We start from the raw sequence: 57,671 nt of genomic DNA on the forward strand, positions 1-57,671 counted from the left end.
GGCACATTCTTTTTTATTCCAACAGGATTTGGTTTGCCCGCTTCAGATCGTTTTCGTCCGGGATACGGATGCCGGACAGGGAATAGGGAATGCCAAGCGTTTCCCATTTATAGATGCCGAGCGTGTGGTAGGGGAGAATTTCTATCTTTTCCACATTTGAAAGTGTGTCCAGAAATGCACGGATTCCATGCAGGTTGGCCGGAGCATCGGTAATGCCGGGGACTAAAACATGCCGGACCCACATGGGCTTATGAATCTGGTCTAAAAACCGGGCAAAGGAAAGAATGGATTCGTTGGAATGCCCAGTCAGAAGACGATGTTTTTCCGGATCGATGTGTTTCAGATCCAGAATAACAAGATCGGTGTGCTCTAAAAGCGTGGTCAGGCGGGAAAAGAAAGGTTCGGCGGTGGTAAATGGCTGTCCCGCGGTGTCCAGTGTGGTGTGAATGTGCTGTTCTTTGGCAAGCTGAAAAAATTCACATAAAAAGTCAGCTTGAAGGAGCGGTTCTCCGCCGCTGACGGTGATGCCGCCGCCCTCGCGCCAGTAACTCCGGTAGCGGAGTGCCTGGCGAAGAAGTGCTTCCGGGATGATTTCCTGCGAACCGGTGTGTTTAGATGGACAAGAAACACCTTCGGAAAGAGCGGATGCGCCGGAAGTGCGGGTGGAGGCGTCCGGGAGGGAAAGTCCCTTTGGCAGTACCCATGTATCCGGATTGTGGCAGTAGCGGCAGCGCATGAGACAGCCCTGCATGAATACCACGAAGCGGACACCGGGACCGTCTACGGAGCCGAAGGTATCGATGGAATGAATATAACCGGTATGCATCGTTACAGCACCTCATGGCAGGTACGGGCGATCACGTCGAGCTGCTGTTCTCTGGTCAGATTGATAAATTTAACGGCATATCCGGAAACACGGATGGTGAAGTTGGCATATTCCGGTTTTTCCGGGTGTTCCATCGCGTCTTTCAGTTTTTCGATTCCAAAGACATTTACATTTAAATGATGCGCGCCCTGATCAAAATATCCGTCCAGGACGTGAACCAGGTTGTTTTTCCGTTCTGTCTCGGAGTGACCGAGCGCCCCCGGTGCAATCGTTTCTGTGTTGGAGATGCCGTCGAGCGCATATTCATATGGAAGCTTTGCGACCGAGTTTAAAGAAGCGAGCAGACCGTTCTGCTCTGCGCTGTAGGAAGGAGTTGCGCCTGGGGCAAACGGGGTGAATGCCGGCCGGCCGTCCGGAAGTGCGCCGGTTGCCTTGCCATATACAACATTGGAGGTAATCGTGAGGATGGAGGTGGTTGCCTCGGAATTCCGGTAGGTGTGGTATTTTTTTACTTTATGTAAAAAGGTTTTTAACAGCCATACGGCAATCTCATCGGCGCGGTCGTCATCATTTCCGTAGCGTGGGAAATCGCCCTCTGTCTCAAACTTGCGGGCGATGCCGTATTCATCACGGATGACCTTCACTTTTGCATACCGGATCGCGGAGAGAGAATCGACCACGTGGGAGAAACCGGCGATTCCGGTGGCAAAGGTACGCCGGACATCCGTGTCGATCAACGCCATCTCAGCGGATTCATAGTAATATTTATCGTGCATATAGTGAATCAAATTGAGGATATTCACATAAATGCCCGCCAGCCAGTCCAGCATCTGATCGTATTTATGCATGACTTCCTGATAATCGAGGTATTCGGATGTGATCGGCGCATACGCCGGACCAACCTGCATCGGGCGTCCGTCTTTGGTAGTGTATTTCTCGTCTCTGCCTCCGTTGATGGCATAGAGAAGGCATTTGGCAAGATTGGCACGGGCACCGAACAACTGCATTTCCTTGCCTGTCTGGGTGGCGGAGACGCAGCAGCAGATACTGTAGTCGTCCCCCCAGATGGGACGCATGACATCGTCGTTTTCATACTGGATCGAGGATGTGTTGATGGAGATTTTGGCAGCATATTTCTTAAATGCCTCTGGCAGGCGGGAAGAGTAAAGTACGGTCAGGTTTGGTTCCGGGGACGGTCCCATATTTTCCAGCGTATGTAAAAAGCGGAAATCGTTTTTCGTTACCATCGGACGCCCGTCTTGTCCCAGACCGGCAACCTCCAGCGTTGCCCAGACCGGATCGCCGGAGAAAAGTTGGTTGTAGGATGGAATCCGGGCAAATTTTACCATGCGGAATTTCATTGTCATATGGTCGATTAATTCCTGTGCCTCGGCTTCGGTCAGTGTTTTTTCTGTTAAATCCCGGTTGATGTAGATATCAAGGAAGGTGGAAACGCGTCCGACACTCATGGCGGCACCGTTCTGGGTCTTAACGGCAGCGAGGTAACCGAAGTAGAGCCACTGGACGGCTTCTTTGGCATTGGAAGCCGGACGGGAGATATCAAAACCATAGATGGCAGCCATCTCCTGAATGCCCTTTAGAGCGCGGATCTGCTCGGCGAGCTCTTCCCGCTGGCGGATGATGTCATCAAACATGGCACCATTTCCGCAGCGTTCCAGATCCTTTTTCTTTTCCTGAATTAGGAAATCGATTCCGTACAGGGCGATCCGGCGGTAGTCGCCTACGATTCGGCCGCGTCCGTAGGTATCCGGAAGCCCGGTGACAATATGGCAGTGGCGGGCGGCTTTCATTTCCGGGGTATATGCATCGAAGACGGCCTGGTTGTGGGTTTTGTGGTATTCGGTAAAGATTTTATGAAATTTTGGATTGACATGGTAGCCGTAGGTTTTGGCGGCTTCCTCCGCCATCTTGATTCCGCCGAATGGCATAAATGCCCGCTTGAGTGGTTTGTCGGTCTGAAGTCCGATGATGCGTTCCAGATCTTTAAGCTCCGGATCGATATATCCCGGACCATAGGCAGTCAGGCTGGATACGATTTCAGTTTCGCATTCGAGCACACCGCCCTTTTCGTGCTCTTCCTTCTGAAGCTTTTGAAGGCGTTCCCAGAGCAGATGAGTGGCACTGGTTGGGGCAGCGAGAAAGCTTTCATCGCCATCATATTGCGTATAGTTGTTCTGGATGAAATCGCGGACGTTCACTTCGTCGGTCCATTTGGAGCCCAGAAAACCTCTCCAGGCCGTTTGAAAGATAGGTGTGTTTTGGAATGTTTGATACATAGCAGACATGTGTTTCCCTCCTGGTTGAAAAATTTCGATCCCAGCAGAGACAGTGAGAGTGAAAAAAAGTAAAAAAAATACCCACGGTCTGTGCTGTGACGCCCAGACGGTCGGCAATTTCCAGTCATACTTCATGTGGTTGATCCACTTATCCGTCAGTTGTATGACTGCTATGTTTAAGATATATCAGAACCGAAGAGGAATGTCAAGCTATATTTTGGGGAAGAGGTAGCAGTGAAGAGGTAACAGTTCAAGTCCGTAGCTGTTCACAGTAACAAAAAGAGTGCCGGAAAGAGTGGACATTTAGCAAATGACTTGATAAAATGAGTGAAGTTTTAGGACAGATGGGAATGAAAAAGGGATAAAAAGTTGCTGGGCACGATGCTTGAACAGTAATGATGAAACCTGAATTTGACAGAAATGACAGAAGAGAGGAAGAAAATGCTGGAAAAATTTTGTATCGGGCTGGTGCGGATCCTGTTAGGAGGAATCCTTCTTTTCCTGACGATGCTCAGCGCGTTTGTGACCTGCCGGGTCTATGGCGGTTCTGAGATTGTACAGTATGGAAGGGACAGTCTGTTTCTGCACCTGTTTTTTGGTGCGGGTGTGATTGGACTGACGGTGTTTTACAGGCGGAGAAAGGAACGAAAGCGCCTTGTGGGAAAAGAAAAAGTGCAAAATGGCGGCGAAGAACGGAAACGTATCTGCCGGAAAAACCAATGGCTTCTTTTAGCGGCTGCTGCCTATCTTTTTTGGATTCTCCTTGTCCCGTCCTGGGGCGGTTCTGACTCTCATCAGTGTATGGCGTCCGCGCAGGGACTTCTGCAGGGCGATTTCAGCGCCTGGGAGCCGGTGGCGTATTCATATGGGACAGCGGAAGGACCGCTTGGGTATGCGTACACTTATCCGTCTCAGAACGGGCTGATTCTCTATATGGCAGTGCTGGCATTTTTCTTTGGAGATGCGGCGTATGTAGTTTTCCAGATTTTAAATATCGGATTTTTTATTCTGGGAATCGTGAGCCTGCAGCGGATGACGGTCCGGGGAAACGAAAGGTGCAGCTTGCTTTTGTGGATGGCGTGCTGTCTGCCATTTTCTTTCTATATCCTCTTCGTGTACGGCACGATGCCAGGGTTTGGACTTTCGTGTCTGGCGATGGAACGTCTGGTGCGGTATGTAGAAGAGGGGCGGGGAAGAGACTTCTGGATTGGCGTGGCAGCAGTAGCGGCGGCGGTGATCCTCAAGTCGAATTATGAGATTGTGCTGGTGGCGCTGTTTTTGTATCTGGCATCCTCGGGAGTCTTTCGAAGGAAAGCACGCCTGCTGGTGGCAGCGGTGCTTCTGATTACAGTGTATGTGATTGGAAACCGGGGGATTCAGACAGGAATTTCTTCCGTGACCGGATGCACGGTATCGGACGGTGCGCCGATGATTGCCTGGGTGCAGATGGGACTGGAGGAGAGCAAACGTGGACCGGGCTGGTACAATGGCTATCAGGTAAAACTCTTTCAGAAGGCAGATGGGGATGCGGATCTGGCGGCCGCATGGGCGCAGGCAGATTTGCGGAAAACGATTTCAGATATGGCAGAGGAACCGGCGAAAGCCGCTGATTTCTTTGTTCGGAAGATCGAGTCAATCTGGGCGGAACCGACCTTTCAGAGTCTCTGGATCCAGGAGGTGGGAAATACCTCCTGGGCGGAGGGAAGCCCGCCATGGGAGCTTTTCAAGGAAGAAGGGGGTCTGAACCGGCTCTATGTTTTTGCGGCGAATCTGTTGCAGACGTTTGTGTATGCGATGGCATGTGTATGGGTGATTGCCGGGATGAGTACCAAAGGAAGCCAAAGTAAGCATGTTCTGACGAAACGAACATGGGAAAAGAGGATAGAAGCAGAAAAGGCAGAAAAAACTGTGAAAGCTGTGAAAAAACAGGGAATGGAAACGGTCTGGGAGAGGCAGGAACGTGGAAAACCGGACAGATGGGGGATGCTGCTTCCGGGAATCGTGTTTATTGGGGGATTCCTGTTCCACCTGGTCTGGGAGGCGAAGGGGCAGTATTCGGTGGTGTATTTTATGCTGCTGCTGCCGTATGCGTATCTGGGGATGGAAAGAGTGGCGGATGTGTTTTTAGATGTGACAGGTGCCGGGAAAGAATGATGTTTTGAGATAAAAAAGATACTGGGAACAGCCTGAAATAAGCCGTTTTCAGTATCTTTTTTATGGTTTAAAAGAGCTATGATTTCTAAAAATCTATTAAAAATTGCAATGATAAATCCGCTCCGCCGCCTGATAGAACACAGTTTCCCAGTATTTTTCCGGAATCAGCCGTTTCGTAATTTCGATGTAATCTTCATAGTTGGCGAGCGGCCAGTCGGTGCCGAACATGAGCTTATCATAGTCGCGGATGTAGGCAAGCCAGGTTTTCAGGGTACTGATATACCCGCTCTGCTCTTCCAGAAACTCCGGAATGTCAAATTTGCCCTCTAAAAGCCCAGAGAGGTCGGCGGCGACATTTTCATTTTTCTCGACAACGGCGGCGGCATCCATCAGCCACGGGTTGCCGAAGTGGCACATGACGAACTGGACATCCGGATGGCGGACGGCGGCTTCATCGAGGGTCAGCGGATGGCTGTATTTGATGAATGCTTTGGAACCGGCGGTCTGTCCGGTGTGGATGGCAACCGGCTTTTTATACGCCTTGGCGAGGTCGTAGATCGGTTCGAAGCGCTCGTCGGTAACGTAGATGGAATCATATCCCGGATAGAGTTTGATGCCGACGCAGGTATTCCGTTTTAAGTTTTCTTCGACAAGATCGCATGTCTTCTGAATCTTTTCCGGCGTCAGTTTTCGTGCTTCGACGCCGACGCAATAGCGCAGAAAATCCGGGTATGTGTGATTATCCGGGTGAACGCCGCGGTTTCCCATGACGATGCCGCCGACGATATTATATTTCTGAAAGCATTCCCGCAGATGATCTTCATTATTGATATGACCGGCTTCGATGGCAATCTCATCGAAATGCGGGTAACCGGGACAAAAGTGCAAATGTGAATCAATGATTTTCATGATGATAACAGGCGCCTGTATCAAAAACCTTTTGGAAAAAGAACGGCGCTGTCCTCCTTTCTGCTGTGATGTATGTCTGGAAGTTTTGAGAAAATCCGGTACAACAAAACTTCGGGTGTATATAAATAAGAAATGCAGTGACAGTCCGGCAGGTTCATAGAGCATGCAGCAACTGTATGAAATCAACTGTTAGTGTAGTCCCAAATGGGGTGGATGTCAAATTTTTCTCCATCTGTTTGACATCCACACTATGATCTGGTATAGTGATAGTTATGCGTATTGCAAAGGGGCAAACTGCCTCTTTCTTTTTTTGTAAATATTCCGGAAGAATGCAAAAAAAGATAACTAATATGATATATGAAATGTATCTCCGGAATGTGCAGACCGTTAATCAGACAATGAAAGGAATAGAATGGAAACAATCAGATTTGAAGATTTAGAGTTAGATGCAAAGATCATGCGTGCGATCACCGATATGGGGTTCGAGGCGGCTTCTCCGATTCAGGGACAGGCGATTCCGCTGGAACTGCAGGGACTGGATATCATCGGACAGGCACAGACCGGTACCGGTAAGACGGCTGCGTTTGGTATTCCGCTGTTACAGAAGATCGATCCGAAGAATAAGAAGCCGCAGGCGATCATTCTCTGCCCGACCCGTGAACTTGCCATCCAGGTATCTGAGGAGATCCGCCGCCTGGCAAAATACATGCACGGTGTCAAGGTTCTGCCGATCTACGGCGGACAGGAGATCGGACGTCAGATCCGTTCCCTCAAGGATGGTGTGCAGGTTATCATCGGTACGCCGGGGCGTGTGATGGATCACATGCGCCGCAAAACCGTCAAGATGGATCAGATCCACACGGTTGTCCTCGACGAGGCGGACGAGATGCTGAACATGGGCTTTTTAGAGGATATGGAAACCATCTTAAGCGCACTGCCGGAGGAGAGACAGACGCTGATGTTCTCAGCGACGATGCCGCAGGCGATTCAGCGGATCGCGGCGAACTTCCAGAAAGATCCGCAGATTGTGCGCGTGGTCAAGAAAGAGCTGACCGTTCCGAAGGTAACCCAGTATTATTATGAAGTAAAACCGAAGAATAAGCTGGAGGTTATGTGCCGTCTGCTGGATCTCTATGATCCGAAGCTCTCAGTGGTATTTTGCAACACGAAAAAGCAGGTCGATGAGCTGGTACAGGGCTTACAGGGACGCGGCTATTTTGCAGAAGGGCTTCACGGCGATTTGAAACAGGAGCAGCGTGACCGTGTCATGCGTGCATTCCGTACCGGACGGACGGACATTCTGGTGGCAACGGATGTGGCAGCCCGCGGTATCGACGTCGATGATGTTGAGGCGGTATTCAACTATGATGTACCGCAGGATGACGAGTATTATGTACATCGCATCGGACGTACCGGCCGTGCCGGACGCGAGGGCAAGGCGTTTAACCTCGTAGTTGGCAAAGAGGTTTACAAGCTGCGCGAGATCCAGCGCTACTGCAAGACCCGCATCATTCCGCAGGCGATTCCATCTCTGGACGATGTGACCTCCATCAAGGCAGATAAGATTCTCGACCAGGTGGGCGAGGTGCTGCAGGACAGCGATCTGAGCAAGGTGATCGATATTGTAGAAAAACGTGTGCTGGAAGAGGACTACACGACGCTCGATCTGGCAGCAGCGCTGCTCAAAATGATGATGGGCGAAGAGGGCGAGGAGCTCTTAGAGGAGAACCGCCCGCTGCGTGAGCTGGAGGATCTCGAGGATGAGAGCCGCCGCAGCCGTGGTGGAAGAAACGGCAGAGGAAGCCGTGGCAGAAATGAGGACGTAGCGCGTCTCTTCATCAACATCGGAAAGAACCAGGGCATCCGTCCGGGCGATATCCTCGGTGCGATCGCCGGAGAATCCGGCATGCCGGGACGTATGGTCGGAAGTATCGATATGTTCGATAATTACACATTCGTCGAGGTGCCGAGAGAGCATGCGGACGTTGTACTGCAGGCGATGCGCGGTGCGAAGATCAAGGGCAAGAACGTGCATATGGAGAAGGCGGACCGGAAGTAAAGAGCATATTGAAATTATATTTGGCATATGCTATAATGCCATTAGGCGAAAAGACAAAAGTGTTCAAAGTGGCACAAAAACAAATCCCTCAGGTGCGGGCACACCTGAGGGATTTTATTCCATTTGGGCGAGGTGGCTTAAGCCTCTGGCTGACTACCTAACGATGTCCGTCCAACCACTTGCATATGTAATAGGCGATTACACTTGCCACGACGGACACAAGAAAAGACAGAAATATATTCAAAATGGCACCCCCCCTTTCTGCACCTGTCTAGGGGTGGTAGCTGTATTAGTATATCATAAAGATAAAATTATAAAAAGTCATCTTTGAGATGTTTTGTTTGTCTCAAAGATGACTTTTTATCTTAATAACTTTAAAATTTGCTCTTACAGCTCCGCCGTAATAAAAATATCATAAATCGCTTTCACAGCCGCCTCGAAATCTGCGTTCTTCACGCCGATGATGATGTTGAGTTCACTGGAACCCTGGTCGATCATCTTGACGTTGATGCGGGCGTGTGCCAGAGCGGAGAAGATGCGTCCGGCAGTGCCGCGGGTGGACTTCATGCCGCGTCCTACGACGGCGATGAGTGCTAAATCGGACTCAAGCTCGATGGAATCCGGCTGTACCGCGCGGTGGATGTTGGAGATAACGAACTGCTCATGCTGTTCGAATTCGGACTGGTGTACGAAGATGGTCATCGTGTCGATTCCGGACGGCATATGCTCGAAGGAAATACCGCAGTCCTCGAAGACACCCAGAACTTTTCTCCCAAACCCAATTTCGGAGTTCATCATCGCTTTCTCGATGGTAACAGAGCAGAAACCAGTCTTTCCGGCGATACCGGTGATGGTGTATTTCGGCTTCCGGCAGGTATTCTCGACGATGAGTGTACCCGGATCCTCCGGCTTGTTGGTGTTGCGGATGTTGATCGGGATGCCCTCGCGGCGTACCGGGAAGATGGCATCCTCATGAAGGACGCTGGCACCCATGTAAGCCAGTTCACGCAGTTCTTTGTAGGTGATGGTCTCGATCGGAACCGGATTTTCCACGATGCGCGGGTCGGTTACCAGGAAACCGGATACATCGGTCCAGTTCTCGTAGAGGTCTGCGTGAATCGCGCGGGCTACGATGGAGCCAGTGATATCCGAACCACCGCGGGAGAAGGTGTGGATCGTGCCGTCCGGATTGGACCCGTAGAAGCCTGGGATGACGGCGCGCTCAGTGTGCGCGAGGCGTTCGGACAGCTCTTCATTGGTTTTCTCGGACAGGAATGTACCATTCTCGTCAAAGAAGATTACCTCGGCTGCATCGATGAACTCATAGCCCAGGTAATGGGACATGATGATACCGTTTAAATACTCACCGCGGGAAGCTGCGTAATCGCTGCCTTTTTTTGCGATAAAGTTTTCCTCGATGGTCTTGAACTCATAATCGAGGTTTAAATTCAACTCCAGACCGTCGATGATCTGCTCATAGCGCTCTTTGATGGCGGAGAGAAGCTTGCCGTAGCTTGCGCCGGTGGAAGCTGCCTCGTAGCAGGCATAGAGCATATCGGTTACTTTGGTGTCATTTTTGTTGCGTTTGCCCGGAGCAGACGGTACAACGTAGCGTCTGGATTTATCAGCACGGATAATATCTCCGACTTTTTTGAACTGTTTTGCGCTGGCGAGGGAACTTCCGCCAAACTTTACTACTTTCTTCATGATGTTCTTTGTTCCTTCCTAAAGTAAATATTGGGTTAATTCAGTTTCTGGATCTTCGGAAAATACTGGAACAGTACCTTGGCAACCAGTTTGTCGCGCTTGACGTATTTGTGCGTCCAGCGGCGGGCGTCGTTGGAATAGTTCCGGTTGTCGCCCAGCATGAAATAGCAGCCATCCGGCACTTCGTAGTGCTGCGGTTCCTCCGGTTCCATCGGTTCATGCAGATACGGTTCGTCGAGCGGTGTATCGGAACCATTTAAGTATACCTTGCCGTCTACGATGTCGATCGTGTCGCCCGGCATACCAATGATACGTTTGACATAGTACGTTTTGATGCCTTTCGCTTCATCATCCGGATAAATGAAAATGGCGATGTCACCCCGCTGCGGATCTCCGAATTTGTAGCTTAACCGTGAGCCGATGACGCGGTCGCCAGCCATGATGGTCGTTTCCATCGAGCTGGTCGGGACTTCGCTGTTGGCGATGATGAAATGGTTGACGCAGAATGCGATAATAGCGGCGGCAACCAGAACCTGAATCCAGCTTATGACCTCGTCCTTGAGATTGAAGCCTTCCTTGCGGCTCTTGCCCTTCTTGGATTTTGCGGCATTTCCGGTACCTGAAGCGTTGTTGTTCTCTTCGGGCGTATCTTCCAAATCGTGTTCCGAAGAGTTCTGGCCTGGCTGGTTGATGCCGATTTTTCCGGCGCGGAGTTCATCGAGCATCTCATCCAGTTCCTGATCGGAACGCCCGGAGAAATTGCTTCGGGACGAAATATGGTCTCTATCTTGATCTTCCATATATATCTCCTCTCTCTGCTGTTGCTGTCTGTGTGACGTTATCTTATGGCACTTTCAGTTCCAAAGGTGTCTGCTACGGCAGTAACGTTTGTGCAACGCATGAGCAGTAATAGGCTACTGTAAATGGTAACCTTCTGACATAATAGTGTATATGAGATGCCTTGATTTATCAAGTTTTTTCACGAAATTTCGGGAAAATTCATAAATGTTTTGAAGTGTATGATTGTATTATTGGGCGCGGGATGCTAAAATGAAGCTAAAACCAAAAACCACAAAGGAACGCAAGGGGGCGTATGTATGGATAAAACATTATACGATCTGATGGACTGGGCTGGAATTGAAGAAATTGTCTATTCGGAAGCGGCAAACCCGCACCGGATGCTGGGAGCCCATATGACGCCGGAGGGAATGCTGGTACAGGCGTTTATTCCGACGGCGCGCGATATTACGGTCAAACTTTCGGCAACCGGCAAGCAGTACCAGATGGAGATGGCGGACGAGACTGGCTTTTTTGCGGCGCTGATTCCGCGCAAGACTCTGGCGGATTATACCCTCCTTGTGTTTTATGATAATGGTACGTTAAGCGAGATACACGATCCGTATTCCTTTGCACCGCAGTTTACGGAATCGGATTTGAAGAAATTCGAGGCGGGCGTCCACTACAGCATTTATAATAAGATGGGCGCGCATCCGATGACGGTCAAAGGTGTGAGCGGCGTCTATTTTGCAGTCTGGGCGCCGGAAGCGATGCGCGTGAGTGTCGTCGGTGATTTCAACCTGTGGGATGGCAGACGCAGCCAGATGCGGCGGTTGGGAGATTCGGGCGTGTTTGAGATTTTTATCCCGGAGCTAAAAAAGGGCGCTGTTTATAAATATGAAATTAAGTTCAAGAACGGCGACCCGGCGCTGAAGGCGGATCCGTATGCGAACTATGCGGAACTTAGACCGAACACGGCATCCATCGTCTGGGATCTGGACGAATATAAATGGAACGATCAGGACTGGATGAAGAAACGGGCGGCGCTCGACACGAAGACGGCGCCGATGTCGATCTATGAGGTGCATCTCGGTTCCTGGATGCGAAAACCGACCGAGGTGGATAAGAGAGGACGCGAGATTGTCGGATCAGAGTTTTACAATTACCGTGAGATCGCGGTCAAGCTGGCGGAATATGTGAAGGAAATGGGGTATACCCATGTGGAACTTCTGCCGGTCATGGAACATCCGCTGGATGCTTCGTGGGGCTATCAGGTGACGGGATATTACGCACCGACCAGCCGCTTCGGCACACCGGATGATTTCATGTATTTTATGGATTACCTGCACGGACAGGGGATTGGCGTTATCCTTGACTGGGTTCCGGCACATTTCCCACGTGATGCATGGGGCATGGCGCAGTTTGACGGAAGCTGCCTCTATGAGCACAAGGATCCGAGACAGGGGGCGCATCCGCACTGGGGTACGCTGATCTACAACTACGGCAGACCGGGGGTTTCAAACTTCCTGATTGCGAATGCGATGTTCTGGGCGGACCGCTATCACGCGGACGGCATCCGGTTTGATGCGGTGGCGTCGATGCTGTATCTGGATTATGGCAAGAATCCGGGTGAATGGATTGCCAATATGTACGGCGGTCATGAGAATCTGGAGGCGGTCGAGTTCTTAAAGCATCTGAACTCTGTCTTCAGGGGACGCAAGGACGGCGCGATTCTGATTGCCGAGGAATCGACGGCATGGCCGAAGGTTACCGGTGACGTGAAGAACGGCGGTCTTGGCTTTGATTATAAATGGAACATGGGCTGGATGAACGATTTTCTGGGCTATATGGAGCAGGATCCATATTTCCGGTGCCACCACTACAATGAACTGACCTTCAGCATGATTTACGCCTACAGTGAAAATTTCGTCCTCGTTTTCTCACATGACGAGGTGGTTCACGGAAAAGGTTCCCTGGTCAATAAGATGCCGGGACAGACGTTTGAGGACAAGTTTGCGAACCTGCGGGCGGCATACGGTTTTATGATGGGACATCCGGGCAAGAAACTCCTCTTCATGGGACAGGATTTCGCCCAGATGGATGAGTGGAATGAGAATGCATCGATCGAGTGGGAGCTGCTGCAGTATCCGATCCACAGCCAGATGAAGGAGTATGTGAAGGAGTTAAATCACTTTTATACCAGCCATCCGGCACTCTATCAGAAAGATTATCAGACGGAAGGCTTCGAGTGGATCAACTGCATGGATGCAGCGGACAATATCATTGCATTTCTCCGGCGCGGCGCGGATGAGACACTGCTCTTTGTCTGCAACTTTGCCCCGCAGCTGCATGAGAAGCTGACGGTCGGCGTACCGTTTAAGGGAAAATACAAAGAGATTTTCAACAGCGATGCGGAGAAGTTCGGCGGAAGCGGAAAGGTCAATCCGCGTATGAAGTCCTCGAAGGCAGAGGAATGTGATGGAAAGGAAAATTCCATCACGATCCAGCTGGCGCCGCTTGGCATCAGCGTCTTCAACTGCACGCCGACGGAGCCGGAGAAGAAAGAAAAACCGGCGAAGGCGAAAAAGACGACCCACAGCACTAAGAGTGTAAAAGAAAAGGCTGAAACCGATCTCCAGAGCATGATGGCGGATGCAGCGGCGGCATTCAATGGAAAAGCCGGGGGGACAGCTGCTGCGGCAGCAGAACGCCTGGCGGGTATTTCAGATAAGCTGGCAGAGGCGAAGGCGGGGCTTTCCTCCAAGATTATCAGTCTGTCCTCGATTGCGAGACGACAGGCGGGATTGGAAGAAGGTCTGGATAAAAAGGTGGGAAAAGAGTAAGTACAGGAAGGAATGAAATAGATGGCAACAGCGGCAGAGCTGACAGGCGAGGAGATCGCGGCGGTAGCAGAGTCACTATCGGATCCGGCAAATTTGAACGTGGATACGATGGCTGCGATCATGCACCGGATTGGCCCGGGGCTTATGGCATTGGGACAGAAGGTACTGGTGGCGCTCATCATTTTCCTGATTGGACGTAAGGTCATTTCGATGATCGAGAAGATGCTGTCCCGCTCGATGGAGCATGCCGGTATGGATGTGGGTGTGACTCGTTTCCTGCGGGCGCTGACCCAGTTTGTGATGAATGTCTTCCTGCTTTTTATGATTGCAGGGCAGCTTGGCATGGACAGCGCCTCGATTGTGGCGGTTCTTGGCGCGGCAGGTCTTGCGCTGAGTTTGGCGCTCCAGCAGAGTCTTGGAAACTTTGCGGGCGGACTCTTGATTTTAATTATGAAACCGTTCCGGGTGGGGGATTATATCATTTCCCCGTCCGGGGAGGGAAGGGTTTCGATGGTCGGGCTGGTTTACACGACTATCCTGACAACCGATAATAAAGCAATTACCATCCCGAATGGCACCCTTTCAAACTCAACCGTGACCAACGTGACGGCGATGGACAAGCGGATGCTGGAACTCAAGGTCGGTATCGCCTATGAGGCAGATATCCGGACGGCAAAGGCAGTGTTAGAGCGCGTTTACAGGGAACATCCGATGGTGAAGAAGGACGAGGACATCAAGGTATTTGTGGACAGCCTGGGCGACAGCAGCGTGGTGCTTGGTATCCGGGGCTGGGTAGAGACGTCCGATTACTGGCAGACGAGATGGGACATTCTGGAACGGATCAAGCTGTCATTTGACGAGGCGGGCATCGAAATTCCATACAACAAGATGGATGTACATTTGAAACAGTAGCAATCGTTTAAACAGTATAAGCAATATAGACAGAGGAACAACCATGATTGACAGAGCGGCAAAATTCGCAGAACAGGCGCATAAGGGCGCACACCGGAAGGGAACCAGAATTCCGTATATCGTTCATCCGCTGGAGACGGCGCTGATTGCGTCGATGCTGACGAACGATGAGGAGATACTGGCAGCGGCACTTCTGCATGATACGATCGAGGACACGGGTGTGACCTACGAGGATTTGAAACAGGAGTTTGGCACCCGGGTTGCGGATCTGGTCGCGGCGGAGAGCGAGGATAAGTCCAAAACCTGGATTGAGCGCAAGGGGCACACGCTGGAACATCTGAAAACAGCGAGTCCGGCGGAGAAGATCCTGACGATGGCGGACAAGCTGAGCAATATCCGCAGCATGGCGCGTGACTATCTGTTGGTCGGGGAGGAGCTCTGGCAGCGGTTTAATATGAAGGACAGAGAGAAACAGGCGTGGTATTACACGTCGATGATAGACCTTTTAAAGGACTTGAATGAGACACCGGAATATCAGGAATATGTGCGTCTCTGCGGCAAGGTATTTGGCGGGATCGCAGGGTGTTGTAGTTTACAAAATATATGAACGGCAGCATAAAAACAACATAGGATGACAATGAGAAACTGCAGCAGCCAGTCAGAAAGAATGGCTGTCGGAGAAGGATGGTAGGTTCTGAGATTTTGCGGAAACGGAAAGGTCATTCAGTTCAGTAAAAGGGGAAGAGACATGATTTTAAAAGATATTTGGATGGATGTAAAAGCGGTTCAGGAGCGAGATCCGGCTGCGAGAAATGCATTGGAGGTACTACTTTTATATCAGGGCGTACATGCCCTGATCTGGCACCGGGTGGCGCACTGGTTTTATGAGCACCATATGTTTTTCATTGCGCGCCTGATTTCACAGGTGGCACGTTTCTTTACATTGATTGAGATTCATCCGGGTGCACAGCTCGGACACGGTATTCTGATTGACCACGGCTGCGGCGTTGTCATCGGTGAGACGGCGGTGGTCGGCGACAACTGTACGATTTACCAGGGTGTGACGCTGGGCGGTGTCGGAACACAGAAGGGTAAACGTCATCCGACGCTGGGAAATAATGTGACGGTCGGTTCCGGCGCAAAGATTCTCGGTTCTTTCGAGGTCGGTGATAACTGTTCCGTAGCGGCAAATGCGGTTCTGCTCCGCCCGCTCGAGGAAAATACCACGGCTGTCGGCATTCCGGCGCGTCCGGTCAAGAAGGACGGCGTGGCGCTGCCGAAGAAGCAGAAGATGATCATCGGCGAGGACGATCAGCGTATTTTAGAGCAGATCGACGCGCTCCGGAAAGAGCTTCAGGAACTTAGAGAAGAGTCGGCAAACCTGCGGAAGGAACTGGAGGCAGTGCGGGCAGGACAGGAGAAAGCCTGACACAAAATTATTCATAACGCCCCTTTCGGCTGCATAAATTTCTTTGAGAGAAATGCGTGCGGTTTGGAAAGGGGCGTTTTTTATGATAGAGCTGATCAAAAAAGAGATACATATGAATCGGCAGAGGGGGACGGCGGTGTCGCAGCTGACGCTGGATGATGATTTTATTGTGCCGGATGCGCTGGATGATGCGGTGCAGATACTGCTGTCAGACGGGGAAGTTCAGATAGAAAATTCACGGATTCAGGGAGAAAAGGTGCTGATCCGGGGAAAGCTTGTGTTCCGGGTGCTGTACCGCCGGGAGTCGGGCGGGCTGCAGGCGATGGGCGGGGAGATTCCATTTGAGGAAACGGTCAATGTGCCGGAGCTTTCGGAGCGCGACTATACGCAGATCGTATGGAATATCGAAGATTTGAATATTACCATGATTCATTCGCGCAAGCTGAGCGCCAAAGCGGTGCTGACGCTTACGGTGCGGGCGGAAAGCCGCGTCGATGCGCAGGCTGCCGCGGACGTCGAGACGGACGATGCGGGGCTGCAAGTCCTGAAGAGAAGCGTTCCGGCAGCGACGCTTGCAGTGCGGCGCAAAGATATCTACCGGGTCCGGGAGGAAGTAAGCGTATCGGCAAATAAGCCGAATATTGAGACGATTCTCTGGCAGGAGATGCGTCTTCGGGATGTTTCGGTGCGCCCGTTGGATGGAAAACTGCATCTGGACGGTGAATTGTCGGTGTTCCTGATTTACAGCGGCGAGGGCGAGCACACGCCGGTTCAGTGGTTGGAGGAGAGTATTCCGTTTTCCGGTGAAGTGGAACTCTCGGAGGCGGTGGAGGAGATGATCCCGGCGGTCGGGGTCCGGATTCTTCATGCAGAGGCGGACAAAAAGCCGGACAGCGATGGGGAGATGCGCGAAGTGGAAGTGGAGGCGGTGCTGGAGCTGGACATCCGACTTTATAAAGAAGAATCAGTGGAACTTTTAAGCGATCTCTATTCGACCGGCTGCGAGGTCGTGAGCGAGCAGGGGGAGGTGTGCTTTGACCGGCTTTTGACGCGCAACAGCTGCAAAATGCGGGTGGGCGGAAGCGTTTCTTTTCAGAAACCGGATCGAATTCTGCAGATTTGCCACAGCAGTGGGATTGTCCGGCTGGATGAGAGCCGCCCGTCAGAAAACGGTCTGGCGATCGAGGGAGTGCTGGAAGTCAGTCTCCTGTATCTGACGGATGATGACGCGGCGCCGGTCGGGGCAATTTCTGAGGTTCTGCCATTTTCCGGCACGGTCGAGGCGGAGGGGATCCGGGAAGACTGCGTCTGGCAGTTGAATCTGGGGCTGGAACAGCTCGGCGCGGTGATGCTGGGTGGCGGTGAGGCGGAGGTCAAGGCGCAGCTCACGGTGGAACTGCTTGTATTCCAGCCGATGCAGGAAGCGGTGGTTACATCCGTGCAGACACAGCCGTTCGATTTAAAGCGCTGGGAGCAGCAGCCAGGGATTGTGGGTTATATTGTGCAGCCGGGGGATTCTCTGTGGAAAATTGCAAAAAAATTCCACACGACGGTGGATCAGGTGCGGGAAATGAATGAAATCGACGGGGAGGAAGCCGGTGCAGGGGCGCGGCTGCTTCTGATCAAAGAGGTAACGGCGGGTAACTGTTCATAGGTAGGAATTTTAGAGAGAAAAAATCGTTTCTGTTCACGGGTGGGCACTTTTGGGACCGAAAGTGCCGTAAGAAAACGTGGTGGCAGCAGGAATTTGCCGTATTGAAATTCGAAGCCACGGCAAATTCCGTTACTGGACACGTATGCGTGTACAGTAACAAAAAATCCAGCCGGAATGGTTGCATTTGGGGGAAAACTTTATATACTATTATTGTAACGGTTCAATATCTTCACAGTTACAAGCAAAAATCCATGCAGATTTGACTTTGACAAAGGATTTTCGCCTTGTAAGCCAGGAAAACGCATCCGGCCGGTGCTTGATGATAGATCCGGGGAAGGAGTTTCCCGAACCGGGCGGTGCCCGTGCATTGCAAGGCGCGGCGCCGTTTACATAGGGCATCCGGATGCGTTTTCCTGTGTACTGAGAAATTTTTGTCGGGAGTGCGAACCATAAAGGCAGGATGAGGCATGAATTATACATATCTTTTGCGCTGCGCGGACGGAACCTTGTACTGCGGGTGGACGAACCATCTGGCAGCGCGGGTGGCGGCACACAATGCCGGGAAAGGTGCAAAATACACGAAAACCCGCCGTCCGGTAGTGCTGGCATACTATGAAGAATATGCGACGCGCAGCGAGGCGATGCGCCGGGAGGCAGCGCTCAAGAAACTGACCAAAAAGGAAAAAGAGGCGATGGCAGCGCTGGGACGGACGGAGCTTCCGGTGGATGACGAGACGTAGATATATCGCGCCGGGGCAGATTATGTACGAAGAATTGGTACAAACAATAGCGGTAAAGGCAAGAAACAGCAGTAGAAATTGGTAACTGTTCAGTAGGTCTGCACATTTACTGTGCTGACCGTACGAAAACATGGGCCAGCAGGCAAAAATCCCATTGCCGTAGGCAATTTTTAATGGATTTTTGCGCGTGACTGTGAAGGTACTGAACAGTTACAGAAATTGAAAGATAGAGAGAAAACAGGAGCGGATAGGTACAGTGAGAAAAAGTAGAAGAAACAAAGGATGTATAGTGATGGCAACAGTCCTTCTGGCAGCGCTGCTTGGCGGCTGTTCGTTTCTATCGAAGGAGGCAGACGCGACGGAGGTTTCCAGCAAGGCGGAAACGGAAAGTCCGGGTGCCACACAGGAGTCGGAGACTGAGACAGCTGAGACAGAGGAGACACAGGAGAGCCATGAGGCTGCCGAAGACGAAGAAAGCGGGGAAGAGGAAACCGAGGACCATTTCGTGGAAAAGAAGATCGTGGTGGCAACGGATATGCACTATTTTGCCGAGAAACTGGCAGGAAACCGCTGTGATTCCTTTGTCGGAATGGCGAGGGGCGGAGACGGGCGCGTGCTGGAGTACGGCTGGGAGGTCATGGACGCCTTTCTCGATGATATGAAGAAGGAAGATCCAGACCTCCTGATTCTGAGCGGAGATCTGACGCTGGACGGAGAGAAAGCGAGCCATGAGGAACTGGCAGAACTTCTGGAAGGACTCAGCGAGGCGGGAATTGAGGTCGCGGTTATACCGGGAAACCACGATATCAATAACCCGGATGCCCGCCGCTATACGGCGGATGGAGCGGAAAAGGTGGAGTCCATCACAGCGGACGAGTTCCGGGATATCTATGCTGATTTTGGCTATGTAGCGGCGGACAGCCGGGATCCGGCATCGCTGAGTTATCTTTATAAGATAGACAGTGCAAACTGGGTGCTGATGCTGGATTCCTGTCAGTATGAACCGAAAAATGAGGTCGGCGGCATGATCCGCCGGGAAACGTATGAGTGGATGGAGCCGATTCTGGAAGAGGCGGAGCGGGAAGGCGCCCGCGTGATATCCGTCAGCCATCATAACCTGCTGGATGAGAGCGGAGTGAGCCGGACCTTTTATGACAACTGTACGATCGAGCACAACGAGGAACTGGTGCGGATGCTGTCGGATCATGGCGTGCGCCTGCACTTGAGCGGACATCTGCATATCCAGCATTATAAGGAAGACGAGGACACGGGCATCTATGAGGTTGTGACGGGTTCCATGGTGATGGCTCCGTGCCATTACGGGATTGTCCGCATCTGGAACGACGGGACCTACCAGTATAATGCGAAACCTGTCGATGTGGACGGCTGGGCGATACGCCACTCGTACCACAACCGAGATCTGGCAGATTTTACGGCTTATTCGGAGTCGATCCTGCGTCGGGCGGCAATCCGCGATGCAATTCGGGATCTGAATCGCCATATCGAGGATCGCCATGCATTTTTTACGGACGAGAAGAAACAGGAAATGGCTTCGTACTACGCGGATCTGTGCGTGAATTATTATGAAGGACGGATGTATCAGATCGAGGAAGCCGCAAAGGAAAATCCAGTGCTGGAAGATTGGAACAAGATCGGCTATGTCAGCGAACTGAGCGATTTTCTGCAGAATATCCTGGAGGACGAGGCGAAGGACTACGGGCATCTGAAGATTCCGAGCGTACATTAAATAAAAATGGAGGTACCAGGAGGCATGGGAGAGACAAAAAAACAGCGTTCGCCGCTGACAACGCTCTGCTACATTGAAAAAGACGATTCATATCTGATGCTGCACCGCATTAAGAAGAAACAGGATGTGAATGAAGGAAAATGGATTGGCGTCGGCGGACATTTTGAGGAGAATGAAAGCCCGGAGAACTGCCTGCTGCGCGAAGTGAAGGAGGAGACAGGGCTGACTCTGACTTCCTGGCGCTTCCGCGGAATCGTGACGTTTATCGCGAAAGGCTGGCCGACGGAATATATGTGCCTGTACACGGCGGATGGATTTGAGGGAACGCTTCGCGAATGTGACGAGGGCGAGCTTGCCTGGGTGGCGAAAAAGGATGTATCGGCTCTGCGGCTCTGGGACGGCGATCGGATCTTTTTGAAGCTTCTGATTGAAAGGGATACGTTTTTTTCATTGAAATTGTCATATGATGGGGACGAGCTGATAGAAACTGAGCTGGACGGGGTAAAAATTACATACAAATAAGCACGCAACTGCGGGTTGGTTGGGGAACGAGGGTTCTGCAGTGCGTGCTCATGAGGAATAATCAATATATGGGAACCGATTTTGGGGAAAATCGGGGTGGTTGGCTATGCCAGAAAGATAAGAAGATGAATTATTTTCTCTTGTTCCTTATCTTTAACTTGATTATATATCATTCATCGTATATAATCAAATATAAATAAGAAGATAATTATTATAAATTTTTTGTTATAGAATCACAAGTGGACAAAAGTGCCGGAAACCCTGTAGATAAAGGGGAAAGAATGGAACGGAATGAGAATGTTCACGGGCGGGAAGTTTCGGGATGAAATATCCCGCAGGATGCAGCGATGAGAAAAAGCAGGGTACATAGGAGGAAACATGTTCGACGGAAAAGAGTATGTATACGCGGTCTACGAGGAAAAGAGTTTTTCGAAGGCGGCGCAGAAACTGTATATTACGCAGCCGGCGTTAAGCACGGCGATCAAGAAGGTGGAGAAAAAGATAGGAACTCCGATTTTTGACCGGAGCACCTCTCCGATCGGACTGACGCCGGGCGGTGAAGTTTATATCGACGCGATCGAAAAGCTGTTTGCGCTGGAACAGAACACGCTCAATCAACTGAATAACTTAAATGGGCTTCTGGCGGGCAAGCTGTCGGTTGGCGGAACGATCTTTTTTACCTCGTTTGTACTTCCGGGCGTGTTGAGCGAGTTTTCTCATCGGTATCCGCAGATCAAGATTGATCTGCAGGAGGGCACGACCACACAGCTGACCGATAAGCTGGTTGCTGAGGAACTGGATCTTCTGATCGATAACTCGGAACTGGATGACAAAAATTATGAAAAGTATTATTATAGCACGGAGAGAATTATTCTGGCTGTTCCGAAGAGTTTTCCGATCAATGAGGAGCTGACCCAGTATCAGCTTACCGCGGAAGATATCCGGGCAGGACGCCACAGTCAGGCGGAGTTCCCGGTACTGCCGCTGCCGCTCTTAAAGAGTACTCCGTTTATCTTCGTCAAAGAGGAAAACAGTATTTACAAGCGCAGCATGAAGATGTGCAGCCGCCAGAATTATTCGCCGAATATTATCATGAAACCGGACCAGGTTGTCTCTGCGTTCAACATGGCAGGACGGGGCGTGGGCGCGACCTTCATCCCGGATGGCCTGATCGTCAATCTTCCATATGAAGTGCCGCTGTGCTTTTACAAGATGAATGAAGAGCTGGCGGTCCGTTACGTTTATTTGTACAAGAAGAGAAATAAGTACCTCACGAAGGCGATGGAGGAGTTTATCCGCGTGGCAGTCGGCGACGAGGCGTTCCAGAAGGTACGGGAGCAACGGGAGAAAGAGAATCAGGAGAAGAAAGGTTCGGATAAGAAGGGGGATAAATAATGCGAAGAGGAGAACGTGCGATTGAGTCGAAAGACGGGCAGAAAGCCATTTTGGAACACTGCCGGGTGTGTAGTCTCGCCTTTTCCGGGGATGAATACCCGTATGTGATCCCGTTAAATTATGGTTTTGTGTGGAACGAAGACCAGGAGACGCCGGTGCTGTATTTCCACGGCGCTCCGGTGGGAACGAAGATTGAGCATATGGAGCGCGACAACCGGGTGGCATTCTGTGTGCAGAATGAAAAAGAGATAAAGATTCTGGAACCGGCATGCAGAAGCACGATGATTTATGAGAGTGTCTGCGGCACTGGACGGTTATCCCGTGTGGCTGATCCTGGGGAGAAAGGAGAGGCACTGACAAGGATCATGCAGCAGTATGACCCGGAGGGCGGACCGTATGAGTTTGCTCCGGAGGTAGCGGCGAGAACCACCGTCCTCTGCCTGCGTGTGGAAACTCTGACAGGTAAGAGCAATGCGCCGAAACCGGAGCAGGCATGAAACAGTTAAGACAGATATCAATTCTGGTGCGGGGGGCACAGCTTCTGCTGCTGGTCCTCGCACTTTTTCTGGTTGTATGGCTGGTGCCGGATGCAGGGAAAAAGCATGCATCCGGGACGGAAGCTTCGGAAGCTGAGGCAGATGGCGGCGATGTGGCGGAGAATGAAAAAAATGGAGCCGCCGGGAATCTGAAGGAGGATGAATCATCCGCCGGGGAAGTGATACAGGATGATGCAGATGAGAACGCTTCGGATGGAGAAACAGCTTTAAAGCGCCGGACTTCCCGGAAACAGCTGTATAAAAGAAAAAAAGAGCCCCAGAAGGCACAGGAAGAGACAGTTTATATGCCGCCGACTATCTGGCTGGCGACGGATCTTCACTATCAGTCCCCGCAGATGACAGATTTCCAGTCTGCGTTTGATACCTATACGATGGGAAATGATGGGACGATCGTGCCGTATCTGGATGAGATCACGGAGGCATTTCTGGAGGAGGTGCGGACGGTGCATCCATCGGCACTGGTTTTGAGCGGAGATCTCTCCCAGAATGGTGAGAAAGCAAACCATGAAGCGCTTGCAGAGAAGCTAGAGCGGGTGCAGGCAGCGGGAATTCCGGTGCTGGTGATTCCGGGCAACCATGATATTAACCACCCGTGGGCGGCAACGTATTTTGATGATCAGGTATCTCCGGCAGAGGGAACAAGTTCGGAAGAGTTTTACCAGATTTACCATAAGTTTGGCTATGATCAGGCGGTGTCCCGGGCTTCGGATTCGCTGAGTTATGTTTACCGCCTGGATGAAAAATATTGGCTGATGATGCTGGACAGCTGCATGTGTGAACCGGTCCATGAGACGGGCGGAAAGCTAAGCGAAGAGACGGTTGCGTGGATGAAAACACAGCTGGAGGAGGCGAAAAAACAGGGTGTGACGGTCATTCCGGTTTCACACCACAATCTGCTGGATGAGAGTACACTCTATCCGGAGGAATGCACGATTGAAAATACGAAAGAAGTGACCGCGCTTCTGGAAGCATATGGAGTTCCGGTGTATTTGAGCGGGCATCTGCATTTGCAGAGAATCAAGAAGCATACGTCAAATCTGAACACACCGGGCGGATATGGAATCCGGGAGATAGTGACTTCTCCGCTTCCGATGGCGCCGTGCCAGTACAGTATCCTAAACTGGCAGGCGGATGGCAGCCTGTCCTACCATACAAAAAAGGTAGACATAGCAGGCTGGGCGCAGCGCTACGGGGAAGAAGACGAGAATCTTCTCAATTTTGATGCTTATGCGGATCAGTTTCTGGTAGATGTGATTTCGGAACAGACGTTTAAGGCGCTGCAGTCGGCATCAAAGGATATCAAAGAAGAGATGGCAAGGCTCTATGCCGATATGAACCGTGATTATTGTTCGGGCACGAAGATTGATGTGGCAAAGATCAGAAAAAGCGAGGCATATCAGTACTGGATCCGTTATAGCGGCAATGATTTCTGGCTGGCAAGGCTGCAGGCGATCCTGCACGATGCCCGGACGAACAACACGGTGCTGGAGCTGAAAGCGGGCGTGGATTTCCCGCTGCCGGGGGAGACGATAGAAAACCCGGAGAATGCAGAAAATGAGGAAACTGCCGGAGCAGATGCGGGCAGTCCGGCAGAGGAGATACAGAAAAAGGAGGAATCATATGGACTACGAGGGAATTGTATACAGACCGCCGAGTGAGGCGCGCAGCCTGATCATTCAGGTGACGATCGGATGTGCACACAACACCTGCGGCTTTTGCAATATGTATAAAGAAAAGAAGTTCCGGATCCGGAGCCTGACAGAGATTCTGGCAGATTTGACGGAGGTTTCGCACAATCCGTATGCGCCGTATATCGATAAGGTATTTTTGGCGGACGGCGATGCGCTGGTTATGAAAACAGAGGATCTTCTGGTGATTCTGGATGCGATCCACCGCCTGTATCCGGGCGTGAAGCGGGTGGCTTCCTACGGAACGGCACAGGATATTTTGCGAAAATCGGAAGAAGAGCTGATCCGCCTGCGCAAGGCGGGACTCGGAATCGTCTATGTGGGTGCGGAATCCGGCGACAATGAGATTTTAAAATATATCAATAAAGGCGTGACGGCGGAACAGACCATTGAGGCAGGACAAAAATTGAAACGCTGCGGCATCGCGACCTCGGTGACGCTGATTTCGGGGCTTGGCGGACGCAGCAAGGTGGAAGAACACGCCCTATCCTGTGCGAAGCTCATCACGGCGATGAACCCGGAGTACGCATCCTTCCTGACGCTGCGCCTGTACGAGGGCACGCCGATGTATGCAGATGTCGTGGAAGGGCGGTTCCAGCGGATAACCCCGGATGAAATTGTGGATGAAATGGAAATTTTTCTGAAAAATGTGGATTCTCCGGGCACAGTATTCCGGACGAACCATGCGTCGAACTACGTGATTCTGGCGGGAACCTTAAACGGGGATATTCCGGCCATGCTTAAAAAACTGGAGGAGGCAAAGAGAACGCATCATTACCGGAAATTCCGGGAGACCGGCGATCTCTTATAAGTGGATATGATTTATCTGATTTTTGCGATTCTTTTCAGCGCGTCCCTGGCGCTGGCGCTGCGGATCAGTGAGACGTTCAGCGATAACCGATATGGGATTTTGGTTGGAAATTATGTGACCTGCCTGGTGGTGGCGTTTGTTCTGCTTCCAGATAAAAATATCTTTGCGGCAGGCAGCCGGACGGCGGTTCTTACGGGAATCGTGAATGGATTTTTGTTTACAGGAAATCTGGTTCTAATGCAGAAATGCATCCGTGAAAATGGGGCAGTTCTGTCGTCGGCATTTGCGAAGCTTGGTATCGTGATTCCGGTCACGGCGAGTATCCTGTTTTTAGGTGAGATCCCAACGCTGTTCCAGCTGGTGGGGATCGTGCTGGTTATTGTGGCGATCTGGGTCATCAACAGCGAGGGGGACCGCGGCTGCGGACGCAGACGGAGGATGGGTTCTGCGGGACTTCTGCTCGTTTTATTCGTCGTCAGCGGTATGGCAGACGGGATGTCCAAGGTAACGGAGCGGATCGGCGAGAGACGGTTTGATGCGCTGTTTCTGTTCTATACGTTCCTGACCGCACTGGTTCTGACTGTGGTTCTGGCATTTCTCGAGCAGCAGAGAACCCGCCGCAAGATTGGAAAGATGGACTTTTTGAGTGGTGTGGCAGTCGGATTTCCAAACTATTTTTCAACCTCGCTGCTGCTGGCGAGTGTGTCGAGACTGCCGGCGTTTATCGTGTATCCGAGCTTTAGTGTCGGTACGATCCTGGTGGTCAGCTTTGTGAGCGTGCTGGTGCTCGGGGATCCGATCAGCCGGAGGCAGATTGGGGGATGCGGGATTATTTTGGTGGCGTTGGCGCTGCTGAATCTTTAGGATTTTCCGTTTCGGATGCTGCGCTCATAATAAAAGATATACTGCTGCATTACCCCTGCGTATCCTTTATAGCTTCCAAAAAAATCCTGGATAATAGTAGTGTACAGGCGGCTTTTTGGAAGGCGGCGGTAGCGGATGGGATGTTTGGGAAGGTATTCTTTGGTCAGGATCTGTTCGATCCAGGTATCGACGGGGAAGGCGTCGATGTGGTGGAGTCCGAAGAGGCAGACGCAGTTGGCGACCTTGGGACCGATGCCATAGAGGCTAGTAAGTGCGGTCACGGCTTCGTCCGGCGGCAGGGCTGCGAGGAATTCTAAGGATACGGTTCCGGCGAGGACATCCTGGATGAGGCGGTGGATGTATTTGGCGCGGTAGCCGAGTTTTAAGGTTAATAGGTCGTCCAGGCTGGCAGATGCCAGTTCTTCGGGCGAGGGAAAAGAATAGTAGGTGCGGATGGAACCGTCGGACAGGGCGGCGGTTCTCTTCGCACCGTATTTTTTTGCCAGAGCTTCCACGGCTTCGCGGATCTTTGGGATGGTTTTCTGCTGGGAGATCAGGAAGGTGATCATCATTTCCCAGAGATCCTGACGGAGAATCCGGATGCCGGAACCGGCGTCTGCCGCCGCCGCGAGGTAGGCATCGTCTGCGCGGATGGAGGCGATGAAAGAGCCGTAATCGGTGCCGAGATCGAAGTATTGTTTCCAGAAAGGAAGCGCTTCGTCCGGGCAGTCGAAGAAGAAACCGTCCGGCGTCCCGGAAATTTCCAGATAGTGCGTCCCGCTGATGAGTGACCAGATCCCCGGTTTTTCCGGAACCGGAAGCATACGGAAACATTGACCGGAGGCGGCGATCTGTGCGAGGTTCAGGTTCAGGCAGGAGATGATGTGGGAGTTGGGAAAATTGTGCTTTTCGATTGCAGGCAGGTTTGTTGTATGTGTGTTCATGGCAGGGCATCCTCTTTTTTTAAAATATTCGTAACTGTTCAGTACCTTCACAGTCACGCGCAAAAATTCATTAAAAATTGCCTACGGCAATGGAATTTTTGCCTGCTGACCTATGTTTTCGTACGGTCAGCGCAGTAAATGCGCAGACCTACTGAAGAGTTACAAATATTCTTTGCTTATATCTATGGAATATCAAGTTATAAAACCTTGAATCATAAAGTATCAAATCATGTAATTCTTATGAGACGTATCATAGCATAGAAGACCTTTGCCTGCAAACGGTTACCTTTTATCAGAAAGGAATTGGTTACTGTACACGCATACGTGCCCAGTAACGGAATTTGCCGTGGCTTCGCATTTCAATACGGCAAATTCCTGCTGCCACCACGTTTTCTTACGGCACTTTCGGTTCCAAAAGTGCCTACCCGTGAACAGAAACGCATCAGAATTGCATCAGAGCGTAAAAAAATCTTGCGAAAGACGCGCTACTTAGGTATGATGTATATATGTGCGCACTCGCGCGAAGAGGAATCATGTCGCAAGCGACCGCGCTCGGCGCGAGAATGTGCCAGAGCACATTCTTTGTTCTATGGCAGGAGGGGAGACGGATGTTTTTTATCGGTGGCATCAGTTCCGGCGTGAAGCCGCTGGAGTACCTGAAAACAGTGATCTGCGGGTGCTGCGGCGCTTATGGGCGGTATCAGGTGTACATGACCTATATGTATTTTAGTTTCTTTTTTATCCCGATTTTTAAATGGAACCGGCGCTTTTTCGTAGAAATGTCGTGCTGCGGTGCGGTCTATGAGCTGGATCCGGAGGTGGGAAAGAGGCTGCTTCGGGGCGAGAAGGTCGAGATCACGGAAAGCGATCTGACACTTCGGCAGGATGGAAATGGAAATCCGTGGACGGGAAGTGATGCATCACACCGTCATAAGGTCTGTCCGTCCTGTGGATTTGAGACGGATGAGGATTTTTCGTACTGTCCAAAGTGCGGCAAACCGCTGTAAGGCGGAGAAATACAGACGGATACCGCTAAAAGAGTGATGGCGGCTGTGGAAGCACGGGACGGTTACAAAAATTTGATACAGCGCAGATTTTGGCGCAAAAAAGAAAGAGAGGCAGACAATATGTTAGAAGCTGGTATCAAGGGAAGACAGGAAGTTATGGTTACGGATGAAAATTCCGCAGCAGCAGTGGGAAGCGGTCTGTTACCGGTGTTTGCAACTCCGGCGATGGTTGCACTGATGGAGAAAACCGCGTGGATGAGCGTGGCTCCGTACTTAAACGACGGTGAGGGAACCGTTGGTACAAAGCTGGAAATTGCCCATAATGCAGCGACCCCGGTCGGCATGCAGGTTTGGTGTGAGAGTGAGCTGGTAGAAGTAGACGGCAGACGTCTCGTATTTAAGGTAGAGGCATTTGACGCGAAAGGTTCCATCGGCGGCGGCACACATGAGCGTTTCATCATCAAAAATGAGAAATTCTTAGCAAAAGCACAGAGCAAGAAAGAAAACTAAAGGTTGCGAAGAGAGCACAGCCGGCTGAAAGCGCTGCGAGTATCGTATGCGGGATACTTTTGGCTGGCTGTTGTTTCGTGTAATAGGAAATTCCTTGAAATTTCTTATTACACAAAAAGGCACTAACGTGCCAATGATGCGCACTCGCGCGAAGCAGAAACATGTCGCAAGCGACCGCGCTCGGCGCGAGAATGTGCCAAGGCACATTCTTTTTCATTATAGAAGGGAATTAATTCGTTTGAAAATCACATATATTCATCACAGCTCGTTTTCAGTTGAGCTTGAAAATGCCGTGATTCTGTTTGATTATTTTAAGGGAACTCTCCCGGAGTTCCCGGCAGGGAAGCCCCTCTTTATCTTTGCGAGCCATTTCCATGCCGATCATTATGCTCCGGTAATCTTTCAGCTGGGAGAGAAACGGGAAAATGTTTTTTATATTCTCTCAAAAGAGATTGGGAAAAAGATACCAGAGGAATATCGTAAACGATATAAAGACAGGATACGGCTGGTAAAGGCAGGAGAAAGATTTTGCCTGAATATTTCTGAAGAAAGCCTTATCGTCGAGACGTTCCATTCCACCGACGAAGGCGTCGCCTTCTGGCTCTCCTGCGAAGGAAAGGAGATTTATCACGCCGGTGACTTAAATAACTGGTGGTGGGAAGGCGAAGATATGGCATGGAACCGGAATATGGCGGCTTCTTATAAACAGGAGATGAAAAAGCTTTCCGGGCGCACGGCGGATCTGGCATTTATCCCGGTCGATCCGAGGCAGGAGCAGTGGTTTTATCTGGGCGCTGCCGGTTTTATGGAGCAGGCGGACGCAAAATGGATTTTCCCGATGCATTTCTGGGAAGATTATACGATTATACCAAAATTAATCGAACATCCATCCAGTGAAGGCTGGCGGGATCGGATTGTAGAGATTCACAAGGAAGGAGAGGAGTTTATTCGATGAAATTTACATTTGCACACAACAATTTCAATGTCATCGATCTGGACAAGTCACTGAAATTTTATGAGGAAGCACTGGGACTTAAGGAGGTACGCCGCAAGGAGGCGGCAGACGGAAGCTTTATCCTTGTTTATCTGGGCGACGCCACGACCAGCTACCAGCTGGAGCTGACCTGGCTGCGCGACTGGGAGAAGGACTCCTACAACCTGGGCGACAATGAGTTCCATCTGGCATTTGAGACGGAAGACATGGAGGCGGCACATGCCAAACATAAGGAAATGGGATGCATCTGTTTTGAAAATCCGGCGATGGGTATTTATTTCATTAACGATCCGGATGGATACTGGCTGGAGATCGTGCCGGCGAAGAGGAGTTAAGGGCTGAGTTTGTCTGAAAAAATGTTTTGACGTGATTGTGAAGGTACTGAACAGTTACGTTTTAACATATGAGTTAAAAAGGGGTTAGAATGGTAAAAATAATTAAAAACGGAAGAGTCATCGATCCGGAGAGCAGATTCGACGGAAGGGCAGATTTGTGGATTGAAAATGGAAAAATCCAGAAAATCGTGAAAAAAGATACAAAAGCAGAATCAGATGAGGCATCTGACGCACCGTTCATCCCGGCGGATGCCGAGGTGCTGGATGCAGAAGGGCTGATCGTCGCGCCGGGACTGGTGGACGTCCACGTGCATTTCCGCGATCCGGGTCTGACCTACAAGGAGGACATCGAGACGGGCGCGGCGGCTGCGAAGGCGGGCGGCTTTACGACGGTGGTCTGTATGGCAAACACGAAACCGGTTGCCGATACGCCGGAGATTGTCCGGTATATTCTGGAAAAGGGTGCGAAAACGGGAATCCACGTGGAAACCTGCGCGGCAGTCTCGAAGGGATTTCAGGGAAAAGAACTGACCGATATGGAGTCCCTCAAAGAGGCGGGTGCGATCGGATTTACGGATGACGGAATCCCGCTGATGAGCGAAAAATTGGTCAAAGAGGCGATGGAGACGGCGAAACGTCTCAATGTGCCGCTCAGCTTCCATGAGGAGGATCCGGCATTTATTTTCAACAACGGCATCAACCGCGGTCCGGTGTCCGAGCAGCTGGGAATCGGTGGTTCCCCGGCGCTGGCGGAGGATTCGATGGTGGCGCGCGACTGCATGATCGCGCTTCACACGGGCGCAGATGTGGATATCCAGCACATCAGTTCCCGTAATGCGGTGCAGATGGTCGGGCTGGCGAAAAAGCTGGGCGCGCATGTCTGGGCGGAGGTGACACCGCATCATTTTACACTGGACGAGACGGCGGTTCTGGAGTACGGAACACTGGCGAAAATGAATCCGCCGCTGCGGAGTGCTGCGGATCGCGAGGCGTTGATTGAAGCAATCAAGGACGGCACGATTGATATGATTGCGACGGATCATGCACCGCACAGCGCCGAGGAGAAGGAAAAACCGCTGACCGAGGCACCGAGCGGCATCATCGGGCTGGAAACCTCCCTGCCATTGGCGGTTACCAGGCTGGTAAAAGCTGGTCACATTGATTATCTGACTCTGTTTGAGAAAATGTGCCTGAATCCGGCGAAGCTGTACCGGATGAAGGAGGCGGGACGCATCCGCGAGGGCGGCGCGGCGGATCTGGTTCTTTTTGACGACCAGACACCATATACCGTAGAAAAATTCCATTCCAAGGCGTCTAACTCCCCGTTTGTGGGAGTGAAGCTCTATGGAAAGGTTCACTATACCATCTGCAGCGGTGAGACAGTATATCGGGCAGAATAGGAGGAAACGAAGCGATGAAGACAATGTTAAAACGCGGCGCAGGCGTACTGATGCCGATTTTCAGCCTGCCGTCGCCGTATGGAATCGGTACGTTCGGACGGGCGGCGTATGAGTTTATTGATCAGTTAAAACGCGGACGCCAGACGTACTGGCAGGTGCTTCCGATGGGACCGACCTGCTACGGGGACAGCCCGTACCAGTCCTACTCTGCATTTGCGGGAAATCCGTATTTTATTGATCTGGATACGCTGAAAGACGAGAAACTTCTGACCCAGGATGAGATAGACGCCTGCTGGTGGTGCGACAAGCAGGATCAGGTCAAATATGACGCGCTGTATTATTACCGTTTTCCGCTTCTGCGCAAGGCGTATGAGCGGAGCAGCCATAAGGAAAGTGAGGAATATCAGGCATTTCTGGAAGAAAATGAAGAATGGCTGGACGACTATGCGCTCTATATGGCAGTCAAGGGTAAATATGAAGGAAAAGGCTGGATGGACTGGGACGAGGACATCCGGTTCCGCCGTCCGGAGGCGCTTTCGGCATGCCGCGAAGAGCTGGCAGAAGAAATAAATTACTGGAAGTTCTTACAGTTTAAGTTTTTTGAACAGTGGAAAAAATTAAAACAGTATGCAAAAGAAAAAGAACTTCAGATCGTCGGCGATATTCCGATTTACGTGGCGCTCGACAGCGCGGATGTCTGGAGCCACCCGGAGCTGTTCCAGCTCGACGAGGAAAATCTGACGCCGCTCAAGGTATCGGGTGTGCCGCCGGATGCATTTTCAGAGGATGGACAGCTCTGGGGCAACCCGCTTTACGACTGGGAGAAAATGGAACAAACCGATTTCGCCTGGTGGCGAAGCCGGATGAAAGCGTCCGCGAAGCTCTACGATGCGGTGCGGATCGACCATTTCATCGGCGTGGTGCAGTATTATGCAATCCCGTATGGCGCTGTGACTGCGAAAGACGGCGAGTGGGAGAAAGGTCCGGGCAAAAAGCTGACCGACGCACTTGACGAGGCGGCAGGCGAGACGAAGATCATCGCGGAGGATCTGGGTGTCTTCTGTCAGGAGGTCAAGGATCTGCTGGCAGAGACGGGCTATCCGGGCATGAAGATCATTGAGTTTGCGTTCAGTGGCGACCGTTTCAACGAGCATCTGCCGCACTGCTATGACCCGAACTCCGTAGTCTACGGTGGAACGCACGACAATGAGACGCTGGCGGGGTATTTCAAACCGGAAAAACGTCAGTGGTGGGAGCTTCAGTACATTGCCGATTACCTCGGTGCAGCACACCAGAGTGAGGTGGTAGACCGCGTGTTCCGCGCGGCATACGGTTCAGTCGCGAGCGTTGCCATTTTCCAGATGCAGGATGTGTTGAAGCTCGATAACTGGGCGCGCATGAATACGCCGGGAACTCTCGGGGAAAACTGGCGCTGGCGTCTGCTTCCGGGGCAGTTTACGGATGAGCGGGCAGATTATTTGTCCTGGCTGGTGGATACGTTCGGAAGATTTTAGTTTTTGTCGGATGGGAATAAAAACCCGTAAAATGCTTGCAAATTCGGGAAAAACCTGTAAAATATACATGGATTGCACCCGCCTGGGGCAAAGATGCACCTGGGGAGTATGAACGATTTGAACAGTATGAAAGGAAATTGCCATGATTAGTACAAGCAATGTAACACTGCGAGTAGGAAAGAAGGCGTTATTTGAGGACGTAAGCATTAAATTTATCGAGGGAAACTGCTACGGACTCATCGGTGCCAACGGTGCCGGAAAGTCTACCTTTTTACGAATCCTGTCCGGACAGCTGGAACCGACCAATGGTGAGGTTATCATCACACCGGGACAGAGACTTTCATTCTTACAGCAGGATCACTTTAAATATGACGCATATCCGGTACTTGATACCGTTATTATGGGAAATGCGAGACTCTACGAGATCATGAAAGAGAAGGAAGCCATCTACATGAAGGAAGACTTCTCCGAGGAGGACGGCGTCAAGGCTGCCGAGCTGGAGGGCGAGTTCGCCACGATGAACGGCTGGGAGGCAGAGTCCGACGCGGCGAACCTTTTAAATGGTCTGGGAATCGAGACGGATCTCCACTACAAACAGATGGCAGATCTGACCGGTGCCCAGAAGGTCAAAGTTCTTCTGGCACAGGCACTGTTCGGAAACCCGGACATCCTGCTTCTCGACGAGCCGACAAACCACTTGGATCTCGATGCGATCGCATGGCTCGAGGAGTTCTTGATCAACTTTGAGAATACGGTTATCGTGGTATCCCATGACCGTTACTTCTTAAATAAAGTCTGCACCCAGATCGCAGATATCGACTATGGCAAGATTCAGCTCTATGCCGGAAACTACGATTTCTGGTACGAGTCCAGCCAGCTGATGATCAAGCAGATGAAGGAAGCCAACAAGAAGAAGGAAGAGAAGATCAAGGAGCTGCAGGAGTTCATCCAGCGATTTTCTGCCAATGCTTCCAAGTCTAAGCAGGCAACCTCCAGAAAACGTGCTCTGGAGAAGATTGAGTTAGATGAGATCAAACCGTCCAGCCGTAAGTACCCGTATATCGACTTCCGTCCGGAACGTGAGATCGGTAATGAGGTATTAAGCGTAGAGAACCTGTCTAAGACTATCGATGGTGTGAAGGTTCTTGATAATATTTCCTTCATTCTCGGACGCGAGGACAAGGTAGCATTTGTAGGGCCGAACGAGCAGGCAAAGACCGTTCTCTTCAAGATTCTTTCCGGCGAGATGGAGCCGGATGAGGGATCCTATAAATGGGGTCTGACCACCAGTCAGGCATATTTTCCGAAGGACAATTCGAAAGAGTTCGATAACGACGACACGATCGTAGACTGGCTGACCCAGTACTCTCCGGTTAAGGATGTGACTTATGTCCGCGGATTCTTAGGACGTATGCTGTTTGCCGGTGAGGACGGCGTGAAGAAGGTCCGCGTTCTTTCTGGTGGTGAGAAGGTGCGCTGCATGCTTTCTAAGATGATGATCTCCGGTTCCAATGTCCTGATTCTGGACGAGCCGACCGACCATCTGGATATGGAGTCCATTACCGCTCTGAACAACGGTATGATCAAGTTCCCGGGCGTGCTGTTATTCTCCTCCCGTGACCACCAGATCGTTGAGACGACCGCAAACCGTATCATGGAAATCGTAAACGGCAAGCTGATCGATAAGATTACTACTTACGATGAGTATCTGGCAAACGATGAGATGGCGAGAAAACGTCAGGTATTTACTGTTACGGATAGTGAGGAAGAGGACGACTAAGAGCTGGAATCAAAGTGATTTAGGATAATAAGCGAGAATCCTCGGTTATTCAATTGCCGAGATGAAAGCACAAAAGTCTGAAAGATAAAAGACAGCCCCAGACGCTGCATGTGAGCGATGCCTGGAGCTGTCTTTTGCACATCTATGGTGTCAATGTCCCGTTTTTAGCGCGATCAATCCTTCTTATGGCGTGATTCCAGATAAACCAGGTAATTGATGTATTCGATCAACTGCTTTTTCGTGGAAGTCTGGAATGATGAGATACGCCCATTGACCTCTCCATAGGTGACATTTTTAAGAAATGGTTTCGCCATTTCGGGCGGATTCTTCGGGTAGGAGGTTCGACCGAGAATATAATCGGCGCTGACCTGGTAATAATCCGCCAGTTTTATCAGATGCCGAAGAGGCAGATCCGTCCGGTTTGTTTCATAGCGGGAATAGATTTGCTGAGTTGTACCCAGCAGACTGGAAATTTCCGCCTGCGTTTTTCCTTTGTCCTCCCGTAAATCACGGAGCCGGTCACCAGCAGCAATCATTTAAAGCACCTCCCGCATACATCAAATATTTGTGAAAACAATCTATCATACAAGTATGCGCAGAACTAAAAGATACAATTAACTGGTGTAGAAACAGTAAAAAATACATTTATAAAAATGTAAACAAAAAAAGAATATCCGCTCTATGGAATAAAACGGCAGCCGGGTTTTTGTTTTACTGTTTACAGTCTGCCCGAATTGGTTTAAAATAAAAGGAAATAGGCAATTCTGCTTTGAATGAAAACGGGCAGAATTGTGGATAAGAAACAGAAAGCGAGGACAATTTTCATGAGTCAGAAGCCAGTTCTGGTGATCATGGCGGCTGGTATGGGCAGCCGGTACGGCGGCTTGAAGCAGATTGATCCGGTCGATCGGGAAGGAGATCTGATCATCGATTTTTCGATCTTCGACGCAGTCGAGGCTGGATTCGAAAAGGTCGTATTTATTATCAAGAAATCGATTGAGAAAGAGTTTAAGGAACATATCGGAAACCGCATGGAAAAGCACGTGCAGGTGGAGTATGTGTATCAGGAAAATGACCGCCTTCCGGATGGATTTGAGGTTCCAGAGGGACGCGTCAAACCGTGGGGAACCGGTCATGCGATTCTCTGCTGCAGCGAGGTGATCGACGGACCGTTTGCGGTGATCAACGCGGATGATTACTATGGAAAATCGGCATTCAAGGCGATCTATGATCGTCTGGCATCCTGCGGTGATGATGACAAATATCAGTATGCGATGGTTGCCTATCATCTCTACAACACATTGACGGAAAATGGGCATGTGGCGCGCGGCGTCTGTACGGTGGATGCGGATGGACATCTGGCAGATATCCACGAGAGAACGCGCATCGAGAAGCACGGCGATCAGGCGGAATATACCGAGGATGACGGCGCAACCTGGGAGCAGCTGGGGGAGGATACGCTTGTATCGATGAACCTCTGGGGCTTTACCTCCAGCATCTTAAAGGAGTTAAAGGCGCGTTTTGTTCCATTTTTGGAGAAAAACCTGTCGGTAAATCCACTCAAATGTGAGTATTTCCTACCGTTTGTGGTGGATGAACTTCTGAAAGAGGGGAAAGCCGAGGTGACCGTGTTAAAGAGCGTGGACCGCTGGTACGGCGTGACCTACAAGGAAGATAAGAAGATGGTGACAGATGCGATCCAGGGGATGAAGGACGGCGGTCTGTATCCGAAAAAACTTTGGGAAGAGTAAGAATGAAGAGATAGGTATTAGGAAGGAAAAATGGGTATGAGCAAGTTGATGAAAAGCCTGCCGTTTCGGCTGGTGCTGGGTGTAGCGATCGGTATTATTGCCGGTCTTATAGCAAATGAAAGTTTTATGAATCTCGTTGTGACGCTGAATTATATTTTTGGGCAGATTATATCGTTCTGTGTACCGCTGATCGTCATTGGCTTTATTGCCCCGTCGATCACGAAGCTTGGAAAGAATGCCTCCAGATTGCTCGGAGTAGCGCTGATTCTGGCGTATACATCGTCTCTTGGCGCGGCGCTGTTTTCGATGGCAGCCGGATATACGCTGATTCCGCATATGTCGATTCAGTCGGCAGTCGATGGACTGCGCAGTCTGCCGGAGGTTGTCTTTAAATTGGACATTCCGCCGATCATGGGCGTTATGAGTGCGCTGGTATTTTCCGTTATGATTGGTCTGGCAGCGACCTGGACCAAGGCGGTGACGGTAACGAAACTCTTAGACGAGTTCCAGAAGATCGTTCTGGAGATTGTACAGAAGATTGTCATTCCGATTCTTCCGGTTTACATCGCATTTACGTTCTGTTCCCTGGCATATGAGGGAACCATCACAAAACAGGCTCCGATCTTCATTTCGGTTATCCTGATTGTTATGGCAGGCCACTATATCTGGATGGCGCTGCTGTATACACTGGCTGGTATTTACTCTGGCCGTGACCCGAGAGGCGTTATCAAGCATTATGGTCCGGCATATCTGACGGCAGTCGGTACGATGTCTTCTGCGGCGACCCTGGCAGTGGCGCTCAGCTGTGCCAAAAAGGCAGAGCCGCTTCGTGACGATATGGTTGATTTCGGTATTCCGCTGTTTGCGAATATCCATCTGTGCGGTTCGGTTCTGACCGAGGTATTCTTTGTCATGACGGTATCCAAGATTTTGTACGGCGCCCTCCCGGATATGATGACGATGGTTCTGTTCTGTGTTCTTTTAGGTGTATTTGCCGTAGGTGCACCGGGTGTTCCGGGCGGTACGGTTATGGCGTCTCTGGGACTGATCACCGGTGTCCTCGGTTTCGATGCGACCGGAACGGCGCTAATGCTGACGATCTTTGCGCTTCAGGACAGTTTTGGTACTGCCTGCAACGTAACGGGCGATGGCGCGCTGACCCTGATGCTGACGGGATATGTGGAGAAACATGGGATTAAACATCAGGATTTACACGTAGATTTATAAAAATGAGAGAGGTGGGGCAGGCAGCAGCCGCCCCGAAACAGGTCTGTGAATGCCGCTGGCTCTTCGCACTATCGTTGCCCGCTTGCTTTCACTACACTTGTTCGTCTGTGTCGGACTTGCGTCCGCCCCATTCGGACAAGCGTGTTCAAGATGCGTACAACTGATAGGCGAAAGCCTGCTCTGCATCCACAGACCAGTTTCGGAGCGTCTGCCACCTGCCTGCTGTCTTTTTATGTATTGGAAAAACCTTATTTGATAAAAAGGAGAGATAGAATGAAAAAAATGATTTCCTGGAACGTAAACGGCTTGCGGGCGTGTGTGGGAAAGGGATTTCTGGATGTATTTCATGAGCTGGATGCGGATATTTTCTGTATTCAGGAGAGCAAGCTGCAGGAAGGGCAGATTGATCTGGAGCTTCCGGGGTATTATCAGTATTGGAGCTATGCGGAGAAGAAGGGATATTCAGGAACGGCGTTGTTTTCGAAGGAGGAGCCGCTTAGCGTGAGCTATGGTCTTGGCATTGAGAAGCACGATCATGAAGGGCGCGTCATTACGGCGGAGTACCCGGATTATTATGTGGTGACCTGCTATACGCCGAACTCCCAGAATGAGTTGGCGAGACTTCCGTACCGGATGCAGTGGGAGGATGATTTCCGCCAGTTTTTGAAGAAGCTGGAGGGGAAAAAGCCAGTTATTTTCTGTGGGGATCTGAATGTGGCACACACGGAGATTGACCTGAAAAATCCAAAGACGAACCGGAAAAATGCCGGATTTACGGATGAGGAGAGAAGCAAGTTTACGGAGCTTCTGGACTCTGGATATATCGACACGTACCGCTATTTTTACCCGGATAAAGAGGGCGTTTATTCCTGGTGGTCGTACCGGTTTAAGGCGCGCGAGAAGAATGCTGGGTGGCGGATTGATTATTTTTGTGTTTCCAAGAGCTTGAAGGACCGGCTGGCGGGCACACAGATTCATACGGAGATACTGGGTTCGGATCACTGCCCGGTAGAATTACAGATAAAGGATCGGGATGAGACATGAATTTACTGACAGCAGAACATCTGAAAAAATCATATACGGAACGGCTGCTTTTTGATGACGTGGCATTTTCCATCGGTGAAGGTGATAAGATTGGTCTCATCGGCATCAACGGAACCGGAAAATCTACTCTTCTAAAGATTGTAGCCGGTCTGGAAGAGCCGGATGAGGGTACGGTGGTAAAGGGACGAAATCTCTATATCCGTTATCTGCCTCAGAATCCGGAGTTTGAAGCGGGACGGACCGTCTTAGACTGCGTGATCCGGGAAAATATGGCGCATGAGCACGCCTGGGATCTCGAGGGCGATGCGAAATCCATGCTGAATAAGCTTGGAATCACCGATTATAGTGCCAAGGTGGAGACACTTTCGGGCGGACAGAGAAAGCGCGTTGCCCTCGCAGCGGTGCTGTTATCGACGGCGGATCTGTTGATTTTAGACGAGCCAACGAACCATCTGGACAGTGCGATGGCGGACTGGCTGGAAGAGTACCTGAAAAAATTCCGCGGCGCGCTTCTGATGATCACGCACGACCGGTATTTCCTTGATAACGTGACGAACCGCATCGTCGAACTGGACAAGGGAAAGCTGTACAGTTATCAGTCCGACTATGAGGGCTATCTGGAATTAAAGGCAGAGCGCGAGGCGATGGCGGTGAGCTCGGAGCAGAAACGCCAGAATATCCTGCGGACGGAGCTGGCGTGGATCCGACGCGGCGCACAGGCACGCAGCACGAAGCAGAAAGGGCGTATTCAGCGCTTCGAGGCGTTGAGTGCGGTGGAAGCGCCGAAAGTAGATGGAAATGTGGAGATGAGCTCGATTTCCAGCCGTCTCGGACGAACCACGGTCGAGGCACACCATCTTCATAAGGCGTATGGTGACCGCCTCCTGATCGATGATTTTTCCTATATCTTCTTGAAGGATGACCGCATCGGCATCATCGGACCGAACGGCAGCGGCAAATCGACGCTGATGAAGATGATTACCGGCTGGGTGAAACCGGATTCGGGCGAGACGATCATCGGCCAGACCGTAAAAATGGGTTATTTTTCACAGGAAAACGAAGATATGGATCAGTCGATGCGCGTGATCGACTACATTAAAAATGTGGCAGAGTACGTGCGGACGGCGGACGGGCTGGTATCGGCATCCCAGATGTTGGAACGGTTCCTGTTCCCGTCCCATATGCAGTACACGCTGATCGGCAAGCTATCGGGCGGCGAGCGGCGCAGACTCTATCTGCTCCATATCCTGATGGGCGCGCCAAACGTCCTTCTGCTCGACGAGCCGACCAACGACCTGGATATCAGCACGCTGACGATTCTGGAGGATTATCTTGATCATTTCCAGGGGATCGTGATTACGGTATCGCATGACCGGTATTTCCTTGACCGCGTAGTGCGCCGGATCTTCGCCTTTGAGGGCGGCGGCGCGATCCGTCAGTATGAGGGCGGCTATACCGACTATCAGGCAGCCTGTGGGGAACGCATAGCGGCAGAGATGGAGGAATCCGGTCAGGAACACGGCAGAGGCCAGAAGATCGGAGGCGCTTCTGGTGCGGGAACGTCAGATGCAGCGGAGACGGCAAAGGATAAAAACCGCGGCCGCCAGCGCGAGAAAAAGCTCAAATTCAGCTATATGGAGCAGAAAGAGTGGGAGACGATCGAGGATGATATCGCGGCGCTGGAAGAGGCAATCGCGGATCTAGAGCAGCAGATGCAGGACTCTGCCCGCGATTATACGGCTCTGAACGGCATCATAAAGGAAAAAGAGGAAAAAGAAGCTCTTTTGGAAGAAAAGATGGACCGCTGGATGTATCTGAACGATCTGGCGGAAAAAATAGAAGCGCAGGCAGCTGCTCACAAGTAGGCACTTTTGGAACCGAAAGTGCCGTATGAAAACGTGGAGGGGATACAGGTGAAAGCAGAAAAAATCGTGAGACAGAAGATAAGAACCCCTGATTTTACACCGGGAATCAAGCGGACAGAGACGGGAATGCACTTGTGCGTCGAGGCACCGGGGACATTCTGCCATCTGGCAATTTATGAGACAGGTAAAAAACAGGGTGTTCGGATCCCATTTTCCCCGGAAGAACGGGTGGGGGATCTCTGGATGATGGAGCTTGCGGGCGATGATTTTTCGGGACTGGAATACACGATCGAGACCGAGCAGGGGGAGCTGCCGGATCCGTGCGGGCGTATCTATACAGGACATGAGCGCTGGGGCGATCTAAAAGCTGCGCTCCGTCCGATGCGCTGCCGTTTTCCGGAAGAAACGTATGACTGGGAAATGGATCAGCCGCTGAAACATCCATATGATGAGACGATCCTGTACCGCTTGCATGTGCGCGGATTTACCCGTCATACTTCTTCTGGCGTCGGGGAGCGGGGAACGTTCCGTGCGCTGACGGAGAAAATTCCCTATTTAAAGGAATTGGGTATCACAGCAGTTGAATTAATGATGCCGAATGAATTTCAGGAAGTGATGATGGAGGATGGGGCAGACGGGAATCCATATGCGACCGGGGCACCGACCGGACGGCTCAATTACTGGGGCTATGGGGAGGGATACCTGTTCGCGCCGAAAGCTTCATATACATCTGGGAAAGAGAAAGAACCGGAGCGGGAATTTAAGGATCTGGTGAAGGAATTTCATAAAAATGATATTGAGGTGCTGGTTGAGCTTTATTTTACCGGGAAGGAGAGCGCGGCGCTGGCGCAGGAGGCAGTCCGTTTCTGGGTTTACGAGTACCATGTGGATGGCGTGCACCTGTCCGGGTTTGCGCCGGCCGAACTGCTGGCGTCGGATCCGCTGTTAGCTGATACGAAGCTATTAGCTGGTTCCTGGGATGGCGTGCGCGTGCCAAAAACGGCAGCGGCATCGAAGCTGCGGGAGCGCCGTTGGCATCTGGGCGAGTACAATGAGGGATTTTTGACCGATATGCGCCGGGTATTAAAGGGCGATGAGGATCAGGTCGGCCGTCTCATTTACCAGACACGCCGGAATCCGGACGCATATGGCGTGATCAACTATATGGCGGCGACAAATGGCTTTACGATGATGGATATGGTTTCCTGTGAGCAGAAGCACAACGAGGCGAACGGGGAGAATAACCGGGACGGAAACGATTATAATTATACGTGGAACTGCGGCATCGAGGGCACGACGCGGAAAAGGAAGATTGTGCAGATGCGGAAAAAACAGCTCCGCAACGCATTTCTGCTGCTCTTTTTGAGTCAGGGAACACCGATGTTTTTAGCGGGCGATGAGTTCGGCAATTCCCAGAACGGCAACAATAATGCTTACTGTCAGGACAATGAGATTTCCTGGCTCAACTGGCATCAGCTGGAGACAAACCGGGATATTTATGAATTTGTAAAATATATGATAGCGTTCCGCAAAGCGCATCCAGTGTTCCACCTGCCGATGGAGCCGAAAAATATTGATTACCTCGTCTGCGGACACCCGGACGTTTCCTACCACGGCGTCAAAACATGGTGCCCGGAGTTTGAAAACTTCCGCCGCCAGCTCGGTATTCTCTACTGCGGCGAGTACGGGCGGAGAGCGGACGGCACCAGCGATGACTATTTCTTTGTCGCCTACAATATGCACTGGGAGCCGCATGAATTTGATCTTCCGAAACTTCCGAAGGGAATGCAGTGGACTCTGTGCATCAACACAGACGACGCAGACAATAACGGAATCTGTCCGCCGGAAAGCCTAGAGGCAGGGCAGGAGCCGCAGGAAGAGCTTCGCCAGTATATGGTTCCGCCGCGGAGTATTCTGGTATTTCGCGGCTTTAAGCCAATTTCCGGTCCGGCATCCGAAAAGGATGGCAAAAAAGCCGGGAAAGTGGTAAAATCGGTAAAACGGCAGAATGTCAGAAAAGAACCGGCAAAGGAAGCGGAGACTGTGGTTGCGGCAGCGCGCGAACTGTAAGAACGGAATTGAAAGAGGATAAAGCAAGTTGAAAAAGAAACTTTTTAGAGGGCTGGCAGCCGCCCTGTGTGCTGCCATGATGGCAGGGAGCGCGGCGCTTCCGGCATATGCGGCGGGTCCGTCACGGGAATCGGTTCCCTATGCGGATTCCTATGCCTCCTATCAGTGGGCTTTTTTAAATACAGGTGAACTGCGTCTGGTGCCGAGCCATACGGCGGCGGTGGATGCAGCGATTGGGGCGATTACCGGCAGCCCGGCGCTCTCAGCAGATGGAACGGTTCGTTCTCTGGAAGGGATCGATATAAATATTGTCCCGGCATGGAAGAAATATGGCGCGAAAAGTGGAAAACGTCAGGTGATTGTGGCGCTGATTGATACAGGGGTTGACATAACTCACCCGGAGCTTAGCGGTTCGATCTGGACGAATACGGGGGAAATCCCGGGCGATGGCATTGACAATGACGGAAATGGTTATATCGATGACGTTTACGGCTGGAATTTCTATGATAATAATGCCCAGGTATTTACCGGGGCGGATGACAATCATGGTACCCACTCGGCGGGCACGATCGCGGCGGCGAGAAATGGAGTCGGAACGGTTGGAATCTGCGATTCGGCGTATGTGAAGATCATGGTGATCAAGACGCTTGGAACATCGTCCGGTGTCGGAACCGTCAGCAATGTGGTTAAGGCGATCCGGTATGCGCAGGCGAATGGCGCGTCGATCTGCAATCTGAGCTTTGGGACGATGAAATATAGCGAGGAGCTGTATCAGGCGATCAAGGATTCGGAGATGCTGTTTATTGTGGCGGCTGGAAACGGTGACGCCTCCGGCAATGGCTACAGCATCGATGAGCAGCCGATGTACCCGGCAAGCTTTGAACTGGACAATATCATTTCCGTGGCAAACCTGCGCTTTGACGGTCAGCTCGACCGTGCGTCCAATTACGGGGTGAGAAGCGTGGATTTGGCAGCGCCGGGCAATTATATCCTGAGCACGATCACGGGCAATGACTATGCCTACATGAGCGGCACATCGATGGCGGCGCCGATGGTGACCGGAACGGCGGCAATGCTGTACTCCTGCGATGCGTCCCTGTCGCTTATGGATGTGAGAAACCGTATTCTGCAGTCGGCGCGGCCGATTGAGAGTCTGTCCGGCAAGGTGGCAACCGGCGGTATGCTGGATGCCGGGGCGGCAATGCCGTAGATGGGAAGTTACTGTTCGCAGGTAGGCACTTTTGGAACCGAAAGTGCCGTAAGAAAACGTGGTGGCAGCAGGAATTTGCCGTATTTAAATGCGAAGCCACGGCAAATTCCGTTACTGGGCACGTATGCGTGAACAGTAACGATGGGAAAAACGAAAAGAAAGATTGTTAAAAAAATATTGAAATTCTTGTTTGTATATGATACTATGAACGGGTGAGATAATTGCCCCGCAGATTCATATGTTTATATGTATGAAGACGGAGTAATTACCATGATTTCTTCGGGGCAGGGCGAAATTCCCTACCGGCGGTATAGTCCGCGAACCGCGATGGCGGCCGATTCGGTGAGATTCCGAAACCGACAGTATAGTCTGGATGAGAGAAGAGGCAGGAGTCAGAGAGTGTACCGCTTGAGCGTAAGCAGGCTGGTGTACATCGGCTAAGTTGCGATTTATTATCCCAGGTCCCGAACAACCTGGGATTTTTTTAGTTTTACAAATGCAGTTAGTCCGGCACTTGATTCATACTCCTCCTTCGGAGAAATGAGTTTTAAAACCGAAAGGAGATTTAAGATGAAGACAGGAAAATGGAGTATTCAAAAATTGATTTATACGGCGATGCTGGCAGCGGTTGCTGGCGTGCTGATGTCATTGGAATTTTCGGTTCCGATGATGCCGCCGTTTTATAAGGTGGATTTCAGTGATGTACCGTCTGTGATTGCCGTGTTTCTGATGGGACCGGTATCCGGTATCTGTGTAGAAGTCATCAAGCTGTTAATCAAGCTGATTACTGTCGGAACTAACACGATGTACGTCGGTGAGCTGGCCAACCTGATTGCGGCGTTCCTGTTCGTATGGCCGCTGTGGTTCCTCTATCAGAAGCTGGGCGCTAACCGTAAGGCAGCTGTAGAAGCACTTCTGCTCAGTATCGTGATCCGCACCGCGTGTGCATGCTTTATCAATGCGAACATTACGCTTCCGTTATATGCGAAAGCGATGAGCCTGCCGCTGGATGAAGTGATCCGCATGGTGGCGTCGGTCAACCCGGCGATCAAAGACCTGAATGGATTTATCATCCTGGCGACGATCCCATTCAACGTATTGAAAGTGGGACTCAACTATATCGTTGGACAGCTTTTGTTTGTACGCCTGCGTGCGGCGAAGATTGTGCCGAAAGCAGTATAAAATGAAATAAGAGGAATGGTTTGACGGATTTGGCTGTTTGCTGTGAAACGGCAGAACCATTTCATAGAAAGGATTGTCGGGAAACCGCTGGGAAAGCTGCCTGGGGGAAGAATCCCGGACAATCCTTTTTTGTTTGATGGAACGTGCAAAGACATATCTGTTTTTATAAGAGGAGGAGATACTATGATACGTAACTATAGAGATTTGACAAGATGGGAAATGGAGCAGGTGGACCGTGAGAACACGATTGTCCTGATTCCGCTCGGGGCGCTGGAACAGCACGGCAATCAGGCACCACTGGGAACGGATGATATTATCGCGGAGGCGATGAGTCAGGAGATCAAAAAGGCACTGGAGGCAGAGGGGGAAGAAGACTTCCCGATGCTGCTGTTTCCGGTGATTCCGGTGGGCTTAAGTACAGAGCATAAGAATTTCTGCGGTTCGGTCACAGTCCGGCCGGACACTTACTATCATCTCTTATATGATATATGCGTCAGCCTGGCGCATCACGGTTTTAAGAAGCTGGCTTTTTTGGTATGCCATGGTGGGAATGCGCCGATTGCGCAGGTTTTAAGCCGGGAACTTCGGAGTGAGCTGGGGATTGCACCGTTTATCCTTTCATCGGGGGCATTTGGTCATCCGGATGTAAAAGCAACGATTTCAAAGGGGAATATCTGGGATTTCCACGGTGGAGAGATGGAGACATCGATGGTAATGGCGGTCGATGAGAGTCTTGTGAAGCTGGAACTTTCGGAAGCGGGAGAGCCGACGGCGTTTGAGAAGACCCGCGCCCTGAAGCCATACGGTCCGGTTTCGATCGGCTGGGTGTCGGAGGACTGGAAAACAAAAGACGGATCGCCGATTGGAATTGGAGGAGATCCGTCTGGTGCAAGCGCCGAGAAGGGGCGAATTATATTAGAGACGAGTGCGCGGGAACTGGTCCCGGGGCTGTTAGATATCCGGGATTGGAATGAATAGGAATCAAACTTAAAAATGGGGTGTCTATGTCATCCGAATACCAGTGTTATTTACCAGATTCCCAGCGTCCGGATGCACCGCATGGTAATACCAGTCCGGTGCGGGTAACCGGAAGTCCCAGCTCGTCCGATTTCACTGTGCCGCCGTGGGTGGAGGCAACTTCGGTTGAGAGCATATAGGTCAGGACGGACGGCGCCAGCCCGGTGGTGTAGGAGTTGATGAGGAAGAAGAGCGGGTTGTCCGATAACAGTTTCGTACAGAGCTGCACGAACGGGTAAATCGAAGTTTCGATCTTCCAGATCTCGCCTTTCGGTCCGCGGCCGTAGGACGGCGGGTCCATGATGATTCCGTCGTAATGGTTGCCGCGGCGGATCTCACGCTCAACAAATTTCACACAGTCATCGACGATCCAGCGGATGGGTGCATTTTCCAGCCCGGAGGAACGGGAGTTTTCCTTCGCCCAGGCTACCATGCCCTTGGAGGCGTCCACATGGGTCACGCTGGCGCCGGCTGCGGCTGCCGCCAGGGTAGCGCCGCCTGTGTAGGCAAAGAGGTTTAAAACCTTGATTGGGCGTCCGGCATTGCGGATGCGGTCACCGAACCAGTCCCAGTTTGCCGCCTGCTCCGGGAAGAGGCCTGTGTGCTTGAAGCTGAACGGTTTTAAGTTAAAGGTCAGTTCTTTGTAATGGATCGACCATTGCTCCGGCAGGTCGAAAAATTCCCATTCGCCGCCGCCCTTGGAGCTTCTGTGGTAGTGTCCGTTCATCTTTTTCCAGCCGCGGTGTGTCTTGGGGGTGTTCCAGATAACCTGCGGGTCCGGGCGAACCAGAAGATAGTCGCCCCACCGCTCCAGTTTCTCTCCTTCGGAGCAGTCAATCACTTCATAATCGTTCCATCCATCTGCAATCCACATAAAATTTTATCCTTTCAAAAAAATGAGGCGCAAACCCCGGAAAAGGGTATCTGCCGCCTTTATAATCGGTGTTATCCATAAGCCATTTCCATCCAAATGGCATAAATGGTTACTGTTCCCGGGTAGGCACTTTTGGAACCGAAAGTGCCGTAAGAAAACGTGGTGACAGCAGGAATTTGCCGTATTTAAATGCGAAGCCACGGCAAATTCCGTTACTGGGCACGATGCGTGCACAGTAACCATAAACGCAGTCTGTCTGACCGGAAAAACGGTTCAGTTGAAATGCATACCTAATTATATCGGTCATTGATTGGCGTGTCAAACCTTTTGAACGGCTTCCTGCCAAAAAAAAGTAAATAAATTGAAAGATAAATCTCCTTGAAGATTCCTACATCTCCTGTTAAAATGTATATTAGGTAAAAGATAGATTGCACGTATCTGGAACAAAACAAGGCGTTATAAGCATCTGATGCAGTCTCCACACGACGGGAAGTGTGCGAATGCGCAGCAGGTGGGAGAATAGACGTTATCAATCGTGAACTGGGAGGGCTTGTATATGAAGAAACAGAAACTGGCAGTCTGCGTCCTTTCCGCAGCGCTGATGATAGGGGCGGCGACCCTGACATCTTACGCGGCAGAAGGCTGGCAGCAGTCTGGAAACAGCTGGATATATGTGGACAACAATGGCAACAAGGTGACGAATACCTGGAAGAAGGGCGCAGACAATCTCTGGCGCTATCTCGATTCCCAGGGCAACATCGCGTCGAACTGCTGGGTGGACGACGAATACTTTGTCGAGAGTACCGGCATCATGGCGACTGACAAGTGGCTGAAACTGCCGAAGCGCAATCCGGCATGGAACGAGACTTCCGCTACGACGGTCTGGTACTATTTCTCCACCAGCGGAAAGATGGTATCCGACGGCTGGTCCAAGATCGGCGGTAAGTACTATTACTTCGACGGTGATGGAGCGATGCAGACGGGCTGGGTGGATGATGACACCTACTACACGAATGCAGATGGTGTCATGCAGATCGGCTGGGCATATCTGGAAGATCCGGATGATACCAAAAAGGACGATGATGAAGTGAAACCCGGCGACGACGATGAGGATCATCATTGGTACTACTTTCAGAGTTCAGGAAAGAAATATGTGCCTTCTTTAGGCGGTGCCAAATATAAACAGTATAAGATTGACGGAACCTACTACTGCTTCGACGAAAACGGAGCGATGCAGACCGGCTGGGTCGATATGGGAAATTCCTCTGGATTTGCAAATTACCGTTATTATCAGAGCAACGGTCAGGTACAGACTGGCTGGCTCTCCACGACTCCGCCGGAGGAGGATGATTACAATCTGGATCTCGGCAGCGATGTACAGTGGTATTATTTTTCAAGCAACGGCGAGCCGAAGGTGGGTCCGAAGATTTCTGACGCTTCGACGAGCAACCTGGTCCGCATCAACAATATTACCTACTTATTTAATGAGAAGGGCAACCCGGTCTATGGTCTGAGACGTCTGGAGGTAGGAACGAGCGGTCAGTATGCCTGCTATTTCTTCGGCGCGGACAAGGCGACCAGCTCAGTCGTAAAAGGCAAGGGAAATGTAGTAGAGGGCGACGGAACGACCGGACAGTTCTATTTCGCTGACAGCGGCAACAAGGCTGGACGCGGCTACTCAGGTGTGGAGGATGGATTCCTGTACTACATGGGTAAGCTTCAGAAGGCAGACAGCGGTACCAAGTATGAAGTCATTGAAGTCAATGACAAAAACTATCTGGTAACGACGAGCGGCAAGGTAGTGAAATCCAGCACCGTGAAGGATGCGAACGGCACAAAGTTTAAGACAAGCTCTGCGGGTGTTGTCACAGAGGTGGACGGCACAAGCGACGATGGCAGCGACGAGGCTAGAACCCCGGTGGAACCGACGTATTGGGAGGATTAATTAAAAAAGCTGGGAGTCTTCTCGACTGAGATAAAATTTCTGCATGGAAATATATTCTTGTGGATAAACAGGAGTTTCTTCTATATATAAGGTGTAATTACCCACCGGAAGAAGAAACTCCTGTTTTTTCTTGAAAAATATAGATTTTTTCTTAAAAAAACACTTGCATTTCCCAGAAAGCTGTGTTATTATAACGAAGCTGTGGCATGATAGCGATGAAACGAGAGGTTGCTGCTTATGATAAGCAGGTTATTCCGCGGAGCGAATGTCAAGTTAGGAAACTGGCGACAAGTCACTGTACAAGAATAGAGTATCCTGAAGACAAATGACGGATTTGGTGTGTGGACTGCGAGGACACACACGGGTATGTGTACAGTCACCGCTTGTCGTGCTTAATAGTACGAAAAGGAGGCGACTTTTTTTATGGCAAGTCAAGTAATGAGAATCACACTGAAAGCTTATGATCATCAGCTGGTAGATACATCCGCTGCAAAAATCATTGAGACTGTAAAGAAAAACGGATCAAAGGTGAGTGGACCGGTGCCGCTGCCAACTAAGAAAGAGGTAGTAACCATTCTGCGAGCAGTTCATAAGTACAAAGATTCCAGAGAGCAGTTCGAGCAGAGAACTCATAAGAGACTCATCGATATCATTGCTCCGAGCCAGAAGACAGTTGATGCACTGCAGAGACTGGAAATGCCGGCTGGCGTGTCCATCAACGTAAAGATGAAAAACAAATAATTAAGAATCCTATACTAGTTTAGATAGAGACATCTGGACAGTTCTAGGATGAACGCGGGAGTTTGACGAACGCGTTCCGCTGTAGAAAAACAGGAGGTCAGATTAATGAAGAAAGCGATTTTAGCTACCAAAGTCGGAATGACTCAAATCTTCAACGAAGACGGAGTTTTAACTCCAGTAACCGTTCTTCAGGCTGGACCGTGTGTTGTTACACAGGTTAAGACAGAAGAGAACGATGGCTACAAAGCAGTACAGGTTGGTTTTGTAGACAAGAGAGAAAAACTTGTGACAAAGCCGGTTAAGGGTCATTTTGACAAAGCAGGCGTTGCTTACAAGAGATATGTAAGAGAGTTCCGCTTAGAGAATGCTGAAGAGTATTCTGTAAAAGACGAAATCAAGGCAGACATCTTCGCAGCAGGCGATAAAATTGATGCAACTGCTATTTCCAAAGGTAAAGGTTTCCAGGGTGCCATCAAGAGACACGGCCAGCACAGAGGACCGATGGCTCACGGTTCCAAGTTCCATCGTCATCAGGGTTCCAACGGTTCTGCAACCACACCGGGACGCGTATTTAAGGGCAAAGGAATGCCGGGTCACATGGGCAGCGTAAAAGTAACTGTTCAGAACCTGGAGGTTGTTAAGGTTGATACTGAGAACAACTTACTCCTTGTTAAAGGCTCTGTACCGGGACCGAAGAAATCCTTAGTAACAATCAAAGAGACAGTAAAGGTCGCTAGATAAGGCTTTTACGGGAAAGGAGGAACATACAGATGGCAAACGTATCTGTTTTCAATTTAGAAGGCAACGAAGTTGGCACATTAGAACTGAATGATGCTGTATTCGGTGTAGAAGTAAATGAACATCTGGTTCACATGGCAGTTGTAGCACAGCTTGCTAACAAACGTCAGGGAACTCAGAAAGCAAAAACCCGTTCCGAAGTTTCCGGCGGTGGTAAGAAACCGTGGAGACAGAAAGGTACCGGACATGCAAGACAGGGTTCAACAAGAGCTCCGCAGTGGACGGGCGGCGGCGTAGTATTCGCTCCGACACCACGTGATTATACAATCCGTTTAAATAAGAAAGAGAAGAGAGCTGCTCTTAAATCCGCTCTGACAAGCCGTGTAAACGAGAACAAGTTCATCGTAGTTGAGGCTATGAACTTCGACGAGATCAAGACAAAGAAATTTGTTGAGGTTATGAACAACCTGAAAGTAAACAAAGCTTTAGTTGTTCTGGATGAGGCTTGTGACAAGGCTGTATTATCCGCTAGAAACGTGGCAGACGTTAAGACTGCTTCCGTAAGCACCATCAACGTTTACGATATCCTGAAATACAACACAGTAGTAGCAACCAAAGCTGCTGTAGCTTCTATCGAGGAGGTATATGCATAATGGCAAACGTACAGTACTATGACGTAATCCTCAAACCGGTTGTAACTGAGAAGAGTATGAATGCTATGACAGACAAGAAATACACCTTCCTGGTACACACCGAGGCAAACAAAACTATGATCAAAGAAGCCGTTGAGAAGATGTTCCCGGGCACCAAAGTTAAGAGTGTCAACACCATGAACATGGACGGCAAGACAAAGAGAAGAGGCATGACCTTCGGTAAGACAGCTGCAACAAAGAAAGCTATCGTTCAGCTGACCGAGGACAGCAAAGAGATCGAGATCTTCGCTGGTTTATAATTCATCCTCAATAGACAATTATACGACGAACACTATGTCGTGAAAAACATGAAGAAACGCCAGGAGGCGTTGAACGAAAGGAGTCAAAGTCATGGGAATTAAATCTTACAGCCCATATACACCTTCCAGAAGACATATGACCGGCTCTGATTTCTCTGAGATTACAAAATCCACACCGGAGAAATCCTTAGTAGTTTCTTTAAAGAAGAACGCAGGTCGTAACAACCAGGGTAAAATCACCGTTCGTCACAGAGGCGGCGGTTCCAGAAGAAAATATAGAATCATCGACTTCAAGAGAAATGCAAAAGACGGTATCGCAGCAACCGTACTTGGTATCGAGTACGATCCGAACCGTACAGCAAACATCGCTCTGATCTGCTACGCAGACGGCGAGAAAGCTTATATCCTTGCTCCGGCTGGTTTACAGGTTGGACAGAAGGTTATGAGCGGTGCAGAGGCTGAGGCAAAAGTTGGTAACTGCTTACCGCTTTCTGAAATCCCGGTTGGTGCACAGATTCACAACATCGAGCTTCTTCCGGGCAAGGGTGGTCAGCTGGTTCGTTCCGCTGGTAACTCTGCTCAGTTAATGGCTAAAGAAGGCAAATATGCAACCCTTAGATTACCGTCCGGAGAGATGAGAATGGTTCCGATCAGCTGCCGCGCTACTATCGGTGTAGTTGGCAACGGCGACCACAACCTGATCAATATCGGTAAGGCTGGTAGAAAACGTCACATGGGTATTCGTCCGACTGTCCGCGGTTCTGTTATGAACCCGAATGACCATCCGCATGGTGGTGGTGAGGGCAAGACCAGTATCGGTCGTCCAGGTCCTTGCACACCTTGGGGCAAACCGGCACTCGGCCTGAAGACCAGAAAGAAAAACAAACAGTCTAATAAGTTAATCGTAAGAAGAAGAAACGGTAAACAGTAATAGGAGGTATACTAATGGGTCGTTCATTAAAAAAAGGACCATTTGCAGATGCTCATCTTTTAAAGAAAGTAGATGAGATGAACGCAGCAGGACAGAAACAGGTTATCAAAACCTGGTCCCGCCGTTCCACAATCTTCCCGCAGATGGTTGGACATACAATCGCAGTTCACGATGGTAGAAAACATGTTCCGGTATACGTGACAGAGGACATGGTTGGACATAAACTCGGTGAGTTCGTAGCCACTAGAACTTACAGAGGCCACGGAAAAGACGAGAAGAAAGCAGGACGTAAGTAAGTTACGCTTGAAAGGAGGTTTCACCAATGGCTAAAGGACATAGATCCCAGATTAAAAGAGAAAGAAATGCTAATAAGGATACGAGACCGTCGGCTAAGCTGTCTTACGCCAGAGTATCCGTTCAGAAAGCATGCTTCGTATTAGATGCCATCAGAGGCAAAGATGTGAAGACAGCGCTTGGTATTGTAACATACAATCCTAGATATGCTTCTACTTTAATTAAAAAATTACTCGAGTCTGCTGTTGCTAACGCAGAGAACAACAACCAGATGAATCCGGAGAACCTGTACGTTGCAGAATGCTTCGCTAACAAGGGACCGACAATGAAGAGAGTAAAACCGAGAGCACAGGGCCGCGCTTACAGAATCGAAAAGAGAATGAGCCACATCACAATCGTGCTTGATGAGAAATAAGAGGAGGCAATTATGGGACAGAAAGTTAATCCGCACGGCTTAAGAGTCGGTGTTATTAAAGACTGGGATTCCAGATGGTATGCGGAAGCTGATTTTGCAGATAACCTGGTAGAGGATCACAAAATCAGAACCTTCCTTAAGAAGAAATTATACAGCGCCGGTGTTTCCAAAATCGAAATCGAGCGCGCTTCTGATAAAGTAAAAATCATTCTTTACACTGCTAAACCGGGCGTTGTTATCGGTAAGGGCGGCGCAGAGATCGAGAAGACAAAAGCTCAGGTTCAGAAATTAACTGACAAGAAAGTTTTTGTAGACATCAAAGAAGTTAAGAGACCAGACAGAGACGCTCAGCTCGTTGCAGAGAACATCGCTCAGCAGCTTGAGAACCGTATTTCCTTCCGTCGTGCGATGAAGTCCGCTATGGGCAGAACCATGAAGGCTGGAGCTAAGGGTATCAAGGCTTCCGTATCCGGACGTCTTGGCGGTGCTGATATGGCTCGTACAGAGTTCTACAGCGAGGGCACTATCCCGCTTCAGACATTAAGAGCAGATATTGACTACGGTTTCGCTGAGGCAAACACAACATACGGCAAGACCGGTGTTAAGGTTTGGATCTACAAAGGCGAGGTACTTCCTGCGAAAGGAAATAAGGAAGGGAGCGATAAATAATGTTAATGCCGAAAAGAGTAAAGCGTCGTAAACAGTTCCGTGGTACCATGGCCGGCAAGGCGCTTAGAGGAAATGTAATCAACTACGGTGAGTACGGTTTAGTCGCTACAGAACCGTGCTGGATCAAATCCAACCAGATCGAGGCAGCCCGTGTTGCCATGACCCGTTACATCAAACGTGGTGGTAAAGTTTGGATTAAGATTTTCCCGGATAAACCAGTAACTGCTAAACCGGCTGAGACTCGTATGGGTTCCGGTAAAGGCGCACTTGAGTACTGGGTAGCAGTAGTAAAACCAGGCCGCGTAATGTTTGAGATCGCGGGTGTACCAGAGGAGACAGCGAGAGAAGCGCTTCGTCTTGCTATGCACAAACTTCCGTGCAAGTGCAAGATTGCTTCTAAAGCAGATTTAGAAGGCGGTGATAACAGTGAAAATTAATAAGTATGTAGAAGATTTAAAAGCTAAGACATCTGCAGAATTAAACGAAGAATTAGTAGCTGCTAAGAAGGAACTCTTCAACTTAAGATTCCAGAACGCTACCAACCAGCTGGATAATACAAGCAGAATTAAAGAAGTTCGCAGAAACATCGCTCGTATTCAGACTGTTATTACAGAGAAAGCGAACTAATTATCATAGATTCCTAAAATAGGAAAGGAGATATCTACCGTGGAAAGAAATCTTAGAAAAACACGTACCGGTAAGGTAGTAAGCAACAAGATGGACAAAACAATCGTAGTTGCTATCGAAAACCACGTAAAACATCCTTTAATCGGTAAGATTGTTAAGAGAACTTATAAATTAAAAGCACACGACGAGAACAACGAGTGCGGTATCGGTGATACTGTAAAGGTAATGGAAACAAGACCGTTATCCAAGGATAAGAGATGGAGACTCGTCGAAATTATCGAGAAAGCGAGATAATTTCTAAATCAGAAAGGAGTATTGGGCATGATTCAGCAGGAGACCAGATTAAAGGTTGCCGACAATACCGGTGCGAAAGAATTACTCTGTATCCGCGTTATGGGCGGCTCTACTAGAAGATATGCAAATATTGGCGATGTAATCGTTGCCAGCGTTAAAGATGCAACACCAGGCGGTGTTGTAAAGAAAGGCGATGTAGTGAAGGCCGTTGTTGTACGTACCGTTAAGGGCGCACGCCGTAAAGATGGTTCCTACATCAAATTTGATGAGAACGCAGCCGTTATCATCAAAGACGACAAGAACCCGAGAGGAACCCGTATTTTTGGGCCGGTTGCCAGAGAGCTTCGTGAGAAACAGTTTATGAAGATTGTTTCCCTGGCTCCGGAAGTACTGTAGGAGGTGTCAGCTGTGCATAAAATTAAAAAAGGCGACCTGGTAAAGGTTATCACAGGTAAAGACAAAGACAAAACCGGAAAAGTTCTTTCCGTTAATGTAAAGAAGAATACAGTCCTGGTTGAGGGATGCAACATGGTAACAAAGCATACCAAACCGTCTGCAGCTAATCAGCAGGGCGGCATCATCCATCAGGAAGGCGCGCTTGACATTTCCAACGTTATGCTGGTAGTGGATGGCAAGGCTACGAGAGTTGGCTTCAAAGTAGAAGACGGCAAGAAAGTCCGCGTTGCTAAGGCAACCGGTAAAGTAATTGACTAATACAGAGAGGAGGAACGTTAAAATTGGCTAGATTAAAAGAAATGTATCAGAGCGAAATCGTAGACGCTATGATCAAAAAATTCGGATATAAAAATATCATGGAAGTGCCGAAGCTGGACAAGATTGTTATCAACATGGGTGTTGGCGAGGCAAAAGAAAATGCTAAAGTTCTGGACTCTGCTGTAAGAGATATGGAAATCATCACTGGCCAGAAGGCAGTTCTTACAAAAGCGAAAAAATCAGTCGCTAACTTCAAACTTAGAGAGGGTATGGCTATCGGCTGTAAAGTTACCCTGCGTGGCGAGAAGATGTATGAGTTCGCTGATCGTCTGATCAACCTGGCTCTTCCGCGAGTAAGAGACTTCCGCGGTGTAAATCCGAACGCATTTGACGGCAGAGGCAACTACGCTCTGGGTATCAAAGAGCAGCTTATCTTCCCGGAGATCGAGTACGATAAAGTAGATAAGGTAAGAGGTATGGATATCATCTTCGTTACCACTGCTAAGACCGACGAAGAAGCACGTGAGCTGTTAACTCAGTTCAACATGCCATTTGCTAAATAATAGGAGGATTTATCATGGCTAAAACTTCAATGAAGATTAAACAGCAGCGTCCGGCAAAATTCTCCACCAGAGAATATAACCGCTGCAGAATCTGCGGTCGTCCGCATGCATATTTAAGAAAATACGGCATCTGCAGAGTTTGCTTCCGTGAATTAGCTTACAAGGGCGAAATTCCGGGCGTAAAGAAAGCAAGCTGGTAGGCATTGAGCACTTGATGAGGTAGTTTCGAATCTAGTGCGAAAGCCCGTCCCGAGACTTAGTGAGTCAGAGTCGAAGACGATAGACGAGCTTAGTCGAGTGGACGATGCCTATATTATAGAGGACACATCCTAGTGTTCCCAAAACCCACCGAAACCCACTTACAGTAAGTGGTAGTCAAATTATAAGGAGGCACACTCAAAATGACAATGAGCGATCCGATTGCAGATATGCTTACAAGAATCCGTAATGCTAACACTGCAAAACATGATACAGTAGATGTTCCGTCTTCCAAGATGAAATTAGCAATCGCTGACATCCTGGTAAAGGAAGGTTTCATCAAGAAATATGACGTTGTTGAGGACGGCAATTTCAAGACTATCCGTATTACCTTAAAGTACGGTAAAGACAAAAACGAGAAAATCATCTCCGGCATCAAGAGAATTTCCAAACCGGGTCTGCGTATCTACGCAAACAAGGAAGATATGCCGAAGGTACTGGGCGGTTTAGGTGTAGCTATCATCTCCACCAACCAGGGCGTTATCACTGACAAGCAGGCAAGAGAACTCGGCGTAGGCGGAGAAGTTCTTGCATTTGTTTGGTAAGCCGAAAGCATCATCATCGGTTTAGACAAGGTATAGATACAACTGAAAACAGAGAAGCCGCTCAGGCTTCTCCGAAAATCTAAGTAGGAGGTAAAAGGCATGTCACGTATCGGAAGAATGCCAGTTGCGATTCCGGCGGGCGTAACCGTAACAATCGCAGAGAACAATTTAGTGACTGTAAAAGGTCCGAAGGGAACTCTTGAGAGAGAACTCCCGGTTGAGATGAACATCAAAGAAGAGGATGGTCATATCGTAGTTACCAGACCGAACGACTTAAAGAAAATGAAATCTTTACACGGTCTGACAAGAACCTTAATTAACAACATGATTCATGGTGTAACAGAAGGCTATGAGAAAGTCCTGGAAGTTAACGGTGTTGGTTACAGAGCAGCGAAGCAGGGCAAGAAACTGGTTCTCAGCCTTGGTTACTCCCATCCGGTAGAGATGGAAGATCCGGAAGGCATTGAGACTGTTCTGGAAGGACAGAACAAGATCACTGTTAAAGGTATCAGCAAAGAAAAAGTTGGCCAGTATGCAGCTGAGATTCGGGATAAGAGAAGACCTGAGCCGTACAAGGGCAAAGGTATTAAGTATGCCGATGAGGTTATCAGACGTAAAGTTGGTAAGACTGGTAAGAAATAATTAAGGAGAGTGTGAAGATGGTTAGCAAACAGTCAAGAAGCGAAATTCGCGTTAAAAAACACGTTAGATTACGCAACCGTTTTTCTGGCACAGCCGAGAGACCGCGTTTAGCAGTGTTTAGAAGTAATAATCATATGTATGCTCAGATCATTGATGATACAGTTGGAAAAACTTTAGTAGCAGCTTCCACTGCCGAGAAGGAAGTTAAAGCTGAACTGGAGAAGACGAACGATGTTGCAGCAGCAGCTCACGTTGGAACTGTAATCGCTAAGAGAGCGCTTGAAAAAGGTATTAAAGAAGTTGTCTTCGATAGAGGCGGATTTATTTACCACGGAAAAGTTCAGGCATTAGCAGATGCAGCCCGCGAGGCTGGTCTGGAATTCTAGTAGGAAGGAGAACATACACATGAAACGTACAAAAATTGATGCCAACCAGTTCGAGTTAGAGGATACTGTAGTGGCAATCAAACGTGTATCCAAGACCGTTAAGGGCGGACGTACAATGCGTTTTTCCGCTTTAGTAGTAGTTGGAGATAAAAACGGCCACGTTGGTGCTGGTATGGGAAAAGCTGCTGAGGTTCCGGAAGCAATCCGCAAGGGCAAAGAGGCAGCTGCCAGAAACCTGATGGAGGTTCCGTTCGATGAGAACAATAGCATCCCGCACGATTTCCTCGGCAAATTCGGAAGCGCTAACGTACTTCTGAAGAAGGCTCCGGAAGGTACCGGTAT

58 protein-coding genes and 2 riboswitches (1 of these 60 cut by a window edge) are annotated in these 57,671 nt (G+C 50.1%); of the genes, 50 read left to right on the forward strand and 8 right to left on the reverse strand.

The window, feature by feature from the left end:
- Positions 1-13 precede the first annotated feature (13 nt).
- Both DWX68_RS01080 and pflB read right to left on the reverse strand, forming a co-directional pair.
- Complete coding sequence (locus tag DWX68_RS01080) at positions 14-826, reverse strand: radical SAM protein (protein ID WP_118628417.1); 813 nt, start codon at positions 824-826, stop codon at positions 14-16.
- Between the two features lie 2 nt (positions 827-828).
- Positions 829-3,132: a formate C-acetyltransferase gene (pflB, locus tag DWX68_RS01085; protein WP_279220392.1), complete on the reverse strand. Its 2,304-nt coding sequence runs from the start codon at positions 3,130-3,132 to the stop codon at positions 829-831.
- 84 nt (positions 3,133-3,216) lie between these two features.
- Positions 3,217-3,296, reverse strand: a riboswitch (ZMP/ZTP riboswitch).
- Positions 3,297-3,564: 268 nt separating this feature from the next.
- Here pflB and DWX68_RS01090 point away from each other — a divergent pair.
- Entirely contained in the window at positions 3,565-5,277 is a 1,713-nt protein-coding gene (locus tag DWX68_RS01090) for a hypothetical protein (RefSeq protein WP_118628418.1), read from the forward strand.
- 96 nt (positions 5,278-5,373) lie between these two features.
- Here the strand turns inward: DWX68_RS01090 and DWX68_RS01095 are convergent, their stop codons facing one another.
- Positions 5,374-6,210: an amidohydrolase family protein gene (locus DWX68_RS01095; protein ID WP_243027438.1), complete on the reverse strand. Its 837-nt coding sequence runs from the start codon at positions 6,208-6,210 to the stop codon at positions 5,374-5,376.
- Between the two features lie 388 nt (positions 6,211-6,598).
- On the opposite strand from DWX68_RS01095, the gene DWX68_RS01100 reads away from it, so the two are divergent.
- A complete protein-coding gene (locus DWX68_RS01100) occupies positions 6,599-8,245 on the forward strand; it encodes a DEAD/DEAH box helicase (protein ID WP_118628419.1) in 1,647 nt (548 codons plus the stop codon).
- Positions 8,246-8,632: 387 nt separating this feature from the next.
- On the opposite strand, the gene DWX68_RS01110 is transcribed toward DWX68_RS01100, so the two are convergent.
- Both DWX68_RS01110 and lepB read right to left on the reverse strand, forming a co-directional pair.
- Positions 8,633-9,952: an aspartate kinase gene (locus tag DWX68_RS01110; RefSeq protein WP_107000817.1), complete on the reverse strand. Its 1,320-nt coding sequence runs from the start codon at positions 9,950-9,952 to the stop codon at positions 8,633-8,635.
- Positions 9,953-9,987: 35 nt separating this feature from the next.
- Positions 9,988-10,500, reverse strand: a complete 513-nt coding sequence (lepB, locus tag DWX68_RS01115; protein WP_227589452.1) for a signal peptidase I — start codon at positions 10,498-10,500, stop codon at positions 9,988-9,990.
- A gap of 549 nt (positions 10,501-11,049) precedes the next feature.
- Here lepB and glgB point away from each other — a divergent pair.
- The 13 genes from glgB (at position 11,050) to DWX68_RS01180 (ending at position 25,891) form a co-directional block, all read left to right on the forward strand.
- Entirely contained in the window at positions 11,050-13,572 is a 2,523-nt protein-coding gene (gene glgB, locus DWX68_RS01120; protein ID WP_227589443.1) for a 1,4-alpha-glucan branching protein GlgB, read from the forward strand.
- 21 nt (positions 13,573-13,593) lie between these two features.
- Positions 13,594-14,484 (forward strand): mechanosensitive ion channel family protein, encoded by an 891-nt coding sequence (locus DWX68_RS01125; protein WP_118469049.1) that lies wholly within the window; start codon positions 13,594-13,596, stop codon positions 14,482-14,484.
- A 43-nt stretch (positions 14,485-14,527) separates the two neighbouring features.
- Positions 14,528-15,091 carry an HD domain-containing protein gene (locus tag DWX68_RS01130; RefSeq protein WP_118469051.1) on the forward strand — a complete coding sequence of 188 codons (564 nt, stop codon included), beginning with the start codon at positions 14,528-14,530 and terminating at the stop codon, positions 15,089-15,091.
- Between the two features lie 141 nt (positions 15,092-15,232).
- Positions 15,233-15,913, forward strand: a complete 681-nt coding sequence (cysE, locus tag DWX68_RS01135; protein ID WP_022359459.1) for a serine O-acetyltransferase — start codon at positions 15,233-15,235, stop codon at positions 15,911-15,913.
- An 82-nt stretch (positions 15,914-15,995) separates the two neighbouring features.
- Positions 15,996-17,567 (forward strand): SPOCS domain-containing protein, encoded by a 1,572-nt coding sequence (locus DWX68_RS01140; protein ID WP_118469053.1) that lies wholly within the window; start codon positions 15,996-15,998, stop codon positions 17,565-17,567.
- A gap of 467 nt (positions 17,568-18,034) precedes the next feature.
- Complete coding sequence (locus tag DWX68_RS01145; RefSeq protein WP_118469055.1) at positions 18,035-18,307, forward strand: GIY-YIG nuclease family protein; 273 nt, start codon at positions 18,035-18,037, stop codon at positions 18,305-18,307.
- A gap of 292 nt (positions 18,308-18,599) precedes the next feature.
- Positions 18,600-20,054: a metallophosphoesterase gene (locus DWX68_RS01150; protein ID WP_107000812.1), complete on the forward strand. Its 1,455-nt coding sequence runs from the start codon at positions 18,600-18,602 to the stop codon at positions 20,052-20,054.
- 24 nt (positions 20,055-20,078) lie between these two features.
- Positions 20,079-20,576 (forward strand): 8-oxo-dGTP diphosphatase, encoded by a 498-nt coding sequence (locus DWX68_RS01155; RefSeq protein ID WP_107000811.1) that lies wholly within the window; start codon positions 20,079-20,081, stop codon positions 20,574-20,576.
- Between the two features lie 378 nt (positions 20,577-20,954).
- The gene (locus DWX68_RS01160; RefSeq protein ID WP_022359453.1) at positions 20,955-21,971 is read left to right on the forward strand and encodes a LysR family transcriptional regulator; all 1,017 of its coding nucleotides are present in this window, start codon (positions 20,955-20,957) and stop codon (positions 21,969-21,971) included.
- A complete protein-coding gene (locus tag DWX68_RS01165; RefSeq protein ID WP_118538436.1) occupies positions 21,971-22,468 on the forward strand; it encodes a pyridoxamine 5'-phosphate oxidase family protein in 498 nt (165 codons plus the stop codon). Before DWX68_RS01160 ends, DWX68_RS01165 begins: the two co-directional genes overlap by 1 nt.
- Positions 22,465-24,186: a metallophosphoesterase gene (locus DWX68_RS01170; protein WP_118628420.1), complete on the forward strand. Its 1,722-nt coding sequence runs from the start codon at positions 22,465-22,467 to the stop codon at positions 24,184-24,186. Before DWX68_RS01165 ends, DWX68_RS01170 begins: the two co-directional genes overlap by 4 nt.
- Positions 24,149-25,027, forward strand: coding sequence for a radical SAM protein (locus tag DWX68_RS01175; protein ID WP_118569965.1), 879 nt, complete (start codon positions 24,149-24,151; stop codon positions 25,025-25,027). Before DWX68_RS01170 ends, DWX68_RS01175 begins: the two co-directional genes overlap by 38 nt.
- A 6-nt stretch (positions 25,028-25,033) precedes the next feature.
- On the forward strand, positions 25,034-25,891 hold the full coding sequence (locus tag DWX68_RS01180) for an EamA family transporter (protein ID WP_022359449.1): 858 nt from the start codon (positions 25,034-25,036) through the stop codon (positions 25,889-25,891).
- Here DWX68_RS01180 and DWX68_RS01185 read toward each other — a convergent pair.
- Complete coding sequence (locus DWX68_RS01185) at positions 25,888-26,835, reverse strand: DNA glycosylase (RefSeq protein WP_118628421.1); 948 nt, start codon at positions 26,833-26,835, stop codon at positions 25,888-25,890. The two genes, DWX68_RS01180 and DWX68_RS01185, sit on opposite strands and share 4 nt — an antisense overlap.
- A 608-nt stretch (positions 26,836-27,443) precedes the next feature.
- Between DWX68_RS01185 and DWX68_RS01190 the strand changes: the two genes are divergently transcribed.
- The 7 genes from DWX68_RS01190 to DWX68_RS01220 all read left to right on the forward strand — a co-directional run bounded on the left by DWX68_RS01190 (position 27,444) and on the right by DWX68_RS01220 (position 34,375).
- Positions 27,444-27,842, forward strand: a complete 399-nt coding sequence (locus DWX68_RS01190) for a zinc ribbon domain-containing protein (RefSeq protein ID WP_118628422.1) — start codon at positions 27,444-27,446, stop codon at positions 27,840-27,842.
- 120 nt (positions 27,843-27,962) lie between these two features.
- The gene (locus DWX68_RS01195; RefSeq protein ID WP_022360593.1) at positions 27,963-28,352 is read left to right on the forward strand and encodes a thioesterase family protein; all 390 of its coding nucleotides are present in this window, start codon (positions 27,963-27,965) and stop codon (positions 28,350-28,352) included.
- A gap of 238 nt (positions 28,353-28,590) precedes the next feature.
- The gene (locus DWX68_RS01200; RefSeq protein ID WP_107000804.1) at positions 28,591-29,307 is read left to right on the forward strand and encodes an MBL fold metallo-hydrolase; all 717 of its coding nucleotides are present in this window, start codon (positions 28,591-28,593) and stop codon (positions 29,305-29,307) included.
- The gene (locus tag DWX68_RS01205; RefSeq protein WP_107000803.1) at positions 29,304-29,681 is read left to right on the forward strand and encodes a VOC family protein; all 378 of its coding nucleotides are present in this window, start codon (positions 29,304-29,306) and stop codon (positions 29,679-29,681) included. Before DWX68_RS01200 ends, DWX68_RS01205 begins: the two co-directional genes overlap by 4 nt.
- Before the next feature lie 89 nt (positions 29,682-29,770).
- Entirely contained in the window at positions 29,771-31,081 is a 1,311-nt protein-coding gene (locus tag DWX68_RS01210) for a dihydroorotase (protein ID WP_118628423.1), read from the forward strand.
- 14 nt (positions 31,082-31,095) lie between these two features.
- Positions 31,096-32,595 carry a 4-alpha-glucanotransferase gene (gene malQ, locus DWX68_RS01215; protein WP_107000801.1) on the forward strand — a complete coding sequence of 500 codons (1,500 nt, stop codon included), beginning with the start codon at positions 31,096-31,098 and terminating at the stop codon, positions 32,593-32,595.
- Between the two features lie 142 nt (positions 32,596-32,737).
- On the forward strand, positions 32,738-34,375 hold the full coding sequence (locus tag DWX68_RS01220) for an ATP-binding cassette domain-containing protein (protein WP_022360588.1): 1,638 nt from the start codon (positions 32,738-32,740) through the stop codon (positions 34,373-34,375).
- 173 nt (positions 34,376-34,548) lie between these two features.
- On the opposite strand, the gene DWX68_RS01225 is transcribed toward DWX68_RS01220, so the two are convergent.
- Positions 34,549-34,911 carry a helix-turn-helix transcriptional regulator gene (locus DWX68_RS01225; RefSeq protein ID WP_022360587.1) on the reverse strand — a complete coding sequence of 121 codons (363 nt, stop codon included), beginning with the start codon at positions 34,909-34,911 and terminating at the stop codon, positions 34,549-34,551.
- A gap of 288 nt (positions 34,912-35,199) precedes the next feature.
- Between DWX68_RS01225 and DWX68_RS01230 the strand changes: the two genes are divergently transcribed.
- From DWX68_RS01230 to DWX68_RS01265, 8 genes are all read left to right on the forward strand, one after another.
- Positions 35,200-36,126, forward strand: a complete 927-nt coding sequence (locus tag DWX68_RS01230; RefSeq protein ID WP_107001017.1) for a sugar phosphate nucleotidyltransferase — start codon at positions 35,200-35,202, stop codon at positions 36,124-36,126.
- 36 nt (positions 36,127-36,162) lie between these two features.
- Complete coding sequence (locus DWX68_RS01235; protein WP_117796583.1) at positions 36,163-37,353, forward strand: dicarboxylate/amino acid:cation symporter; 1,191 nt, start codon at positions 36,163-36,165, stop codon at positions 37,351-37,353.
- A gap of 273 nt (positions 37,354-37,626) precedes the next feature.
- Positions 37,627-38,397 carry an exodeoxyribonuclease III gene (locus tag DWX68_RS01240; RefSeq protein ID WP_118628424.1) on the forward strand — a complete coding sequence of 257 codons (771 nt, stop codon included), beginning with the start codon at positions 37,627-37,629 and terminating at the stop codon, positions 38,395-38,397.
- Positions 38,394-40,262, forward strand: a complete 1,869-nt coding sequence (locus tag DWX68_RS01245) for an ABC-F family ATP-binding cassette domain-containing protein (RefSeq protein ID WP_118481967.1) — start codon at positions 38,394-38,396, stop codon at positions 40,260-40,262. The genes DWX68_RS01240 and DWX68_RS01245 overlap by 4 nt, the downstream gene beginning before the upstream one ends.
- A 48-nt stretch (positions 40,263-40,310) precedes the next feature.
- The gene (locus tag DWX68_RS01250; RefSeq protein ID WP_243027441.1) at positions 40,311-42,332 is read left to right on the forward strand and encodes an alpha amylase C-terminal domain-containing protein; all 2,022 of its coding nucleotides are present in this window, start codon (positions 40,311-40,313) and stop codon (positions 42,330-42,332) included.
- Positions 42,333-42,360: 28 nt separating this feature from the next.
- Positions 42,361-43,542 carry a S8 family peptidase gene (locus DWX68_RS01255; RefSeq protein ID WP_243027443.1) on the forward strand — a complete coding sequence of 394 codons (1,182 nt, stop codon included), beginning with the start codon at positions 42,361-42,363 and terminating at the stop codon, positions 43,540-43,542.
- 271 nt (positions 43,543-43,813) lie between these two features.
- Positions 43,814-43,931, forward strand: a riboswitch (FMN riboswitch).
- A 181-nt stretch (positions 43,932-44,112) separates the two neighbouring features.
- Positions 44,113-44,724, forward strand: a complete 612-nt coding sequence (locus tag DWX68_RS01260; RefSeq protein WP_022360580.1) for an ECF transporter S component — start codon at positions 44,113-44,115, stop codon at positions 44,722-44,724.
- A 183-nt stretch (positions 44,725-44,907) separates the two neighbouring features.
- The gene (locus tag DWX68_RS01265) at positions 44,908-45,702 is read left to right on the forward strand and encodes a creatininase family protein (protein WP_107000797.1); all 795 of its coding nucleotides are present in this window, start codon (positions 44,908-44,910) and stop codon (positions 45,700-45,702) included.
- A 46-nt stretch (positions 45,703-45,748) separates the two neighbouring features.
- Here the strand turns inward: DWX68_RS01265 and DWX68_RS01270 are convergent, their stop codons facing one another.
- Positions 45,749-46,615 carry a class I SAM-dependent methyltransferase gene (locus DWX68_RS01270; RefSeq protein ID WP_117796499.1) on the reverse strand — a complete coding sequence of 289 codons (867 nt, stop codon included), beginning with the start codon at positions 46,613-46,615 and terminating at the stop codon, positions 45,749-45,751.
- 556 nt (positions 46,616-47,171) lie between these two features.
- On the opposite strand from DWX68_RS01270, the gene DWX68_RS01275 reads away from it, so the two are divergent.
- From DWX68_RS01275 to rpsE, 20 genes are all read left to right on the forward strand, one after another.
- Positions 47,172-48,560 (forward strand): cell wall-binding protein, encoded by a 1,389-nt coding sequence (locus tag DWX68_RS01275; RefSeq protein WP_118628425.1) that lies wholly within the window; start codon positions 47,172-47,174, stop codon positions 48,558-48,560.
- A 423-nt stretch (positions 48,561-48,983) separates the two neighbouring features.
- On the forward strand, positions 48,984-49,301 hold the full coding sequence (gene rpsJ, locus DWX68_RS01280; protein ID WP_022360576.1) for a 30S ribosomal protein S10: 318 nt from the start codon (positions 48,984-48,986) through the stop codon (positions 49,299-49,301).
- Between the two features lie 105 nt (positions 49,302-49,406).
- Positions 49,407-50,042: a 50S ribosomal protein L3 gene (gene rplC / locus DWX68_RS01285; RefSeq protein WP_022360575.1), complete on the forward strand. Its 636-nt coding sequence runs from the start codon at positions 49,407-49,409 to the stop codon at positions 50,040-50,042.
- A 29-nt stretch (positions 50,043-50,071) separates the two neighbouring features.
- Positions 50,072-50,692, forward strand: coding sequence for a 50S ribosomal protein L4 (gene rplD / locus DWX68_RS01290; protein ID WP_022360574.1), 621 nt, complete (start codon positions 50,072-50,074; stop codon positions 50,690-50,692).
- Positions 50,692-50,991, forward strand: coding sequence for a 50S ribosomal protein L23 (gene rplW, locus DWX68_RS01295; protein ID WP_022360573.1), 300 nt, complete (start codon positions 50,692-50,694; stop codon positions 50,989-50,991). Before rplD ends, rplW begins: the two co-directional genes overlap by 1 nt.
- Positions 50,992-51,082: 91 nt before the next feature.
- Entirely contained in the window at positions 51,083-51,922 is an 840-nt protein-coding gene (gene rplB, locus DWX68_RS01300) for a 50S ribosomal protein L2 (protein ID WP_022360572.1), read from the forward strand.
- 14 nt (positions 51,923-51,936) lie between these two features.
- Entirely contained in the window at positions 51,937-52,218 is a 282-nt protein-coding gene (rpsS, locus tag DWX68_RS01305; protein ID WP_022360571.1) for a 30S ribosomal protein S19, read from the forward strand.
- A gap of 26 nt (positions 52,219-52,244) precedes the next feature.
- Positions 52,245-52,631, forward strand: coding sequence for a 50S ribosomal protein L22 (gene rplV, locus DWX68_RS01310; RefSeq protein WP_022360570.1), 387 nt, complete (start codon positions 52,245-52,247; stop codon positions 52,629-52,631).
- 12 nt (positions 52,632-52,643) lie between these two features.
- Entirely contained in the window at positions 52,644-53,300 is a 657-nt protein-coding gene (gene rpsC, locus DWX68_RS01315; protein WP_022360569.1) for a 30S ribosomal protein S3, read from the forward strand.
- On the forward strand, positions 53,300-53,737 hold the full coding sequence (gene rplP / locus DWX68_RS01320) for a 50S ribosomal protein L16 (protein WP_022360568.1): 438 nt from the start codon (positions 53,300-53,302) through the stop codon (positions 53,735-53,737). The genes rpsC and rplP overlap by 1 nt, the downstream gene beginning before the upstream one ends.
- Positions 53,727-53,927: a 50S ribosomal protein L29 gene (gene rpmC / locus DWX68_RS01325; RefSeq protein WP_022360567.1), complete on the forward strand. Its 201-nt coding sequence runs from the start codon at positions 53,727-53,729 to the stop codon at positions 53,925-53,927. The genes rplP and rpmC overlap by 11 nt, the downstream gene beginning before the upstream one ends.
- 39 nt (positions 53,928-53,966) lie before the next feature.
- Positions 53,967-54,221, forward strand: coding sequence for a 30S ribosomal protein S17 (rpsQ, locus tag DWX68_RS01330; protein WP_107000794.1), 255 nt, complete (start codon positions 53,967-53,969; stop codon positions 54,219-54,221).
- Between the two features lie 27 nt (positions 54,222-54,248).
- Positions 54,249-54,617, forward strand: a complete 369-nt coding sequence (gene rplN, locus DWX68_RS01335; RefSeq protein ID WP_022360565.1) for a 50S ribosomal protein L14 — start codon at positions 54,249-54,251, stop codon at positions 54,615-54,617.
- Between the two features lie 12 nt (positions 54,618-54,629).
- The gene (gene rplX, locus DWX68_RS01340; RefSeq protein ID WP_022360564.1) at positions 54,630-54,935 is read left to right on the forward strand and encodes a 50S ribosomal protein L24; all 306 of its coding nucleotides are present in this window, start codon (positions 54,630-54,632) and stop codon (positions 54,933-54,935) included.
- Between the two features lie 23 nt (positions 54,936-54,958).
- Positions 54,959-55,498 (forward strand): 50S ribosomal protein L5, encoded by a 540-nt coding sequence (gene rplE, locus DWX68_RS01345; protein WP_022360563.1) that lies wholly within the window; start codon positions 54,959-54,961, stop codon positions 55,496-55,498.
- Positions 55,499-55,512: 14 nt separating this feature from the next.
- Positions 55,513-55,698, forward strand: a complete 186-nt coding sequence (locus DWX68_RS01350) for a type Z 30S ribosomal protein S14 (RefSeq protein ID WP_022345134.1) — start codon at positions 55,513-55,515, stop codon at positions 55,696-55,698.
- Between the two features lie 201 nt (positions 55,699-55,899).
- Positions 55,900-56,301 (forward strand): 30S ribosomal protein S8, encoded by a 402-nt coding sequence (rpsH, locus tag DWX68_RS01355; protein ID WP_022360562.1) that lies wholly within the window; start codon positions 55,900-55,902, stop codon positions 56,299-56,301.
- A gap of 99 nt (positions 56,302-56,400) precedes the next feature.
- Positions 56,401-56,943 carry a 50S ribosomal protein L6 gene (gene rplF, locus DWX68_RS01360; RefSeq protein ID WP_022360561.1) on the forward strand — a complete coding sequence of 181 codons (543 nt, stop codon included), beginning with the start codon at positions 56,401-56,403 and terminating at the stop codon, positions 56,941-56,943.
- 17 nt (positions 56,944-56,960) lie between these two features.
- Positions 56,961-57,329 carry a 50S ribosomal protein L18 gene (gene rplR, locus DWX68_RS01365; protein ID WP_022360560.1) on the forward strand — a complete coding sequence of 123 codons (369 nt, stop codon included), beginning with the start codon at positions 56,961-56,963 and terminating at the stop codon, positions 57,327-57,329.
- Positions 57,330-57,348: 19 nt separating this feature from the next.
- Positions 57,349-57,671 carry the 5' portion of a 30S ribosomal protein S5 gene (gene rpsE, locus DWX68_RS01370; RefSeq protein WP_022360559.1) on the forward strand. 187 nt of this gene lie beyond the right edge of the window, so only the first 323 of its 510 coding nucleotides appear in the window; the start codon lies at positions 57,349-57,351; its stop codon lies beyond the right edge, outside the window.

The sequence above is a fragment of the Clostridium sp. AF20-7 genome (assembly GCF_003479275.1).
In the GTDB taxonomy this organism is placed as follows: domain Bacteria; phylum Bacillota; class Clostridia; order Lachnospirales; family Lachnospiraceae; genus Otoolea; species Otoolea fessa.

Bases quoted from the DNA above. Each gene is read 5' to 3' on its own strand.
- rplF (WP_022360561.1), top strand. From the start codon at position 56,401: ATGTCACGTATCGGAAGAATGCCAGTTGCGATTCCGGCGGGCGTAACC.
- DWX68_RS01110 (WP_107000817.1), bottom strand. From the start codon at position 9,952: ATGAAGAAAGTAGTAAAGTTTGGCGGAAGTTCCCTCGCCAGCGCAAAA.
- DWX68_RS01170 (WP_118628420.1), top strand. From the start codon at position 22,465: ATGAAACAGTTAAGACAGATATCAATTCTGGTGCGGGGGGCACAGCTT.
- DWX68_RS01235 (WP_117796583.1), top strand. From the start codon at position 36,163: ATGAGCAAGTTGATGAAAAGCCTGCCGTTTCGGCTGGTGCTGGGTGTA.
- glgB (WP_227589443.1), top strand. From the start codon at position 11,050: ATGGATAAAACATTATACGATCTGATGGACTGGGCTGGAATTGAAGAA.
- DWX68_RS01140 (WP_118469053.1), top strand. From the start codon at position 15,996: ATGATAGAGCTGATCAAAAAAGAGATACATATGAATCGGCAGAGGGGG.
- DWX68_RS01125 (WP_118469049.1), top strand. From the start codon at position 13,594: ATGGCAACAGCGGCAGAGCTGACAGGCGAGGAGATCGCGGCGGTAGCA.
- DWX68_RS01175 (WP_118569965.1), top strand. From the start codon at position 24,149: ATGGACTACGAGGGAATTGTATACAGACCGCCGAGTGAGGCGCGCAGC.
- DWX68_RS01275 (WP_118628425.1), top strand. From the start codon at position 47,172: ATGAAGAAACAGAAACTGGCAGTCTGCGTCCTTTCCGCAGCGCTGATG.
- DWX68_RS01265 (WP_107000797.1), top strand. From the start codon at position 44,908: ATGATACGTAACTATAGAGATTTGACAAGATGGGAAATGGAGCAGGTG.
- pflB (WP_279220392.1), bottom strand. From the start codon at position 3,132: ATGTCTGCTATGTATCAAACATTCCAAAACACACCTATCTTTCAAACG.
- DWX68_RS01240 (WP_118628424.1), top strand. From the start codon at position 37,627: ATGAAAAAAATGATTTCCTGGAACGTAAACGGCTTGCGGGCGTGTGTG.
- DWX68_RS01155 (WP_107000811.1), top strand. From the start codon at position 20,079: ATGGGAGAGACAAAAAAACAGCGTTCGCCGCTGACAACGCTCTGCTAC.
- rplD (WP_022360574.1), top strand. From the start codon at position 50,072: ATGGCAAACGTATCTGTTTTCAATTTAGAAGGCAACGAAGTTGGCACA.
- DWX68_RS01205 (WP_107000803.1), top strand. From the start codon at position 29,304: ATGAAATTTACATTTGCACACAACAATTTCAATGTCATCGATCTGGAC.
- cysE (WP_022359459.1), top strand. From the start codon at position 15,233: ATGATTTTAAAAGATATTTGGATGGATGTAAAAGCGGTTCAGGAGCGA.
- DWX68_RS01100 (WP_118628419.1), top strand. From the start codon at position 6,599: ATGGAAACAATCAGATTTGAAGATTTAGAGTTAGATGCAAAGATCATG.
- DWX68_RS01180 (WP_022359449.1), top strand. From the start codon at position 25,034: ATGATTTATCTGATTTTTGCGATTCTTTTCAGCGCGTCCCTGGCGCTG.
- rpsH (WP_022360562.1), top strand. From the start codon at position 55,900: ATGACAATGAGCGATCCGATTGCAGATATGCTTACAAGAATCCGTAAT.
- DWX68_RS01130 (WP_118469051.1), top strand. From the start codon at position 14,528: ATGATTGACAGAGCGGCAAAATTCGCAGAACAGGCGCATAAGGGCGCA.
- rpsJ (WP_022360576.1), top strand. From the start codon at position 48,984: ATGGCAAGTCAAGTAATGAGAATCACACTGAAAGCTTATGATCATCAG.
- DWX68_RS01185 (WP_118628421.1), bottom strand. From the start codon at position 26,835: ATGAACACACATACAACAAACCTGCCTGCAATCGAAAAGCACAATTTT.
- DWX68_RS01165 (WP_118538436.1), top strand. From the start codon at position 21,971: ATGCGAAGAGGAGAACGTGCGATTGAGTCGAAAGACGGGCAGAAAGCC.
- DWX68_RS01145 (WP_118469055.1), top strand. From the start codon at position 18,035: ATGAATTATACATATCTTTTGCGCTGCGCGGACGGAACCTTGTACTGC.
- rpsS (WP_022360571.1), top strand. From the start codon at position 51,937: ATGGGTCGTTCATTAAAAAAAGGACCATTTGCAGATGCTCATCTTTTA.
- DWX68_RS01230 (WP_107001017.1), top strand. From the start codon at position 35,200: ATGAGTCAGAAGCCAGTTCTGGTGATCATGGCGGCTGGTATGGGCAGC.
- DWX68_RS01190 (WP_118628422.1), top strand. From the start codon at position 27,444: ATGTTTTTTATCGGTGGCATCAGTTCCGGCGTGAAGCCGCTGGAGTAC.
- rplV (WP_022360570.1), top strand. From the start codon at position 52,245: ATGGCTAAAGGACATAGATCCCAGATTAAAAGAGAAAGAAATGCTAAT.
- malQ (WP_107000801.1), top strand. From the start codon at position 31,096: ATGAAGACAATGTTAAAACGCGGCGCAGGCGTACTGATGCCGATTTTC.
- rpsC (WP_022360569.1), top strand. From the start codon at position 52,644: ATGGGACAGAAAGTTAATCCGCACGGCTTAAGAGTCGGTGTTATTAAA.
- DWX68_RS01350 (WP_022345134.1), top strand. From the start codon at position 55,513: ATGGCTAAAACTTCAATGAAGATTAAACAGCAGCGTCCGGCAAAATTC.
- DWX68_RS01160 (WP_022359453.1), top strand. From the start codon at position 20,955: ATGTTCGACGGAAAAGAGTATGTATACGCGGTCTACGAGGAAAAGAGT.
- rplC (WP_022360575.1), top strand. From the start codon at position 49,407: ATGAAGAAAGCGATTTTAGCTACCAAAGTCGGAATGACTCAAATCTTC.
- rplW (WP_022360573.1), top strand. From the start codon at position 50,692: ATGGCAAACGTACAGTACTATGACGTAATCCTCAAACCGGTTGTAACT.
- DWX68_RS01195 (WP_022360593.1), top strand. From the start codon at position 27,963: ATGTTAGAAGCTGGTATCAAGGGAAGACAGGAAGTTATGGTTACGGAT.
- rplN (WP_022360565.1), top strand. From the start codon at position 54,249: ATGATTCAGCAGGAGACCAGATTAAAGGTTGCCGACAATACCGGTGCG.
- DWX68_RS01080 (WP_118628417.1), bottom strand. From the start codon at position 826: ATGCATACCGGTTATATTCATTCCATCGATACCTTCGGCTCCGTAGAC.
- DWX68_RS01225 (WP_022360587.1), bottom strand. From the start codon at position 34,911: ATGATTGCTGCTGGTGACCGGCTCCGTGATTTACGGGAGGACAAAGGA.
- DWX68_RS01090 (WP_118628418.1), top strand. From the start codon at position 3,565: ATGCTGGAAAAATTTTGTATCGGGCTGGTGCGGATCCTGTTAGGAGGA.
- DWX68_RS01260 (WP_022360580.1), top strand. From the start codon at position 44,113: ATGAAGACAGGAAAATGGAGTATTCAAAAATTGATTTATACGGCGATG.
- rplP (WP_022360568.1), top strand. From the start codon at position 53,300: ATGTTAATGCCGAAAAGAGTAAAGCGTCGTAAACAGTTCCGTGGTACC.
- DWX68_RS01245 (WP_118481967.1), top strand. From the start codon at position 38,394: ATGAATTTACTGACAGCAGAACATCTGAAAAAATCATATACGGAACGG.
- DWX68_RS01220 (WP_022360588.1), top strand. From the start codon at position 32,738: ATGATTAGTACAAGCAATGTAACACTGCGAGTAGGAAAGAAGGCGTTA.
- rplB (WP_022360572.1), top strand. From the start codon at position 51,083: ATGGGAATTAAATCTTACAGCCCATATACACCTTCCAGAAGACATATG.
- DWX68_RS01270 (WP_117796499.1), bottom strand. From the start codon at position 46,615: ATGTGGATTGCAGATGGATGGAACGATTATGAAGTGATTGACTGCTCC.
- DWX68_RS01210 (WP_118628423.1), top strand. From the start codon at position 29,771: ATGGTAAAAATAATTAAAAACGGAAGAGTCATCGATCCGGAGAGCAGA.
- rplR (WP_022360560.1), top strand. From the start codon at position 56,961: ATGGTTAGCAAACAGTCAAGAAGCGAAATTCGCGTTAAAAAACACGTT.
- DWX68_RS01150 (WP_107000812.1), top strand. From the start codon at position 18,600: ATGGCAACAGTCCTTCTGGCAGCGCTGCTTGGCGGCTGTTCGTTTCTA.